Source organism: Stenotrophomonas sp. TWI1409, from assembly GCF_039673015.1.
Classification (GTDB): domain Bacteria; phylum Pseudomonadota; class Gammaproteobacteria; order Xanthomonadales; family Xanthomonadaceae; genus Stenotrophomonas; species Stenotrophomonas maltophilia_A.
The window spans coordinates 1-45,517 of the sequence record NZ_JBDJKU010000039.1 but is presented as its reverse complement, the minus strand read 5'-3'; the positions used below and the strand labels follow the sequence as shown (position 1 = coordinate 45,517).

Annotated in this window: 45 protein-coding genes; 24 read left to right on the top strand and 21 right to left on the bottom strand. The window is 63.8% G+C overall.

Annotated elements, in window-relative coordinates; genetic code table 11:
* Window positions 1-95: 95 nt before the first annotated feature.
* Complete coding sequence (locus ABE423_RS13685) at window positions 96-1,061, bottom strand: mitochondrial fission ELM1 family protein (protein ID WP_346486423.1); 966 nt, start codon at window positions 1,059-1,061, stop codon at window positions 96-98.
* A gap of 120 nt (window positions 1,062-1,181) precedes the next feature.
* Here ABE423_RS13685 and ABE423_RS13680 point away from each other — a divergent pair, with 120 nt between their 5' ends.
* Entirely contained in the window at window positions 1,182-1,772 is a 591-nt protein-coding gene (locus ABE423_RS13680; RefSeq protein ID WP_346486421.1) for a malonic semialdehyde reductase, read from the top strand.
* 86 nt (window positions 1,773-1,858) lie between these two features.
* On the top strand, window positions 1,859-2,566 hold the full coding sequence (locus ABE423_RS13675; protein WP_100437730.1) for a YceI family protein: 708 nt from the start codon (window positions 1,859-1,861) through the stop codon (window positions 2,564-2,566).
* Between the two features lie 220 nt (window positions 2,567-2,786).
* Here ABE423_RS13675 and ABE423_RS13670 read toward each other — a convergent pair whose 3' ends face one another.
* Window positions 2,787-3,188, bottom strand: coding sequence for a hypothetical protein (locus ABE423_RS13670; protein ID WP_346486419.1), 402 nt, complete (start codon window positions 3,186-3,188; stop codon window positions 2,787-2,789).
* Window positions 3,189-3,398: 210 nt separating this feature from the next.
* Between ABE423_RS13670 and ABE423_RS13665 the strand changes: the two genes are divergently transcribed.
* A complete protein-coding gene (locus ABE423_RS13665) occupies window positions 3,399-4,220 on the top strand; it encodes a hypothetical protein (protein ID WP_346486417.1) in 822 nt (273 codons plus the stop codon).
* Between the two features lie 73 nt (window positions 4,221-4,293).
* On the opposite strand, the gene ABE423_RS13660 is transcribed toward ABE423_RS13665, so the two are convergent.
* Both ABE423_RS13660 and ABE423_RS13655 read right to left on the bottom strand, forming a co-directional pair.
* Entirely contained in the window at window positions 4,294-5,091 is a 798-nt protein-coding gene (locus ABE423_RS13660) for a siderophore-interacting protein (protein ID WP_346486415.1), read from the bottom strand.
* A 59-nt stretch (window positions 5,092-5,150) separates the two neighbouring features.
* The gene (locus tag ABE423_RS13655; RefSeq protein WP_346486413.1) at window positions 5,151-5,711 is read right to left on the bottom strand and encodes a PadR family transcriptional regulator; all 561 of its coding nucleotides are present in this window, start codon (window positions 5,709-5,711) and stop codon (window positions 5,151-5,153) included.
* Window positions 5,712-6,279: 568 nt separating this feature from the next.
* On the opposite strand from ABE423_RS13655, the gene aceE reads away from it, so the two are divergent.
* Together aceE and ABE423_RS13645 are read left to right on the top strand one after the other, a co-directional pair.
* Window positions 6,280-8,967 carry a pyruvate dehydrogenase (acetyl-transferring), homodimeric type gene (gene aceE, locus ABE423_RS13650; protein ID WP_106466883.1) on the top strand — a complete coding sequence of 896 codons (2,688 nt, stop codon included), beginning with the start codon at window positions 6,280-6,282 and terminating at the stop codon, window positions 8,965-8,967.
* A gap of 74 nt (window positions 8,968-9,041) precedes the next feature.
* The gene (locus ABE423_RS13645) at window positions 9,042-10,574 is read left to right on the top strand and encodes an AAA family ATPase (protein WP_346486411.1); all 1,533 of its coding nucleotides are present in this window, start codon (window positions 9,042-9,044) and stop codon (window positions 10,572-10,574) included.
* Window positions 10,575-12,048: 1,474 nt separating this feature from the next.
* On the opposite strand, the gene ABE423_RS13640 is transcribed toward ABE423_RS13645, so the two are convergent.
* From ABE423_RS13640 to ABE423_RS13610, 7 genes are all read right to left on the bottom strand, one after another.
* On the bottom strand, window positions 12,049-12,699 hold the full coding sequence (locus ABE423_RS13640; RefSeq protein WP_346486409.1) for an Eco29kI family restriction endonuclease: 651 nt from the start codon (window positions 12,697-12,699) through the stop codon (window positions 12,049-12,051).
* Entirely contained in the window at window positions 12,696-13,910 is a 1,215-nt protein-coding gene (locus ABE423_RS13635) for a DNA cytosine methyltransferase (RefSeq protein ID WP_346486407.1), read from the bottom strand. Before ABE423_RS13635 ends, ABE423_RS13640 begins: the two co-directional genes overlap by 4 nt.
* A gap of 60 nt (window positions 13,911-13,970) precedes the next feature.
* Window positions 13,971-14,201 carry a helix-turn-helix transcriptional regulator gene (locus ABE423_RS13630; protein WP_227838124.1) on the bottom strand — a complete coding sequence of 77 codons (231 nt, stop codon included), beginning with the start codon at window positions 14,199-14,201 and terminating at the stop codon, window positions 13,971-13,973.
* A gap of 123 nt (window positions 14,202-14,324) precedes the next feature.
* A complete protein-coding gene (locus ABE423_RS13625; RefSeq protein ID WP_346486404.1) occupies window positions 14,325-15,041 on the bottom strand; it encodes an HNH endonuclease in 717 nt (238 codons plus the stop codon).
* Between the two features lie 664 nt (window positions 15,042-15,705).
* A complete protein-coding gene (locus ABE423_RS13620) occupies window positions 15,706-16,074 on the bottom strand; it encodes a hypothetical protein (RefSeq protein ID WP_049412215.1) in 369 nt (122 codons plus the stop codon).
* Window positions 16,075-16,526: 452 nt separating this feature from the next.
* Window positions 16,527-16,952 carry an energy transducer TonB gene (locus ABE423_RS13615; protein ID WP_346486402.1) on the bottom strand — a complete coding sequence of 142 codons (426 nt, stop codon included), beginning with the start codon at window positions 16,950-16,952 and terminating at the stop codon, window positions 16,527-16,529.
* 91 nt (window positions 16,953-17,043) lie between these two features.
* Window positions 17,044-17,253, bottom strand: a complete 210-nt coding sequence (locus ABE423_RS13610) for a hypothetical protein (RefSeq protein WP_346486400.1) — start codon at window positions 17,251-17,253, stop codon at window positions 17,044-17,046.
* 170 nt (window positions 17,254-17,423) lie between these two features.
* Between ABE423_RS13610 and ABE423_RS13605 the strand changes: the two genes are divergently transcribed.
* From ABE423_RS13605 to ABE423_RS13560, 10 genes are all read left to right on the top strand, one after another.
* Window positions 17,424-18,068 carry a DUF1629 domain-containing protein gene (locus tag ABE423_RS13605; protein ID WP_346486398.1) on the top strand — a complete coding sequence of 215 codons (645 nt, stop codon included), beginning with the start codon at window positions 17,424-17,426 and terminating at the stop codon, window positions 18,066-18,068.
* A gap of 93 nt (window positions 18,069-18,161) precedes the next feature.
* Window positions 18,162-18,803 carry a DUF1629 domain-containing protein gene (locus ABE423_RS13600; RefSeq protein ID WP_346486396.1) on the top strand — a complete coding sequence of 214 codons (642 nt, stop codon included), beginning with the start codon at window positions 18,162-18,164 and terminating at the stop codon, window positions 18,801-18,803.
* 31 nt (window positions 18,804-18,834) lie between these two features.
* Window positions 18,835-22,182, top strand: coding sequence for an XVIPCD domain-containing protein (locus ABE423_RS13595; protein ID WP_346486394.1), 3,348 nt, complete (start codon window positions 18,835-18,837; stop codon window positions 22,180-22,182).
* A gap of 44 nt (window positions 22,183-22,226) precedes the next feature.
* Window positions 22,227-22,865 (top strand): hypothetical protein, encoded by a 639-nt coding sequence (locus ABE423_RS13590; RefSeq protein ID WP_346486392.1) that lies wholly within the window; start codon window positions 22,227-22,229, stop codon window positions 22,863-22,865.
* A gap of 151 nt (window positions 22,866-23,016) precedes the next feature.
* Window positions 23,017-23,943, top strand: coding sequence for an XVIPCD domain-containing protein (locus ABE423_RS13585; RefSeq protein ID WP_099479146.1), 927 nt, complete (start codon window positions 23,017-23,019; stop codon window positions 23,941-23,943).
* A complete protein-coding gene (locus ABE423_RS13580) occupies window positions 23,940-24,575 on the top strand; it encodes a hypothetical protein (protein WP_346486389.1) in 636 nt (211 codons plus the stop codon). The genes ABE423_RS13585 and ABE423_RS13580 overlap by 4 nt, the downstream gene beginning before the upstream one ends.
* A gap of 2 nt (window positions 24,576-24,577) precedes the next feature.
* Window positions 24,578-25,591 carry an XVIPCD domain-containing protein gene (locus tag ABE423_RS13575; protein ID WP_346486387.1) on the top strand — a complete coding sequence of 338 codons (1,014 nt, stop codon included), beginning with the start codon at window positions 24,578-24,580 and terminating at the stop codon, window positions 25,589-25,591.
* 186 nt (window positions 25,592-25,777) lie between these two features.
* Window positions 25,778-26,923, top strand: coding sequence for a YncE family protein (locus tag ABE423_RS13570; protein ID WP_346486385.1), 1,146 nt, complete (start codon window positions 25,778-25,780; stop codon window positions 26,921-26,923).
* A gap of 143 nt (window positions 26,924-27,066) precedes the next feature.
* Window positions 27,067-27,642 carry a hypothetical protein gene (locus tag ABE423_RS13565; protein ID WP_346486383.1) on the top strand — a complete coding sequence of 192 codons (576 nt, stop codon included), beginning with the start codon at window positions 27,067-27,069 and terminating at the stop codon, window positions 27,640-27,642.
* A gap of 40 nt (window positions 27,643-27,682) precedes the next feature.
* The gene (locus ABE423_RS13560; protein WP_346486381.1) at window positions 27,683-28,747 is read left to right on the top strand and encodes an XVIPCD domain-containing protein; all 1,065 of its coding nucleotides are present in this window, start codon (window positions 27,683-27,685) and stop codon (window positions 28,745-28,747) included.
* 63 nt (window positions 28,748-28,810) lie between these two features.
* Here ABE423_RS13560 and ABE423_RS13555 read toward each other — a convergent pair whose 3' ends face one another.
* A complete protein-coding gene (locus ABE423_RS13555; protein WP_065724798.1) occupies window positions 28,811-29,227 on the bottom strand; it encodes an XVIPCD domain-containing protein in 417 nt (138 codons plus the stop codon).
* Window positions 29,228-29,302: 75 nt separating this feature from the next.
* The gene (locus ABE423_RS13550) at window positions 29,303-29,782 is read right to left on the bottom strand and encodes a nuclear transport factor 2 family protein (RefSeq protein WP_346486378.1); all 480 of its coding nucleotides are present in this window, start codon (window positions 29,780-29,782) and stop codon (window positions 29,303-29,305) included.
* A 221-nt stretch (window positions 29,783-30,003) separates the two neighbouring features.
* Here ABE423_RS13550 and ABE423_RS13545 point away from each other — a divergent pair, with 221 nt between their 5' ends.
* Both ABE423_RS13545 and ABE423_RS13540 read left to right on the top strand, forming a co-directional pair.
* A complete protein-coding gene (locus tag ABE423_RS13545; protein WP_346486376.1) occupies window positions 30,004-30,816 on the top strand; it encodes an alpha/beta hydrolase in 813 nt (270 codons plus the stop codon).
* A 9-nt stretch (window positions 30,817-30,825) separates the two neighbouring features.
* On the top strand, window positions 30,826-30,999 hold the full coding sequence (locus tag ABE423_RS13540) for a hypothetical protein (RefSeq protein ID WP_004139657.1): 174 nt from the start codon (window positions 30,826-30,828) through the stop codon (window positions 30,997-30,999).
* 91 nt (window positions 31,000-31,090) lie between these two features.
* Here ABE423_RS13540 and ABE423_RS13535 read toward each other — a convergent pair whose 3' ends face one another.
* Entirely contained in the window at window positions 31,091-31,771 is a 681-nt protein-coding gene (locus ABE423_RS13535) for a hypothetical protein (RefSeq protein ID WP_346486374.1), read from the bottom strand.
* Between the two features lie 133 nt (window positions 31,772-31,904).
* Here ABE423_RS13535 and ABE423_RS13530 point away from each other — a divergent pair, with 133 nt between their 5' ends.
* Complete coding sequence (locus tag ABE423_RS13530; protein WP_346486372.1) at window positions 31,905-32,564, top strand: hypothetical protein; 660 nt, start codon at window positions 31,905-31,907, stop codon at window positions 32,562-32,564.
* Window positions 32,565-32,634: 70 nt separating this feature from the next.
* Window positions 32,635-33,603: a polysaccharide deacetylase family protein gene (locus tag ABE423_RS13525; protein WP_346486370.1), complete on the top strand. Its 969-nt coding sequence runs from the start codon at window positions 32,635-32,637 to the stop codon at window positions 33,601-33,603.
* A 3-nt stretch (window positions 33,604-33,606) separates the two neighbouring features.
* Here the strand turns inward: ABE423_RS13525 and ABE423_RS13520 are convergent, their stop codons facing one another.
* From ABE423_RS13520 to ABE423_RS13510, 3 genes are all read right to left on the bottom strand, one after another.
* Complete coding sequence (locus tag ABE423_RS13520) at window positions 33,607-34,449, bottom strand: MnmC family methyltransferase (RefSeq protein ID WP_346486368.1); 843 nt, start codon at window positions 34,447-34,449, stop codon at window positions 33,607-33,609.
* 455 nt (window positions 34,450-34,904) lie between these two features.
* The gene (locus ABE423_RS13515; RefSeq protein WP_346486366.1) at window positions 34,905-35,567 is read right to left on the bottom strand and encodes a hypothetical protein; all 663 of its coding nucleotides are present in this window, start codon (window positions 35,565-35,567) and stop codon (window positions 34,905-34,907) included.
* A gap of 111 nt (window positions 35,568-35,678) precedes the next feature.
* The gene (locus tag ABE423_RS13510) at window positions 35,679-36,095 is read right to left on the bottom strand and encodes a hypothetical protein (protein ID WP_346486364.1); all 417 of its coding nucleotides are present in this window, start codon (window positions 36,093-36,095) and stop codon (window positions 35,679-35,681) included.
* A gap of 90 nt (window positions 36,096-36,185) precedes the next feature.
* On the opposite strand from ABE423_RS13510, the gene ABE423_RS13505 reads away from it, so the two are divergent.
* Complete coding sequence (locus ABE423_RS13505; RefSeq protein WP_346486362.1) at window positions 36,186-36,461, top strand: hypothetical protein; 276 nt, start codon at window positions 36,186-36,188, stop codon at window positions 36,459-36,461.
* A 119-nt stretch (window positions 36,462-36,580) separates the two neighbouring features.
* On the opposite strand, the gene dmeF is transcribed toward ABE423_RS13505, so the two are convergent.
* Window positions 36,581-37,555 (bottom strand): CDF family Co(II)/Ni(II) efflux transporter DmeF, encoded by a 975-nt coding sequence (dmeF, locus tag ABE423_RS13500; protein WP_346486360.1) that lies wholly within the window; start codon window positions 37,553-37,555, stop codon window positions 36,581-36,583.
* Window positions 37,556-37,603: 48 nt separating this feature from the next.
* Here dmeF and ABE423_RS13495 point away from each other — a divergent pair, with 48 nt between their 5' ends.
* Window positions 37,604-37,888 (top strand): metal-sensing transcriptional repressor, encoded by a 285-nt coding sequence (locus ABE423_RS13495; protein ID WP_032130410.1) that lies wholly within the window; start codon window positions 37,604-37,606, stop codon window positions 37,886-37,888.
* A gap of 75 nt (window positions 37,889-37,963) precedes the next feature.
* Here the strand turns inward: ABE423_RS13495 and ABE423_RS13490 are convergent, their stop codons facing one another.
* On the bottom strand, window positions 37,964-38,335 hold the full coding sequence (locus ABE423_RS13490) for a MerC domain-containing protein (protein WP_032130409.1): 372 nt from the start codon (window positions 38,333-38,335) through the stop codon (window positions 37,964-37,966).
* A 69-nt stretch (window positions 38,336-38,404) separates the two neighbouring features.
* On the opposite strand from ABE423_RS13490, the gene ABE423_RS13485 reads away from it, so the two are divergent.
* Window positions 38,405-39,730, top strand: a complete 1,326-nt coding sequence (locus ABE423_RS13485; RefSeq protein WP_253145592.1) for a GTP-binding protein — start codon at window positions 38,405-38,407, stop codon at window positions 39,728-39,730.
* 136 nt (window positions 39,731-39,866) lie between these two features.
* On the opposite strand, the gene ABE423_RS13480 is transcribed toward ABE423_RS13485, so the two are convergent.
* Together ABE423_RS13480 and ABE423_RS13475 are read right to left on the bottom strand one after the other, a co-directional pair.
* Window positions 39,867-41,474 carry an ATP-binding cassette domain-containing protein gene (locus ABE423_RS13480; protein ID WP_346486356.1) on the bottom strand — a complete coding sequence of 536 codons (1,608 nt, stop codon included), beginning with the start codon at window positions 41,472-41,474 and terminating at the stop codon, window positions 39,867-39,869.
* A 225-nt stretch (window positions 41,475-41,699) separates the two neighbouring features.
* Window positions 41,700-42,599: a LysR family transcriptional regulator gene (locus ABE423_RS13475; RefSeq protein WP_180838303.1), complete on the bottom strand. Its 900-nt coding sequence runs from the start codon at window positions 42,597-42,599 to the stop codon at window positions 41,700-41,702.
* Between the two features lie 228 nt (window positions 42,600-42,827).
* Between ABE423_RS13475 and ABE423_RS13470 the strand changes: the two genes are divergently transcribed.
* Together ABE423_RS13470 and ABE423_RS13465 are read left to right on the top strand one after the other, a co-directional pair.
* On the top strand, window positions 42,828-44,006 hold the full coding sequence (locus tag ABE423_RS13470; protein WP_180838304.1) for a serine hydrolase domain-containing protein: 1,179 nt from the start codon (window positions 42,828-42,830) through the stop codon (window positions 44,004-44,006).
* Complete coding sequence (locus ABE423_RS13465) at window positions 44,003-45,187, top strand: MFS transporter (RefSeq protein ID WP_346486353.1); 1,185 nt, start codon at window positions 44,003-44,005, stop codon at window positions 45,185-45,187. Before ABE423_RS13470 ends, ABE423_RS13465 begins: the two co-directional genes overlap by 4 nt.
* Window positions 45,188-45,517: the final 330 nt, after the last annotated feature.

Genomic DNA, 45,517 nt, shown 5'->3' with positions numbered 1-45,517 from the left:
ACGACAGGGTGTTCGGTAATGGGTACAGCGTTGCCCGCCAGCGGCCGGCACTACCGTGATGCCAGGCGCCGAGGATTGCCGGCCAGCGGCCGGCACTACCCCAATGCCAGACGCTGTTTCACTTCCGCCGCCACCCGCGCGGTCTCGCGCAGTGGTTCGATGCGGTCGTACTGCCAGTCCAGCCAATGCGCCTGCAGCCGCCCGCGCTCGCGCAGCTGCTGCTGGAAGCGTGCCAGCCGGCCTTGCGCGGTCTCGGCCAGCGCCACCATCACCGGCATGCGCGTGGCGCAGGCTTCAGACAGCAGGTTCACCGAATCGGGCGAGACCACCACGCGGTTGGCCCAGCCGAGCAGGCCGCCATAAGGATTCGTACCGTCGCCGCCGTCGCCCCAGATCACATGCGGCAGGTCGGCGAACGTCGCGCGCAGGATCTCGGCCAACGCCGATGGCGTGCGCCGCGAGGTGGTCGCCAGCAGGCTGCCGCCTTCGCTGCGGATCTGCCCAGCCAGCGCCTGGAACACGCCCACCATCGCCGTTTCATCCCACGGCGCCAGCGGCGTCGGTCCACCGACAAGCAACGCGGTGCGCGGGCCGGGCAAGGTACTGAAGCCGGCAAACGCGGCGCGGCCCCAGGCCAGCCAGTCGTCGTCCACCGGGTTGAGGCTGCCGAGCAGGGTCAGCACGTTGCTGCCACGCAGGGCATCGTGTTCGGGCACCACCACCATGTCCCAGTGGCGGGCATTGATGCGCGGGTCGAGGATCTGCACCACCTGGCTGCCACGTGCGCGCAGCACGCGCAGTGCGCCGGCGGCCTGGCGGCCACAGCCGATCGCCAGCGGCGGTGCATCCGCGGCCAGCGTCGCGAATGCCTCGCCGTAGCCGTTCACATCACCAGGCAGCCGCCGCGGCGACAGCCAGCGCCAGGGTGCGCGGGGCTGCAGGACCAGCGGGCGATGGGTGCCCTGGCGCAGCGCAGAGGCCAGCGCGACCGCCTGGCGGACATTGCCGGCACGGCCGTCCGTGACCGTCCAAGGCGCACTCGATCGTTTCACCTGTGGCATTAATTCGTTTCAGCCCTGCTGGGTGTTGCAACAGTCGCGACACTCTACACTGCGGCTCGTCGTTTCGCCCCGCGCCGCCCGCGGGCACTGACTTCCCTTAGCCGCCCTGGAGATCCACCGATGTCCCACGCGCTCGACGCTGCTGCCCTCGACCAGCTGTTCCGTACTGCCCGCACCCAGAACGCTTTCCTCGACAAGCCGGTCCCGGCCAGCCTGTTGCAGGAACTGTACGACCTGGTGAAGTGGGGCCCGACCGCCGCCAACACCACGCCGGCCCGCTTCGTCTTCGTCACCTCGAAGGAAGCGAAGGCCAAGCTGGCCCCGGCCCTGTCCGAAGGCAACCACGACAAGACCATGGCCGCCCCGGTCACCGTCATCATCGGCTTCGACCTGGACTTCCACGAGAAGCTGCCGTACCTGTTCCCGCACACCGATGCCAAGGCCTGGTTCGACGGCCCGCGGGAAGGCCGCCACGAAGCCGCCATCCGCAACGGCAGCCTGCAGGGCGCCTACCTGATCCTGGCCGCACGCGCGCTGGGCCTGGATGCCGGCCCGATGTCCGGCTTCGATGCAGCCAAGGTGGATGAAGCCTTCTTCGCCGGCACCTCCATCAAGTCGAATTTCCTGGTCAACCTGGGTTACGGTGACTCGGCGGGCCTGTTCCCGCGTCTGCCGCGCCTGTCGTTCGACGAAGCGGCGCGCATCGCGTAAGTCGTTGTATCGGTTTCGGGCCTGCCGTCCCGTGGCAGGCTCTTGCTGCACCGTGTACCCATCCTACGATCCGGAGAGTTCCTCAGATGAGCGCCACCCGTAAACTGCTGCTGCCGCTGGCCCTGACCCTGGCCATTGCCGCCTGCTCCAAGCCGGCCGACACCGCTGCCCCGGCTGCTGACGCTGCCGCCCCGGCCACCACCGAACAGGCTGCCACCCCGGCTGCCGATGCCGCTGCCGCCGCGCCGGCCGCCGAAGCGATCCAGATCGCCTCGGGCACCTACAAGCTGGACCCGACCCACACCGACGTGCTGGCCCAGTGGAGCCACTTCGGCTTCTCCAACCCGAGCGCGCACTTCGGCAACGTTGAAGGCACCCTGGTGTACGACGCCACCGACGTGACCAAGTCCACCGTGGAAGTGAAGCTGCCGCTGAGCGGCCTGAACAGCTTCACCGCCAAGTTCGACGAGCACCTGAAGAGCGCCGACTTCTTCGACGCCTCCAAGTTCGCCGATGCCACCTTCAAGAGCACCAAGGTGGAAGCCGCTGGCACCAACAAGCTGACCGTCACCGGTGACCTGACCATCAAGGGCATCACCAAGCCGGTCACCCTGGACGTGACCGTCAACGGCGGCGGCGAGCACCCGATGGCCAAGGTTCCGGCCGCCGGCTTCGATGCCACCACCACCCTGAAGCGCAGCGATTTCGGCGTCGGCGCGTATGCCCCGAACGTCAGCGATGAAGTGAAGATCCGCATCACCACCGAAGCCACCGGCGAAAAGCCGGCCGCTTGATGCACCCCGCTCACTCGTCGTGAGAAGGCAGAAGGCCCGCTGAAAAGCGGGCCTTCTTTTTGGGTTCTGGTAGAGCCGGCCGCTGGCCGGCTGCATGCTAGGTGCCCGATGCTGATGGGGTTGCCGGCCAGCGGCCGGCACTACCCGGTAGGTGCCAACCTGCATCTGGTAGGTGCGGACCTGCATCTGGTGGGTGCGGACCGTTGGTCCGCACGATCCCTCAGCGCAGCGCGCCCAACCATGCCACGCACGCTTCGCTCGGGCTCTGCTTGGCCTTCACCGCCAGCCCGCTCGCGCGCACGAAGGTCTGCGCCGCCTGCGCCACCACCTGGCGTGCGATCAGCGCGGCCTGCTTGGTCGCGGCCTGCTGCTTGCGCAGCTGCACGATGTTGATCGAAGGCCGACCCACCGGGGCATATTTCTGGTCACGTCGCAGCACGTCGGCCACCTGCGCCACTTCGAATTCGGCCTGCAGGTAGCGGTGTTGTGCCTCCACCAGTTCACGCAGCGGTACGCGCAGGGCAGCGGTGTCGGCGAAGGCGGCCAGTGCCGCGTCGCAGGCGGCGTCATCGGCAAAGCGGGTACGCAGCGCATCCACGCTGGCCAGGGTCAGTTTGGCCATGTGGCCCTCGTTGCTGCAGGAAAGGAGCGCGATTGTCGCATTGCTTGGCGTGCTCCGGGCCGGGAGGCTTTCGCTTTGGTAGAGTCGACTGTTAGTCGACGGCTCTTGGCGCGATGCCGGAAACCCCCGCGCTGCGCGCGATAGTCGACTAACAGTCGACTCTACCTGGCTGGCATTTCAGGCGCAGCCGCATCCACGGAAGGAAGACCCATGCAGGACACGCAGTACTGGTTGAACGAATTCTGGACGGGCCTGAGCGTGCTCGATCTGCTGGGCGGCAGCGTGCTCGGTACGCTGCTTGGCCTGGTGCTAGGCATCTTCGCCTGGCGCTGGCTGCACCGCCGGGGTTGGTTGCAGCGGCGCAAGCGCTGGCATCACTGGCTGCTGGCCAGCTACGTGGTGCTGCTGCCGCTGGCCACCGCCTTCTTCGGCCTGCAGCTGGGCTTTACTGCTGGCGCGCACCGCGCGCTGTTCAAGCAGCTCGATCATTTCCAGCCGCACCTGCAGACCCTGGTGGAAGGCTGGAGCGAAGGCTTCACCGATTCGCTGGACGACCCGCGCATGCGCGAGGCATTGCGCAGCCAGGGCACGGTGGGGGATGTGGCCGACACCATCGCCTCGGCCTACCTCAGCGAACATCCGTTGCCTGGCCTCGACCGTCTGGGCAACGGCCCGTTGGCACGCGGCACCGGCTGGGTGATCGGCAAAGTGCGCGAAGGCCTGCTGCGCGGCATGGTGGAAGACACGCTGGTGGACAAGGCAGGCACGATCGGCCTGGAGCCGAAGGTTGTGCGCGAGGCGCTGACCATGCATGTGGATGAGCTGCTGCACACCCGTGGCGTGCTGCGGCTGGTGAAGGCGCAGATCAACGGCATGATGCCCGGCGTGTACTTCGGGCTGCTGTTGCCGTTGCTGATCATCGCGCTGCTGGTGGCGCTGGAGATCTGGGCCGCGCAGCGGTTCGGGTGGACGCGGCAGGAGGTAGTGCCGGCCGCTGGCCGGCAATTGCAGGTTCCTGCCGAGGGTTCATGAGGTTGCCGGCAAGCGGCCGGCACTACCCATCGGAGGGCGTGCGGACCAACGGTCCGCACCCACCGTCTTTGGATCAATCGCCGTCGGTTTCGTCCGGGTGGGCCTTCCAGTAGCCGGTCGAGCGGATCCAGTCGCGCGGCACGCCCAGGTGGCCTTCGATGAACTTGCGCATCATCCGGGCGCGGCGCGATTCGGTGGCGATCCAGTAGAAGACATCGCCGTCCGGCGCTTCGAAGTCGGTCAGCATGTCTTCCAGCAGCGTGCTGGTCGCCGCCGGGAAGCCGTTGCGCTCCAGCCAATGGATACGCACGTTCTCGTACTGCGGCAGGTCCTGGCGTTCGGCCTCATCGCTCACTTCGATGAAGGCCTGCACCTCGGCATCCTCCGGCAGCACGTCCAGCCAGCGGGCGATGGCCGGCAGCGCGGTTTCATCGCCAATCAGCACATAGGCGTCGTAGCTGTCGGCCACCACGAACGAGCCGCGCGGGCCGCCGATCACCAGCGTATCGCCAGCCTGGGCCTGCTCGGCCCACGGCCCGGCAATGCCCTGGTCGTGCAGCACGAAGTCGATGGCCAGCTCGCCGGTTTTGTGGTCCCACCAGCGCGGGGTGTAGTCGCGGGCCGGGGAAGGCTCCTTGCCGGCCGGATAGCTGCGGCCTTCGGCAGTGACCACCGGCAGCACCATCTCGCCGCTGGCATTGGGGAAGAACAGCTTGATGTGGTCGTCGGCGCCGGGCGAATCGAAACCGGCCAGCTCGGCGCCGCCCAGCACGATGCGGCGCATGTGCGGGGTGACGTCTTCGGTGCGCAGCACGGTCAGTTCACGGAAGCGCACATCCAGGCGCAGGCGCGTGTTGTTGTGTTCGGTCATGGGGTTACCTGTAAAGGTGTCGCGCGGGGGCGCGCGGCATGGGGGAGACCTGGCTGGATTCAGTCTGGCTGGGTCGTTGAAAAGGGTGGGCCCTCGCTACCGGCATTGCCGTTGAGCAGCGCGGACGCCCGCGTCAGCAGCGCCGCCACTTCTTCCGCCTCGCCCTCGGCCCAGCGGCCGTGGTGGTGCACCAGCGCCCGCTTGAACTCGCGCAGGGCGCCGGCCAGCGGCGGCGGCAGCGAGGCCTTGGTGATCTCGCGGGCGCGGTCGAAGGCGCGTCGCTGCGCCAGCCGCACCTGGGTGCGCTGCACCTTCAGCTCGAACTCGCCGGCGGTGGTGATGCGGAAGATCCGCTTGCCGTCCACTTCCTCGGCCTCGATCCAACCGGCCTGCTCGAAGCTGGCCAGCAGCGGGTACATGGTGCCGGCGCTGGGCGTGTAGGCCTGCATGAACTGGTTGCTGATCAGCTGCATCAGCTCGTAGCCGTGGCGCGGCTGCTCGCCGATCAGGGCCAGCACCAGCAGGCGCAGGTCGCCGCGGCTGAGCACCCGCGGCTGGCCGTTGCGGCGTGGCACTTCCGGATTGGTGGAACGGGCTCTGGGAGAAGCGGTACGGCTCATTTCGATATATCGGTAAACGAGTGTGCAAACGATATATCGATATATCGAAGCCGACAATCATCGATCCGGCCACAAGCAGGTCAGTTTTGGGCCACGGCCGGCCCCGCCCACAGCAAAAGGGGCGCCCCTTGCGAGGCGCCCCGGGCAACACTGTGGAAGGGAGTGAGGCAGGGCCAGACGGCGGACCGAAGCGGGCGAGGCCAACACTCGAGGCCTACCCTGAGGGCAGGGCGGGGGGCGATCCAGAGGCAGGTGCGACACGTTGTCGCCGGTTCAGCGCCGGCACGCGGAGCCGATACAGGTGGGCATGGCGCTGCCCTACAACCGTCATCGGCAGCGGTAACACTGCGTCCTGCACATGGGTGCAGCGGCCCGCAAGCGACAGCCCGCGCAGCCAACAATGCCCGCCGCAGGGCCTTCAACGGGCCCGGCAAGCCCCTTGCGGACACTGGCCGGTTGCATCCATACGCCTGCGTAGCCAAGTGACGAAAGCCCTTGGTGCGCTACACTTTGCGGTCTAGAAATCTATACAACAGTCGCGCGCGTGCGTGCGGTTATGGGAGCGCTAATGAACTGGTTGAACGAGGTGCTGAACAACGACCCGAATCCTGTGGAAACCCAGGAGTGGATCGAGTCGTTGAAGGCCGTTATTGATGTCGAGGGCTCCGAGCGCGCGCATCAGCTGCTGGAAGGCATGGTGGAACTGACCCGTCGTTCGGGCGCCTACCTGCCGTTCTCTCCCACCACCGAGTACGTCAATACCATCGAGCCGCAGCTCGAGGCCAAGAGCCCGGGCAATGCCGAGCTGGAATGGCGCATCCGTTCGATCATCCGCTGGAACGCGATGGCCACCGTGGTGCGCGCCAACCGCAAGCCGGGTGACCTGGGCGGCCACATCGCCTCGTTCGCCTCCGGCGCCACCCTGTACGACGTGGGCTTCAACCACTTCTGGCGCGCCCCGAGCGAAAACCACCCGGGCGACCTGCTGTTCATCCAGGGCCACAGCGCCCCGGGCATCTACGCGCGTTCCTTCCTGGAAGGCCGCATCAGCGAAGAGCAGCTGGACAAGTTCCGCATGGAAGTGGACGGTGGTGGCCTGTCCTCGTACCCGCACCCGTGGCTGATGCCGGAATACTGGCAGACCCCGACCGTGTCGATGGGCCTGGGCCCGCTGGCCGCCATCTACCAGGCGCAGTTCATGCGCTACCTGGAAAACCGTGGCCTGATCGAGAAGTCCGACCGCAAGGTGTGGTGCTTCATCGGCGACGGCGAGAGCGACGAGCCGGAAACCCTGGGTGCCATCGCCCTGGCCGGCCGTGAAGGCCTGGACAACCTGATCTTCGTGGTGAACTGCAACCTGCAGCGCCTGGACGGCCCGGTGCGCGGCAACGGCAAGATCATCCAGGAACTGGAAGGCGTGTTCCGTGGCGGCGGCTGGAACGTGATCAAGCTGCTGTGGGGCGGTTACTGGGATGCCCTGCTGGCCAAGGACAGCGACGGCGTCCTGAAGAAGCTGATGATGGAAACCGTCGACGGCGAGTACCAGAACTGCAAGGCCTTCGGCGGCGCATATACCCGCGAGCATTTCTTCGGCAAGTACCCGGAAACCGCTGCGATGGTCGCCGGCCTGAGCGACGACGACATCTGGCGCCTGAACCGTGGTGGCCACGACCCGCACAAGGTGTACGCCGCCTACCACCAGGCCGTGAACACCAAGGGCATGCCGACCGTCATCCTGGCCAAGACCGTGAAGGGTTACGGCATGGGCAGCGCCGGTGAGGCACTGAACCCGACCCACCAGACCAAGAAGCTGGACGACGAAGCGGTGCGCCACTTCCGCGACCGCTTCAACATTCCGGTGACCGACGCGCAGCTGGCCGACGGCCAGGTGCCGTTCTACCACCCGGGCCCGGATTCGCCGGAAGTGCAGTACCTGCAGGAACGCCGTGCCGCGCTGGGCGGTTACCTGCCGCAGCGCCGCCGCAAGGCCGACAAGACCTTCGTGGCGCCGAAACTGGAAGCCTACGAGCGCCTGCTGAAGAGCAGCGGCGAGCGCAGCTACTCCACCACCATGGCCTTCGTGCAGAGCCTGAACATCACCCTGCGTGACAAGGAACTGGGCCCGCACATCGTGCCGATCGTGGCCGACGAAGCCCGTACCTTCGGTATGGAAGGCCTGTTCCGCCAGATCGGCATCTACGCGCCGTTTGGCCAGAAGTACAAGCCGGTCGACGCTGACCAGCTGATGTTCTATCGCGAAGACCAGAGCGGCCAGGTGCTGCAGCAGGGCATCAGCGAGCCGGGTGCGATCAGCTCGTGGATGGCCGCTGGTACCAGCTACTCGGTCAGCAACGTGCCGATGCTGCCGTTCTACATCTACTACTCGATGTTCGGCTTCCAGCGCGTGGGCGACATCGCCTGGCAGGCCGCCGACATGCGTACCCGCGGCTTCCTGCTGGGTGGCACCGCCGGCCGCACCACGCTGAACGGTGAAGGCCTGCAGCACGAAGATGGCTTCAGCCATCTGGTGGCCGGTGGCATTCCGAACGTGCGCAGCTACGACCCGACCTTCGGCTTCGAAGTGACGGTGATCCTGCAGCACGGCACCAAGCGCATGATGGAAGACCAGGTGGACGAGTATTACTACGTCACCCTGATGAACGAGAACTACACCCACCCGGAAATGCCGGAAGGCGCGGCCGAAGGCATCGTCAAGGGCATGTACCTGCTGACCGACGCCGGCAAGCCGAAGAAGGGCGAGCTGCGCGTGCAGCTGCTGGGTTCGGGCACCATCCTGCGCGAAGCCATTGCCGCGGCCGAGCTGCTGGACAAGGACTTCGGCGTGACCGCCGATATCTGGAGCTGCCCGAGCTTCAACGAACTGCGTCGCGATGGTTTCGACGTGGAACGTGCCAACCGCCTGCATCCGGAAGGTGAGCAGCGCAAGGCCTACGTGACCGAGCTGCTGGAAGGCCGCCAGGGCCCGGCGATTGCCGCTACCGACTACGTGCGTGCGTATGCGGACCAGATCCGCGCGTTCGTGCCGATGTCGTACACGGTGCTGGGTACCGATGGATTTGGTCGTTCGGATACGCGTGCGAACCTGCGCCGGTTCTTTGAGGTGGACCGGTACTACATCGCGCATGCCGCGATTGCGGCGCTGGCGAAGGAAGGGAAGATGACCGCGAAGGATGTGGCCCGGGCGATCAAGCAGTACAAGATTGATCCGGAGAAGGCTAATCCTGTTGGGGTTTGATTGATCTTAAGTTAGAAAGAGGCGATCCTTCGGGATCGCCTTTTTTATGTCCGGAAGAAATGGAGTTTTCTGGGATGGGATCCTTCCGTCTAGAGTTTCGTCGAGGATTGCCGCCTGTGCGGTCGCCCGATACGTACGTTGTTTGCCTCTTCGAAAATAATTGGGATGATTGGTTTAAATTTGAGACCACATTCAATCTCGGAATTTATAAACCCGACGGTAGCTATCATTCGCTGGGAGAGATAAAGATTGGCCAAAAGGGACTTGGCGGAGAAAAGAGGAGGCCTGAGGTTCCTTCTCAATTTGACGAAGGGCTCGGAGGACAGTTTTTCTCATTGGGGCAGGGGGAATCATATTACGAAGCTATCAGAGGGCTTGGGTCTGCTATTGCCGAAGAAATACTCAAGGCCCTGCGCGACTGTGCCTTTGATAACGCTATTTTCATTGAGAATAGGCATGAAGAATGCATGGAAGTATCTTTGCTTAGGTCAATTCATGATGCGGAGGTGACTGGTAGGTTTCACCGGCTGGCGCACGGAAATGCAAAATTAACGCCATACAACTTTGAGTTCTCTAATAAAAATTTAGAACTTCCGCTTTCGCTTAAATTCTCCGTGATTCCGGAATCAGTCCCTCCGACAAATGTGCATGTGATCATTGGGCGGAATGGTGTTGGGAAGACTTATGTCATGCAGGCGATGCAGCGAGCCCTGCTAAATGATGGAAGTTCTCCATTTTCGCTCTCGTTACGAGAGAACGTCGGCGCCGCTTCTGGCGATCCAGTGGGTTTCGCGGGGATAACGGCAGTTTCATTTAGTGCATTTGATGAATTTAAGTCAACTGAAGAAAGCTTAAAGTCAACCGCCAAGATAAAGGTCGATTACGTTGGTTTGCGAGATCATGGGAGCGGGGTATCCCGAACGAAAACGCCTTCTGATCTAACAAACGATTGGGTTAAGAGCTTGGAGAAAATTCGTCTCGAATCAAAAGACGCTGTGTTGCGGAAGGTTATAGAATCTCTGAGCTGCGATCCCATATTTTCATCACTTGATGTTGCCCGCTATGCGCTCTCCGAAGGCATTGATCAGGCGCGGATTTTCTTCGGCTTGTTAAGCTCAGGGCATAAGATTGTCTTGCTCACGATGACCGAGCTTGTGAGGGTAGTTGGCGAGAGGACTCTGGTGCTGCTCGATGAACCTGAAGCTCACCTTCATCCGCCATTGTTGGCGGCATTCATACGGTCGCTCTCAGATCTGCTAGTTTCGAGAAACGGCGTTGCGATTATTGCGACGCATTCGCCAGTAATTCTTCAGGAGGTTCCTTCTGAGTGTGCATGGATACTAAACAGATCCGGGCAATCGATGGTCGCTGAGAGGCCGCTGGGCGAAACATTTGGAGAGAATGTTGGGCTAATTTCCAGGGCTGTGTTCTCACTTGAAGTAACTGAGTCTGGATACAACTCGCTTATTCGCAAGGTTGCGAGAAGTAATCCTGGAATGTCGTATGATCAGCTCATAGAAAAATTTTCTGGTCGTCTCGGAATTGAAGGACGGTCTCTGCTTAGGGTGGCGATGGCAGACGGTGCGAATCATGATTCCAAAAAATGATGACTTCGGGTCTGTTTATTTAAATTGCGTTAAAAACAAAATTCCGCATTCAATCAGAGATAGGATGAGTGCCGTAATTCCGCATATTTATCAGACATATGTTGAGTACGTAGCAAGAGGGTCTGACGCAACGTTGCATGCCTTCCCAGTAGTTAATGCTTTCGATGGATCGGAAGGTGAGGTCACGTGTGCGGAGGTTCATGCCCTATATGATTCCGCAATGATTAGGAAGTCTGGAGGGGGGCGCGCCGATTACGATCGGATAAGAACCAGTACGAAGCTAGGAGTATGTCCGTACTGCGGGCAGCTCCCTGTAAAAACACTGGATCACTTTCTTCCGAGGTCGAAATGGAAGATGCTTTCAGTGTGCCAGATCAATCTTGTTCCTGCCTGCAGAGACTGCAATTCGGAAAAAAAGGAGTACACGCCAACGTCGCCTAGTAATACGTTGTTTCATCCCTACTTCGATGATTCGGATAAGCACAGGTGGCTTGCTTTCGAGGTCATCCAGCTGCGCCCCATCCAATTTCTGTACAAGGTTGACTGTAGTGCAGAGGATGCTGTTTTTTTAGCCCGTGCTCAAACTCACTTTGAGAAATTCAACCTCAAGTTGTTGTATGAGACCCAGGCTGCTACGGAGATATTAAGCCTGTCAGCGTCACTGTTCCGACTTCACTCTCTTGCCGGGAGGGAAGGTGTCAGGCAGGAGATGCTGGCTAGGGCTTCTGACAATGAAGCTGTATCGCTGAATTCGTGGCGTTCAGCGCTATATCGCGGTGCAGCGTCCAGCGATTGGTTTTGCGATCTGAGTTGGATGTAGACAGCTAATGCTATTAAGCACGGGGCAGCAATGCTGCGCCCCGTGCCGAATCGCATTAGGCCTTGCTTACCATTTCTGCGCGAAGTTGGTCCTTACGCTCTTTGATATGAAGGAGTTCAGTCCATGTCCTTGAGTTGCGAGAGTCTTCATCTGAGATACGATAGCTAGGCCTGGCTTGGTAGCGTCATATAAGTAGTTCCTCCATTTTCCGCTGGCAAATACGACGTGAATTGAAGTCGCAGTTACTTCGTAAGAAATAATGTTGGAGTCGCCGTTCAGATTTAGGTACGGTGTCATTACATTTTCCCTTTTGTAAATTGTCGTACAGAGCAACGATCTAGTTGTCGCGTTCTACCTCTCAGAACTCCTGGGTCAACATGTTGACAATCCGAGCGCTAACGGGCGTATTTGCTTCCTAAACGTCACGTTAAAGTCTCGGAGGAAGTGCGTTGAATTCAAATTAATTTATATAAATTTGATGCTACTTTCATGTCATTCATGAAATTAACAACACGCAGGTATGTTCCTGCTGGCGGACGACGTCACTCGGCAATTTTCCGGTCGCTTCCATCACTGGAATGGTTGCCGCTCATCTTTCCTTGACCAACAAAGGGCCAGAATTCAGAAGCGGAATTTGATCGGCGAATAGAAGACTTATGCTCCATCTGCTTCGACAAAGCGATCTGAGATGCACGCGGGAAGGACACGAAGATATGTAGCAGCATCTTCCGCAACTCTCAACTGCGACTCAGGGCGCTCTGCTAAACGTTGAGCCCACTCTCGTCCAGGATGGAGTACATCCCACCGGGGCCTCATACCCGCATGCCGCCCTTTTCCAGGATTGTGGTTCCCGAATCCGTCGATCAGCGAATTCCAGACAGGGGTGAAACGAGAAATGATGAGGGACTCGCCGAGCGGGATCCAAATGTCATCGACAACCAGGAAGCGGCAGAAAAAGTCCTCGAGGTTCAGGTTCGTCGCAGCCTTGATGCTGTCCGCGTGCTCCTTAAGTCTCTTAAAGAGGACCTTGCCAGGCGGAACATCGGTGCCTGCCCCCATACGAGCGCCGGCTGGAACAGCCTTCCCCACATAGATGGGTAGCATGAACTTTCCATCGTTGTTGAGTCGAGCTATTTGCTCATAAGCTTCGAAGCCGCCTGTGTAGTAGATGGCATAAATGCCTGCACCATCAAACTGGGGAAGCTGGCCAAGTGGATGCACTTCCTTCGTAAGCAGAGCCTCGGCAACGCTCGCGCCAAGGTTCTTCTTATCCAGTGGATTGAATGGAATTACTTTGGCCGTCATGCGCGCTTTCTTTTGGTGTTTGCTTCATTCTTAGCGATTTGTGACAGTCCCGCAATCGCGAGCTGTTCCGCAACACTGGCCGCAACCCGCTGGCCCAGCAGCACGGGGACTGCATTCCCAAGCTGCCGCATGGTTTCCGACCAACTGCCATGGAACTGGAATCCATCGGGGAACGTCTGGATTCGAGCGCTCTCTCGGATGGTAAAGTAGCGTACCGAGCCGTCATCCTTCACCAGCATGTTCTCTCCGCCTGGCACGCCATGACCGCCGGCCTTGAGCGTCTTTGCAGGCAGATCGAGTGGGCTACCGGTATGCCCGGGGTAGGAGCGCGCACCTGCCTGGTAGATGTGGTTAGCGAACTTCTTTGCTTCGCGACCTTCCGGATCTGGAAGCCCCTGTAGTGCATCACGAACCGTTCGCCATGCCTGTGTCGGCAGCATCGTACGGAACTGCTGCAACTTGGCAACGCGCGCGGTGAGCTTCGCAGGCATTTTGGGCTGACGTATGCCGTGACGCTTCCAGTAGATCCCGGTCACCCATTGGTCATGCAGAAGAGCATCGTAGCTATGGGTTTCATGCGGGAACGACCATTCCACGCCAAGATCGTCTCTGAAGCCCACCAAGAACACACGCTCACGCTTCTGCGGTACACCGAAGTTCGCAGCATTTACCAGCGTAGGGATGACATTGTAAGTGTGGCCCTTTCCCTTCCGCTTGCCTGATGTCTTCTCGACCTGAAGGCGCGCAAGGTGATCTGACCAGTCCTCATCCTTGCGGGGAGGGACATCCGGGAACTCCAACTGCAGTTGAATGTAATGGAAGTAGTTCGCGAACTTGGCGCGAGTCAGACCCTTCACGTTCTCAACAATGAAGGCCTTCGGCCGCAGTTGCCTAATGATCTCGACAGTCGCCGGGAACATATCCCGTCCGTCTTCATGCGCCTTGTGTTTGCCGCCAATAGAGAATGGCTGGCAGGGTGGGCCGCCAGCCAGAAGCTCAATGTCCTGCGGGATGGATGACCAGTCGAATGAGCGGACATCACCTTCGTGAAGGGTCCAGCCGCGGACAAGGGGGTAGTCGCGCCGTTGATTCTCACGGACCGTGTCACACGCCCACTTGTCCCATTCGACCACGGCCAAGTGTTCGAAACCGGCAATTTCGCATCCCATGGCCAAACCGCCGGCTCCTGCGAAAAGCTCAACCGATCTCATTCCAGTACTCCAGTGAATTTTGCTTGATTGGACCAGTGGTCCACATAGACTTGGACGCGATCATCCTTCTTCCGAAATGAAGGATGGCGTCGTGCTGAGTGAGATTTCCATGCCCAAAGCCGACAACACTGCAATCAGCTTTCTGCTGCCGAGCTCAGAAAGGCGACCCCTTTCGAATCGTGAAAGCAGTTCAGCAGTTACGCCGCTGGTCTTCGCTACGTCGATCTGCTTCAAGCCCAGCTGCTTACGCCTAGCAGCTACCTGACAGCCTAGTTCTTGGAGGGTCGTCACGCCCGTCTTCCGTACTCGATACGCCTCAATTATTGATCTATACGTCAAGTGAGGCAAGTGAAATCCGGACGGGAAGGATCTCTCTCTGCTGTCTCAGGAGCTGAGACAACCAGGCGGGGAGCCCTACGCCCAGGCACATTGTGACCGGTGCCAGGCTAGCGAGTCAGGGCTGGCCGAAAGTGTCGCTGATACTGGAGACGCCAGTTCCTTGCCGACAAGGTCGCTATAGCTTGATTGGTGCAATGCAGGGGCCAGAGACACCTGCAGGGACATCGGGTCCACGGCGATAAGGTAGAGGTCAAAAAGGGTATGAACGTCTGCGCGCAACAGAAGACCGTTGCTGACCACGCTACTCGACTGGCCGGAATAGGGGCGGATGTGGGCCGCCTCAAGCGCATCGACCACATCGCACCCAGTCATCGCACACCGACCGCCGTATGCGTCCAGCAGTGCCTTGCGGAAGGCAGGCTGCCCGCGGCGCCGAACGATAGCTGCCAGCACACGCCGCCTCTCGTCCACCTCGTCTGTTGGGGAGAAACTGCCAGATGCCTCTGCCGCTTTGGCCTCTTGCTGCAACAGTCGCCTTGTACGACCAGATACCGACGTGAGCGTCTCACCGGAAAGCCCGAGGAGCTTGGCAAGTTTCGGCTCAACCTTTGCACCCACGTTCGATGCTGGAAGAAGCCCGGGTAGCCAGGGCTTGCCTGCCTGATCCAGAACGTGGGAGATGTTCTGCATGCGGTACTCCCAGGCCTTGGACGTACGCCCGTGGCGGGCGGCCAGTTCCCGATAGACCCTTGCCTTCTCAAGGGCTGATCCATTGGCAAGACGGGCTTCCATTTGGCGATACGCCTTAACGGCAGCAGCCAATTCGTCTTCAGTCCACCCACTCACAGCCTTCCCCTGTCCGCGACCGCACGTGGCGTCCTGGGGAAAGTATGCCGCAAACGACACAATGAGCCGCTAATGGCTTGGCGCGGATGAGCGCGGCGTGTCAGCGCAAGCCGCAGGCTGGGCAGGCTCGTCGATACGTCTCGTAGGTGGAGTCCAGCTGCAAAACCCTAGTCGGACGGACGTAGTTGGCTACTCCAGCGCTGGAGTAGAGTTTGAACGCAAGGCGCCTCACTGGTTTGGCCTATGAAACCTAGGATGAGCAACTGTGATGAGGAATTGTCCACCAGCAGAGCGGGCTCACCTCGGCAAGTGAGCCCGAAGTACCTTGCTTCAAAGCGTGCGGCGCCGAGGGCTGCGTCCTCAGCCGCTAGGCTTAGCGCATCTTCGCGCATGACCGCAAACTCCGCAGCCGTGACCTTGGGGTAGGTTTTCAGCTCCAAATCGCCTTTTGGCCGGTGGAAGTGGGCGAGCGCTGAACCAATCAGCGCTGCCAAGCACAGTACTGCGTACGTCAGAGACTTCATTGGAAGTCCTGCAGATCAGAGGCGAACGGCCAGTGGGGCCGCGACGACAGCCCGCAGCCTATTGCTTGAGGTTCAAGCCTCGGGTGCTACTCCCGAACATGCAACCGCTCAGCAACCTGCGCAGTCAGCGCCACACACGCCATCTTCAACCCTTCCATCACCCGATCCCCCAGGTACTCCTCGGGCGCGCCGTTCTGCCGAGTCCGTTCCGCAGCCAGCATCAGCTCTGCCACCACACGCAGCCCCGCCAGCGCGCAATCCGCATCCGCCAGCTGAAGACACCGCCCGGGCAGTTGATGCCTCTCCGGCCAGGGCTGGCCATCCGCAGCCGCACCGGTTCCGATGCGGTGCAGCGTAGCGACGAAGGCGTTGGGATCGACGGAGGGTTCGCGCTCGGGTTCGGCGTTGTCCGGATCGTACTGCGCGTGCAGGGAACGGAAGTCCGATGTGTTCATGGCAATGCTCCGTACAGGACAGATAGCAGCGCCACCAAGAAAGGTGGCGGACGGTGCGGGCTCGAAAACCGGTATGTACCAGACCGGCGGATCCGAAGATCCCCACGCACCGCCCGCCATGGAACGCGAACGGATTGCCAGCCGGCGCCACACAAAAGGTGACGCCGGCCGGCAAGCGCATACATCTGGTACATAGACGGGTTTTCGAGTCCCGCGCCACCCTTTTCCGGTGGCACGCCAAGAGATACCCGTGCAGCAACCAAATGCCAAGAAACCACAGGACTGATGATTGCCAGTCCTGACGCTTTCGGCATTGTCGCACACGGTGTTAAGCCGGCAAGCGATTGCGCTGCAACGCTCTTGAAGGGCTTGGCGCTATTGGCCCCAAGCGCAGGAGCGCCCGCAGCGAGGGCGATGGCCTAGGGTCAATAGCGACAAATTGGAGTAGCGGTTCAGTCGGGCGGCGCCTCGGCCGTGGGCACGAAGGTCAGACGGACCCGCACCCGCGCATGCTGCGCGATGCCCTCAACCACGACCGGATCAAAGCGCCATTGGTCCACTGCGGCAAGCGCCGCACGATCAAGCTCCCGCGATCCGCTGGACCGCGCCACCATCACGTTGGAAACGTGGCCCAGCTCATCCAGTTGAGCAATCAACAGCACCACCATGGGGGCCTGCAGGAAGGTATCGGGCGGCGTGGCGAGGGCCGTTGAATACACAACGGCGGGCGCCCGCTGCAGCTTGAAGGTGGGGTTGTCACCGGCCTCTACAAACACTTCAGTGGAAACCTGCGGGTCTGCAGCCATGGCCATGGCAGGTGTGGCGACCAGCAGCATCAGAACGAGGTTCAGTGCCAGGGCGGTGTTCAAACGGGGCATACGTGGTATCCATTCCGGTGCGCTACAAGCATAGCGGCCATCCCCTGGCATCGCCTGCCTTGAATGCCGGTGTGCTGGCCAGCTGCGCGGATCACACATGCGCGCCCGGCCGTGGCCACAGCGCATCGTCACGCTCCAGGTCGTAGTCGCTGCCGAACGCCAGCGCCGCCTCGCGTGGTGGGAGGTCTGCGTAGCAGCCCAGCAGGTACTCATCCATGCCGGCATCACTGTGGTCGATGGCGAACAGGTGGATGAGCTCCTTGTCGAAGGCTTCCAGCCATGTGGGTTCGATCTTGGTCATGTCGTCCTCCAGTGGGGAAGGGGAGGATGGCTGGAACGCGTCTCAAGGCGTGGGACGCATGCTTGACCAGGTTCCGAATCTCGCAGTGATCTGATTGCACGAGGTGGAAGGTCGGGGTAGAACGGGGCAGACTCGTTACGGCGCGCCATAACTAAAGAAGGCGAAAGAGCATGGAAGCATTGAAGTCGAATCAGCCTGTGCCTGGCGAGTTCTATCTGCTGATGCCTGACACGACCCGAAGGGGAAGAGGGCATGGCGTTGAGATCGAGAATGAGGACGCACTGCTGACGCCTCCCAGGCTGATTATCCGCCCCCAAGAAGGCGGTTTCCCTGCTCTGGCTCAGAGACCGCGTCTGGTTCTCGATCCAAAGCTGGGGGAGCCACCGCAGGACCTCGAAGGAGGAATGAGCGGCTACTGGTTGGTATCAGAGCGCCTCAAGAAGGTCTTCACTGAAATCGATCCCGACGCCTTTGAGTTTGTAGAGTGTGATTACCTGCTTCCGGACGGCGCAGAGGGCCCAGCGTACTGCCTGTGCGAGGTTGCTCGCGAACTTGATGCCGTCGATGAGGAAGCATCGAAGCTTCGGATCATCGTTGATGAGGGCTATCCGGGCGGGAAGTTCTACGACCTTCGTGGCGGAGCAAGCTTGGCGTTCAAGAGGGAAGTGATCGGGGGCAGTCATGTCTTCAGGAGCCCGTACTCCGGCGATCTTGCCTACTGCGATCGCATGTTCCGGGATGCCATACGGGATGCGGGAATCGGAAGTGACAGAGAAACGCGCGGTCTGAGGTTCAAGGACGCATTCAGAATATGAGCGAATTTCACACAGCCTCGCTGTCAGGTCCAAGTGTGATCGATGTAAGCTCTCTCGCAGATCGTATTGCAAGAAGCCCAAAGGAAAACGACGATGGAATCGATGGCAATCAATGGGCCTGAATCGGGAAGATTCTTCCTGTTTGCGCCGGACCTGGAAAGCAATCGTTCGTTCAGAGGAGCGGTCTTCGAGAACGTTCAGGCGCTGCTGTCGCCACCGCGGTTAATCCTCCGGCCGGAGAACGGTGGATTTCCCGAGCTCCGGGAGATGCCCCGAATTGTGTTCGATGCTTCACAGGGGCCTGCGCCGCGGGATCTGGAGGGTGGTTTCAGCGGGTACTGGCTGGTCTCGGAGCGGCTCCAGCGCGTAATGAGCGCGTTGGATCCAGGTGCCTTCGCATTCGCCGAATGTGATGTTCGCTTTGCAGATGGCGCGCAGGGCCCACGCCACTTTTTGTGCGACGTAGTCAGGGAGCTGGACGCGGTGGACGAGCTTCGTTCACGGCTGGATATCGAGATTGACGATGACTTCGTCAATGGGAAGTTCTACTCGATTGCAGGCGGTGCCAGCTTGGCCTTCAAGAACGATGCACTGGCAGGAGCGCATGTCTTCCTCACGCCATTCAGCACGTTCGTGATCGCTGATCGCCAGTTCGTGGATGCTGTGCATGCGGCGGGAGTGCCGGATGATCCGGAGTCGAGTGGAATATCTTTCATTGATGCATCAGATATCTGATTAGGTGCAGCTGCACGGAAGGAGCCTCCAGATGCCTCGAGTCGTTCCCAGTTTTCAGCAACATCACGCCATCGAGCAACAGACGCTCGGCAATAGTCGCTTGCTCAAGGCTCTGGCTGATGCGGGTCGCTTCAACATTGATGCCGATCAGAACCTGATCAATATGCCCCACGACAAGGCGCTCGCGGAGGCCTTGGGAGTGTCACCTCACAGCGGCGGACCGATTCGTGAGTATCGAATCGGATTGGAAGCCAATCTCGCCCGTCTCGAGCAAAGCCGGGATGGCCGAGCAGCGCTGGCCGGCGACCCGGAGGCAATGGATCGTATCGCTGCCAAAGTTCATCGGTTGAGCGACATTTCACAGGTCGGCCTGGTCAACGGAGATCTGCGAACGAACACTGCTTTAGGACAAAGCACCGATCAGGCACGTGCCCAGACGAGGGATTTCTACAGGAGGCCCGAGGAATACGCCCTGCAGCACTCTGGACAGCTGGAGCACCACCAGCAGTCTTCCGTTCTTTCCAGGCAATGGAGCGTCGTTACACCCAACGAGAGCCGCGTTGTGTACACGCTCCAGCACTTTCAAGGGTCCGGACAGCCGCTGATACGTGGCGGCAACATCGAGCTGCAGCGCAACGGATTGTCGAATGCCATCGCTGATGCCCATCATGCCGGGCGTCTCCAAATTTCCCCGGGCGGCGTTCTTGTAGTTGAATCTGTTCTTGGTGAAGAGGCCGCGTCACGCCTTCGTGCTCCGGTTGGGCAACGCGGCGGAGTTACATTGGACCTCCTCCTCGGCGAAGCCTCCACCAGCCAGCTGATCCGCTCCGGCGGCCTGCTTGCCTCCGGCGCCGATGCCGTCATCACCGCGCGCCGCACCACGCAGCTGCTGGAAGAAGGCAACGGGACCGCCGCCCAGTCCGAGCTCACCCATGCCTTGGCGCGCAACGGCGGTGGCTGGGTCGGTGGCATGGCCACGGCATCGGTGATCGGCACCTCCAGCTTCGTCCCTGCGGCCATCGTCGCGGGCGATGCGCTGCTGATGAGCAAGGCGTTCGACAAAGGCGCCGATCTGCTCGACAACCGTGCCGTCTACCGGCAGACCGACAAGGCCGATGTCACATGGCAGTTCAATGGCCTCAACTGGCAGCGCCAGGCGATCATGGACAGCGCGGGCGATGGCCTGGGCAATCCGGCTGAGCGCAGTGTGGGCGCCAGTTACGAGAAGGCCCGCGAGCTTGGCGCATACGCCCATGTAAAAGCGGTAGAGCTGGCGCTGGGCAAGGCACCGCCGCCGCAGGATCCTTTCAGTATCCCGGCGAAGGACGGCGAGGGCCGTCTGGACAATCCCAACTGGCACCGCGATGCGCAGACCGAACAGTGGACGCGGCAGGTCAAGATCGGCGTGTCCGGTGCCAACGACCGGGGTGTGTATGAGACGCAGACCGCCAGCCCCGAGCGCGCCAACGAGTTGAACCGCGAGGCGGTGCAGCGCATCGAGAACAACATCGCCAACGGCAAGGCCGCCATTGCCGCCAGCTACCTGGAGACCTACGCCGCTACCCGCGCCAGCGACTTCGTGCCGCTGGTGCCGGAAGCGGTGGAGCAGGCGCGTGCCAGGCCCGACGCCATCCAGGGCTCGGACAACCAGCTTTACCAGCGCGATGAAGAAGGGCAATGGCACCACGCTGGCCAGATCGCGCAGGGGAACATGGCGCTGGAGCTGGAACTGACCCGCACCATCCAGCAGCCGTCGCTCGATCAGTTCAACCAGACCATTGCCGCGTTGGACGCGCGACCGTTGCCGTCTGCGGCGGAAGTGAACCAGAACGAGCTGCGCCACAGCTACTACGCTGCGGGCGTTGCGCTGTCACCGGCGTGGGAGCAGGCCATTGCCCTGGCCACGGCACGCACGCGCGAGCAGCACGGCATTACGGGTCCCACGCTGCAGGAACTGGGGCCTGTAGCCGAGGGCAACGCGGGCGCGTCCCGGCCCATCACCCATTACCAAGTGGGTCAGGATGGCGTGGCGCGCGCCGTCGCGACCACCAGCACGCAGGAGCTGCAGGCCGCATGGAATGAGGTGCGCGCGCGTGCCAATGAGCAGGCGCCGTTGCCCGACTCGCCCGAGCTACGCATTGCAGCGCTGTCGGCGGGTGAGCAGGAGGCGTACCGGCAGGCAATGCAGGAGGCAAATCGGCTGGGTGCTGCGCAGGTAGATGCAGGACAGGCTGCACGAGCAGCCGCGCAGGTGGCACATGGCGACAAGCCATCCGAGCAGGATGGGAACGTGGAAGTGCGGCCTGAAGAGCCGGCGACTGCGCAACCCATCGCGCCTGCGGCGGTTGCGGCAGCGCCGCCCGCGATAGGGGTCACGCCACCACCTACTCCCGCGCCACAGGACAAGCCCGCGCCTCAGCGGCACGCCGAGCAGCGCGATCCACCGCGGCGTGAGGCGGAGCCCCAACCTCAGCCCCATCCAAACAGCGAGGCGCCCACCGAAAACCGTACCGCCTCACAGACGCCAGAGCCCGCGGGGCCTACGCAGGCACCCACGGCCGCACCTGAGCGCGCGACGCCACACGCTGCCACGCCTCTGGCAGCGGCAACGCAGACGGTGCCCACGCAGCGCACAGAGCAGGCATCGGAGCCGGAGCGGATGGCCCCGGTGCCTGCGGTTGCCCCCACTCCAAAGCAGGACATGGCAGTGCAGGAGGTGGAACCGGTGCCCTTCAAGGAGCCGCTGCCTGCTGAGCCCGCGCGCGATCCATGGCCTTTGGAGCAGGAAGCGGCACAACACGTGCCAGAGCCCGAACCGGCTCCGTTGGATGACCTCCAGCCCGTCACTGCGGCTGTCACTGTTCCTGCCGAGCCCACGACAGCGCCAGGCCCTGAACCGGCCGCGCCGGCACCGGATGAGGCATCGGGCCCGAACCGGGCGCTGCAGGACCCCACGCAGCCCGGCCACCCCGATCACGCGCTGTATCAGCAGATCCGTGAGGGCGTGGAAGCGCTGGACGCCAAGCACGGCCGCAGCTTCGATGAAGTCAGCGAACGCATGACAGCCAGCCTTCTGGTACTGGCCAAGGACAACGACCTGGAACGGGTGGACCATGTGCTGGTGAGCAACGCTACGAGTGAACATCCGGTCGGGCATACGCTGTTCGTGGTGCAGGGCGAACCGAGCAATCCGGCGCATCAGCGCGCTGCGATGCCGACCGAGCTGGCGGCGCAGACATCAGTTGAAGAGTCACTGCAACAGTTCGACTCTGTCAGCCGTGAAGCGCATCAGCGTGCGCTTGCGAATCAGATGGATCAGCAGCTGGAAGACCAGCGGGTGCAACACGACATCCAGATTCGTGCGGCCAGCGCGGGATAATCAACGTGTGAGCTGCACTGGGCGACCTGCGAAAAGGACCGAAGATGAAGCCACAAGGAAAGCGCCGGATCTGCATGCTCGCTGGACTGCTCGTTCTTCTGGCTACGGGGTGCCGACCCGAGGCGGCTCGCGACGCAGGCTCGATAGCAGAGGCCCATCGTCCGGATCTGGTGCCGCTTGTGCGCGCCATGCCCACCTCGGCAATGGATGAACCATTGGCAGTGGAATTCGATGTGGATGTTCCCAGCAGGAATTCCTCTCCAACGCTCATGATCGGCATTCGGGTCAATCGTACGGACGACGTCCCGGCACTGGAGGCACTGGTCGATGTTCAGGCATCCGGGCTCCAGGCCAACGTCTCCATGGCGCGCCTGGAATCGGGTGGATGGAAGGACGTGCCGTTGCTCCGGCTGGAGTCGATCATCGGGGAACCTGCCCGGACGATTCCCATCCCTGCCGATGGTCGAGTAACCAGCGCGTGGCTGGACGATGCTGACGTACTGGCGCTGCAGAATGCTGGGCTGGAACGACCCGGCGACACCTATGCACAGCTGGCCTTCGCATGGGCGCGCAATCCGTCGCCGGGCCGTTACCGGGTTGAAGTGCAACTGCATTCGCCTCTGACGCAGCTTGATCCGTATCACCCCGAACTGCTGATTGCCTACCTGCGCAGGCCCAAGTAGCGAAGGAGTCAGCTTCTTCCCCTTGGGATTGCTGGCTGGTTCACACATTCAGCATGCCAGTCGTGGCCCCAACTTTGTCCTCCACCTGCCGCCCATCTCACCTATGCCATCATCCGGCCAGGACCGCAGCACCCATCAAGGCTGAACAGGCATGGAGCAGGCAACACGCTACACCGCAACGCTGTACCTGGCCGCCCCCGGCACTCCGCTAAGAAGTGGGGGCATTTCGCCGCGCGGCCATATGTATCTGCAGGTGGCCGCGGGCGACGAGGCCCACAGCTATGGCTTCGCACCACCGCGCCAAGTGCCGGGCGAAACCCGCTCCGGCGTGCAGTACGCGCAGGTTCGCCACGATGATGCGGACGAGCATCTGGACCCGTACTACAGCCGCACCCTGGAAATCACCGAGGAGCATTACGGCTGCCTGCGTGATTTCGCTGAGGAACCGGCCGAGTTCGAATTTGATGTGGATCGCCCGGCCACCATCAATCGCTGCAGCGATTTCGTCTGGGCGGCGCTGCACTACGCCGGCCTGCATCCGCTGCCGGCGCCGCTGGATGGCGGCAGCAACCTGGGCGAGTTCGCGGTGTTGTTCAACCTGCCGGAAATCCAGTGCATTGCCGCGCCGTTCCCGGGCAGCGATCTGAATGCCGAAACCCATCATGCGATGCCCGAGCGCGAGGCCGAGCACCATCGCCAGGGTGACCGCGCCAGCGATGAGCCGCCGCCGACGCCGATTGAAGTGGCCGGCACGCTGCTGGACCCTTCTCATCCCGACCATCGCCTGTTCTCGCAGCTGATCCAGAAAGTGGCCGAACTGGATGCCGCGCATGGCCGCCCGTTCGATGCGGCCAGCCAGCGCATCAGCGCCAGCCTGCTGGTGCTGGCCAAGCAGAACAATCTCTCGCGCGTGGACCACGTGCTGCTCAGCCAGCCGACCAAGAGCAGCCATGCGGCAGAGAGCATCTTCATCGTGCAGGGCGACCGCAACGACCCCGGGCACCGCCGCGCCAGCATCGCCACTGAAGTGGCGGCCAAGACGGATGTGGCCGATTCGCTGCGGTTGAAGGAGCAATGACGCGGCCACAGCGGCGGGGGGCGGTGGTACTGGCGGTGCTGGGCGCGCTGGCGGCATGCCGTGCGTCACCAGCGCCTGAGGTTGCGCCGCCCCTGCTGACGCGCGCACAGGCCGAGTCCCGCACGGTTGTGCCGATCACGCGGGCCGTGCAGTTGCAGAAGGCCGGTCGGATTGCCGAGGTCACGTTTGATTTGCCGGCACCCCAGAAGCCGGCCATTCCGATTCTGAACATCGGGTTGCGGCTGCAGGATACCGACGCGCGGCGGCTGCTGGATGCTTCGGAGAAGATCACTCTCGGACGTTTGCCAGCGCGGCTGCGCCTGGAGCGGATTGATGGCAGCTCGGCTCGTCATGTACAGCTCTGGCAGCGTACCCGCGATGGACGCGACTCGCAGAAGATCGCCGATGATGGCGTGGTCACAGACCTGACGACGGGGAGTGTGGACATCAACAGCTTGGCCGAGGCCGGGTTGTACTCTGAAGACGTGCTCTATCGCACGCTGCAGCTGGCGCAGGCCGGAGGCATTGCACCCGGGCGCTACGTTCTGCTGGTCGACCTTGTGGAGGATCGACCCCAGCTGGATGGCCTGAAAGCAGAATTGATCATTGGCTACCAATCACTAGGAAAGTAGACATGCACAAGGACGATGCCGAACGCTACAGCGTAACCATCCATCTGGCGGCCCCCGGCACGCCGCGCTACGGCCGTGATGCCGAGGGAAACAGGTTCCTGCTGGAGCCTTCGTTCGCGGGGCACATGTTCCTGTCGCTGCGCCGTTCGGGTGAACCCTTGCCGGAGAGCATTGGTTTCACCCACGCAGGCACCAAGGACGAGCCGAACAGGGGCAAAGTCGATGACATGGACGTGTCGGTCTACGACAAGCCCCGCTTCGAGCGCACGATCGAGATCAGCAAGGAGCAGTACGACCGCATCCTCGAGTTCTCGGCGGACCCGAAGAAGCACGGCTTCGACATGAACTACGACTTCTTCGCCAACGCCTGCACCGATTTCGCATGGGGTGCCCTGAACCACGCAGGCCTGCGACCGGTCGGGCTGGCCGGGGAGATCACCAACTACGAGGGCGCCACCAAGGTCCTGGACAACATCCGCGCGGTCAACGCCATTCCGCAGCAGGTGAAGGGCAGCGAGCTGGACAGGGTGCAGTGGAACCCGATGCCGAAGCAGACGTTCCGCGAGTGGATGTTCACCGAGAACGGCGAGCAGTGGCGCGGCAACAGTGCACTCGCGGCAAGCGGCACGCCCGCAGACCCGGCGCACGACGATCATGCCCGCCTCAACCAGATCCACCAGCAGGTGGCCGACCTCGGCGCTTTCGGTGCACGCAACGGCAATGTCAGTGCCAGCCTGCTCGCGCTGTCGAAGGAGCAGCAGTTCTCGCGCGTGGACGAAGTGGTGCTGGGCGAGCAGCACGGTGATACCGCACCGAAGCTGTTCATCGTGCAGGGGGACCCCAGTGACCCGGCACACCAGCGCGCCAGCATGCCCGCGGAGGTTGCAGCGCAGGCACCGGTGGAGGCCTCGTTCGAACGGGTCGCGCAGTTGCAGCAGAACCCGCCGCAGCGCGATGTGCAGCGCCTGCAGGAAGAGCAGCAACTGCAACAGAGCCACGGCCCACGGATGGCATAGCCGGCGGACGCGGTTCCAAGGTCGAACGTCTGCCACGCTCAGGCAGACGCACGCCACGCCCCCCACCTGCTACCATTCCCCCGCAACCCCAGCCAGCCCACCCTGCGCAGACAGATGCGGGGCGGGCCGTCGCAGTACGGCCCAGCGAGCCAGGACACCTTCCCGTGCCCATTCAAGGACGCTCGCATGTTCCGTAATCCTCTTTTCCGCTCGGCCGCGCTGGCCGTTGCCGTTTCGCTCAGCCTCGGCGCGCCCTCCGCGTTCGCCGACAACGCACCCGCCGCCAGTGCCACCGCCGCTGTGCAGCGCCAGGCCGTGGCCAAGGGCCTGTACGAGCTGGCCTACAGCCCGAAGCAGAACGCCGTGTTCGTGGCCTCCTCCGGCGGCTTCGGCGATGACGCCGGCCCGGCCCAGGTGCTGCGCCTGAACCCGGCCACGCTGGCCGTGGAAACCCGCATTCCGCTGGAGCGAAAAGCCTTCGGCGTGGTGCTGGATGACGCCCACAACCGCCTGTACGTGGGAAACACCGTGGACCTGTCGGTGACGGTGGTCGACACCGCGCAGAACAAGGCCGTCGGCACCATCCAGCTGATGGAGAAGAAGACCGGCAAGGATGGCAAGGCCGCCTACACCCACGATCTGCGCGAGCTGGTGGTCGACAGCGCGGCCAACCGCCTGTACGTGACCGGCCACAGCAGCCAGCCGGACGTGAGCAGCGTGCTGTTCGTGATCGATACCACCACGCTGAAGGTGATCAACACCATCGACGGCCTGGGCAATGCCAAGGCACCGGGCCTGGCGCTGGATGCGGCCAGCAAGCGCGTCTACACCAGCAACCTGCTGGCCGACCTGGTGGTGGTGGGCACCGATTCGAACAAGGTGGTGGCGCAGCACAAGATCGCCGCCGAGCAGCCGATGAACATCGCGCTGGACCCGGCCGGCAAGCGCCTGTTCGTGACCGATCAGGGCTCGGAATTCCTGCGTGGTTACCAGGCCAAGAGCAGCGGCCTGGTCAGCAAGCACCCGGGCCAGCGCGTGCTGGTGCTCGACCGCAGCACCGGCAAGGAACTGGCCAGCATCCCGACCGACGCCGGCCCGCTGGGCATCCTGCTGGATGCACCGCGCAAGCGCCTGTACGTGACCAACCGCGAAGCCGGCACGGTGACCGCTTACAACAGTGACAGCTACCAGAAGGTGGCCACGTACACCGTGCCGACCCACCCGAACAGCCTGGCGCTGGATGCGAAGAACAACGTGTTGTTCGTGAGCATCAAGAACGGCGAGAAGGATGACAAGGGCGCCGACGAGAGCGTGGCGCGGATTCAGCTGTAATGCGATGACGCCGGGCCACGCCCGCCGACGTGCCGCGTGAAGAAGGCAGGGTGCAGACCCTGCCTTTTTCTTTGCCCGGTTGCAGTGCCGGAGGCCGCCCGCTAGGGTTGAAGCCCATGGCAGGGAGCCAAAGGGTCTGAATCATGCTGGGTATCCATCGCTGGCTGCGTGCCGGCCTGTTCTTCACGCTGGCGGGCGCACTCGGCGGCTGCAGCAGCAGCGTACCGGACGCGCCGGAGCCGCTGGATCTGGTCAAATCGATCGACGTTGCCGAACCCGGCCAGGAGGTGCGGTTCGAATTCGAGACGAATGCCCGCAACTTCTATCCGGGTCGACCCTATGTGCTGGATCTTGAGGTGCAGCGACACGGACCCGCGCCTGACAGTGAGCCTGACATGGACAGTGTTCATGTTCCCTTCCAGTTGTCCCTGCAGCGCTGGGTCACAGGTGCCTGGCAGGACGTTGCAACCTCTGATGTCTATCAGGCAAGGGCGCGCAATCTGGGTGAGCCGCTCCCCGAATGGCATGCATCGGCAGACTGGCGCTACGCGCAGCAGGTATCGATGGACGCCAGCCGATACAGGTTGAGCATCGTCACGCTGCCGATGGAAACGGGTGCCCGCTACCGCCTGGATGTGCGCACGGTGCAGTCCACCGCTGCGCTCCAGCATTACCCGGCACAGCTGCGGGTCCATGCGGACCCTCTCTCGGGAAAATAGTCGCCATCCCACTGCTGGAAGGAACTGAAGGATTCTTCTTATGGATAAGCCGCGCTACACCGTAGAAATCGTCATTGCCGCACCTGGTACGCCGTTGGTGGACGAGAGAGGTGTACAGAAAGTTGTGGATGGGGTTCCGCAAACATCCGGGCCAGGGCACATGTTCTACGTGCTCCATGGGCCGGACAATACCACGCGGAGTTTTGGCTTCGCGCCTTCCGAGCATGGAAGCATGAACGGGCCGGGCGAGGTCATGAAGACCGATGCGGCCGAGTACAAGAGCCCCCATTACAGCCGCACGCTCGAGATCAGCGAGCAACAGTACAAGAAGCTTGAGTCGTTCGGCGCGCACCCGGATAAGTACGGCTTCGATCTGCAATACAAGGACGTGCGCCACAACTGCGTTGACTTCACCTGGGAAGCGTTGAACCACGCGGGCATCGAGCGGAAAAAGAGCATCGACGTGAACGCGCTGGGAGGCGGTATTGGTCAATTGCTTCCCGATGTCCGCATTCCCTTGGAGAGCAAGGGCGCAGGCAAGGATGGATTCCGACCGCTGCGCAACATCCATGGTGTGGACAGCATTGATCCGCCGTTTCCGGACAGCGAGCTCAATCAGAAGAAAACCAATCCCTTGCCCGCGCGCAGCTTCCAGCAACGCATCCTGAGCGACGCTGAGGGCGTGGGCGAACGAAGTGGTGATCATCTCGCCAGGCACGGCAACGATTTGCTGCTCTCGCAGATCCACCAGGGCGTGGCCCTGCTCGATGCAGAGCGGGGCCGCGCCTTCGATGCCACCAGCGAGAACATCAGCGCCAGCCTGTACGCCCTGGCCAAAGCGAACGGCCTGACCCAGGTCGACCACGTGCTGTTGAGCGATCGTACGGCGCAGGCCGATGTGGCGCAGAACATCTTCATCGTGCAGGGCGAGCGCGACGACCCGGCACAGCTGCGCGCCAGCATGCCAACTGCGGTGGCCGCGCAGACACCGGCGGAAACCTCGTTCGAGCGTGCCGAGCAGGTGTCGCAGTCTGCGCAGTCGCGCACGCAGGATGAGCTGCAGCAGCGCCAAGTGCAGGAGCAGTCCGGGCCGCGTATGGCCTAGGGCGGCAAGCGCCACGGCGAGCCGGCATTCTCGCGCTGGGCCGCCAGCAACGCTGGAGGCGGTTCAACCCAGGCGGTGTGCCGGGTTCTGCTGCTGTTCCTGCTCTCGGGCCTGCTGTTCGGGCAGCTGTCCCACGGTGGGTTGCTGCGGGGCAATGCCCAGCTTCTGCATCGACTGCTCCACCGGCGTCTGCGCCGCCACGGCGGTCGGCATCATCGCGCGCAGGTGCGCAGGATTGGCCGGGTCGCCCTGCACCACAAAGATGTTGTGCCCGGCCGGCTGGTTGGCCGTGGCGTTGCTGACCAGCACATGGTCGACCTGCTGCAGGCCCTGCTCGCGGGCGAGCACGGTCAGGCTGGCGGTCAGGCGCTCGCTGGTCTGATCGAACGGGCGACCATGCTGGGCGTCCAGTGTGGCCACGCCCTGGCGGATCTGCTGGTTGAGGCCGTAGTCGGGGTGGTTGTTGGTGATCTCTGCCATGGCGATCGAACGGTAGCGGTGGGTCGTGGTGGGCCCGGTCAGTATAGATCCGGCCCGTGAAGCGCGCCCGAGGGGTCAGTCCGCCGGGCGATGGTCGTAGCTGATCACCCGCTCGGCCAGCCAGCGCCCATCAACGTGGCGCCAGACCTGGATGAAACGGGCCTGCCCTACCCAGCGCTCCACGCCATCCTTGCCGCGTTCATGGAAGCGGTGGTCGCCGATCTCCAGCGCCCGCTCGTCGTGCAGCGGGAACACCTGCAGCGAAGGTTCCACCAGCTCACGGCGCAGGCTCCAGCCGCCCTTGCGCGCATTGCTGCACATGTTGGCCACGCTGCGACGGAAGTCCTCGCGGTTGCTGGCCGACTTGCCGTCCTTGTCATGGAAGAACTCCATGTCTTCGGTGGTCATCGCGGCGGCCTTGTCGGCATCGCAGGCCTCGAAGGCGACGGCGAACAGCTGGGTGTCGGCCTGGCGGATCTGTTCGCGCAGGTCATCGGTGGACGGCGCTGTGGCGACGAGGCCGGCAGCCAGCAGGGGCAAGGTAAGCAGCAACATGGCGAGGCTCCAAGGGTGGTTCACGCAGGCTCGCATGGCATCTGGCCCGTTGCAGCCGGTCTGCGACCAAACGGGTTTTCCACGGAGCGAATGCCCGCATTTGCGACCCGGCCGAGGCGTCGTCGTCTGTGCAGGCGATGTCATGGCGACCGGCGATTCCATCACGGCCGCGATAGGGGCCGGCCAATAGCCTGAAAGCCTCCCCTTCCACAGGAGCTCCCATGCCTGCTTCCCGCATTCGCCTGCACGTTGAAGACACCGGTGGTGACGGCCGCCCGGTCATTCTGATCCACGGCTGGCCGCTGTCCGCCGATGCCTGGAAACAACAGGTGTCGATCCTGCGCGATGCGCAGCATCGGGTGATCAGTTATGACCGGCGCGGCTTCGGCCGTTCCGACAAGCCGGCCGAGGGCTATGACTACGACACGCTGGCAGCGGACCTGGCCGGGGTGATCGAGGAGCGTGAGCTGCGTGACGTCACCCTGGTCGGCTTCTCGATGGGCGGCGGTGAGGTGGCGCGCTATGTGGCCAATCACGGGCAGGATCGACTGCACAGCGTGGTGTTTGCTGCTGCGGTGCCGCCGTATCTGCTGCGCAGTGAGGACAATCCGGAAGGGCCGCTCACCCAGGAAAAGGCCGATGAAATGCGCAGCGGTCTGGAGAAGGATCGTGAGGCGTTCTTCGATGGCTTCACCCGCGACTTCTTCAGCGCCAATGGCCAGTTGATGGTGACCGAAGAGACGCGTCAGGCGGCGATCGCGCTGTGCCATCAGTCCGATCAGACGGCGGCGCTGGGCTGCATGCATTCCTTCGCGACCACCGATTTCCGCGGCGACCTGAAGAAGATCACCGTGCCCACCCTGATCCTGCACGGCGACAGCGATGCCATCGTGCCCTTCGAGGGCTCTGGCGAACGCACGCACCGAGCCATTCCGGGCAGCGAAGTGGTGATCCTTGAAGGTGCGCCGCATGGCTGCAACACCAGTCATGCTGATCACTTCAATCTGGCACTGCTGAACTTCCTGAAACGGTAAGCTGCCGCGATGCGCGAACCGAAGACACCGCCGTGGAAGAAGCCCAACCCCAAGGGCCAGACATCGCAACCGCTGTCGGCCGCCCAGAAAGAGGCAGCTCGGCAGCGTGCGGAAGAGAACGGGCGGCGCTATCCGAATCTCGTGGACAACATGTGGGCGGCGAAGCTGCCGCGCGGATCCTGATCTGTAGAGTCGAGCCATGCTCGACTCCGTTCTGCATCCATCCATGCATGGCGTGGATCTACTGCAACAGCAGCCGAGCGTGGGCTCGGCTCTACAGGTCGGCCAGCGGCATCCAGCCGGGTTCCCACCAGGGTGAGATCTTGCCCTGACGGACGGTGATTGCCTCAACCGACATTCCCGCCAGTCGCGCAAGCTCAGCACGCAGCCATTCGGCGTCCACCGGCACGGCCGTAGCCACCTGCAGCCGGTCACCCTGATGCCTCACCTGTACCGGTAGCGTGGCGCGCGCATCATGCTCGCCGCCGGTGCGCCCGATCGGGTAGCGCATTGTTACCGGCCGCGACAGCTGCGTCAGTGCTGGCTGCCACGCCTGCAGCACGAGGGGCTGCCTGGCGGCGGGAACATGTACTTCAGCAATCGTAGCCGGGTAGCCGGTGATGCTCTCGACCATGACCTGGAAGCGCGCGCCATCCGGCACGACCAGCACGGTGGCGATCAATGCGGAGAGCGAAACGAACACCGCCGCGAGGTTCCAGCTGCGCGGTGCGGTGGCCGGGCGCGTTGCGGTGCGCAGGCCCGGTTTGCGCCGCCGCTTGCGCGCGTAGATGCGCCGGTCCTTCCTGCGCGGGCTGCTGCTGTGCTCGGGCAGGTTCAAAGGAACCCGTGGAAGGCGCGCTGCGCGGGCCTTGATCAGGCGCGACAGCAGCATCCACGCGATCACGAACGCTAACAGCGGAAGCAGCGTTCGCACCCACAGATACAGCGTGACCATCCACAACACCTCTACAGACGACCATCCATGCTCATCCACATCCTACCGGGACCGCGTGCCGGTTGTCGTATCCGCCAGCCGACAGGCACAGGGCGCTTGGTTAGGATGGTCCTTTGTTGTCACGGATGAACCGATGGTCTCTGCTGCTACCCGCTTCTGTCGTATCTGTGGTCCCGGCCCGATCCTGATGGTGCTGCAGGTGGTGGCGCTGCTGTCGATGGCGCTGGCAGCCGGCTTCTTCCATTACCGCGTGGATCTGCTGCTGGAGCCGGTGGATGAAACCTGCGGCGGCCCGGATCCGGTGGCACGCATGCAGGTGGCGGAGCAGTTGATGGCCCGTTCGCTGGCGCTTGAGCCTTGGCAGCCGCTGCATTGGATTCCGCTGGCCGGCGTGGTGCTGGCCATGCTGGGCGCGATGTCGATCAGTCTCTATCGGCTCGGGCGCCTACCGGGGAGACTGCGCCTGGCCAACTGGGGAATGATGGCACTGCATGGCGTGATACTGGCGTTGGCCAGTTGGGCGCTGCGTCTGTACGACACGGCATGGACCAGCGTGGCGACGCTGTCTCCTGCGGCGTGCATGGTTGAGCTGGGTGAGCAGGGCAGGTTGCCGCTGGCGCAGGCGCAGCAGGTGGTGTTCGAGATCCTCACCCATGAGCATGCGCCGCTGCTGCGCAACCCCGATGATCTTGCTCTGGTGCTGGTCGCGCTGATGCTGACGGCGATGGCTGCGGGATTCATGCTGTGGCGGGCGATCGTGCGCGAACGTCAGGTGCAGTCGTCCAGCCCATAGCGGGTGTGTGACCAACCACGCGCCCGCAATCGCGCTAAAGTCAGCACTTCGCTCCTGCAAGGAAGTGCTGATGCGTTGGTTGCTGCGTGCCGTGCCATTGCTGCTGTGTTCGTTGGCGGTACATGCCGCCGAGATGGACCGCCGGATTGCGGTGACCATCGACGACCTGCCGTGGGCACGGGTGGACGAGATCGTTCCGCCGAACCTGCAGTTGCGGCATGAAGCGTTGATGGCACAACTCCGCCAGGCGGGTGTGCCGGTGGTCGGCTTCGTCAACGAGAACAAGCTCGAGATCGACGGGCAGGTGCAGCCGGCGCGGGTGCAGATGCTGCGCGACTGGCTGGACGCCGGCTATGTGCTGGGCAACCACACGTATTCGCACATGGATCTGAACGCCAAGGGTGTGCCTGCGTTCCAGCAGGATTTCCTGCGTGGTGAAACGGTGCTGCGGCCCTTGCTGGCCGAGCGCGGACTGAAGCCGCAGTGGATGCGCCATCCCTATCTGCGTGCCGGACGCACACCGGAAGAACGCGCGGAGATGGACGTGTTCTTCAAGCAGCATGGCTACCGCGTGGCACCGGTGACGGTCGACAACGGGGAGTGGGTGTGGGCCTTCGCCTATGCCAACGTGATGAACGAGCAGCCCGATTCCCCGGCGCGCGAGGCGACGCTGGCGCAGCTGCGCAAGGGCTATGTGCCGTACATGCTGAACAAGCTGGACTACTACGAGAAGCAGTCGCAGGCGCTGCTGGGCTACGCGCTGCCGCAGGTGTGGCTGATGCACGCCAATGAGCTCAATGCAGCCACCTTCGCCGAACTGGTGGCGGCGACCAAGCGGCGCGGCTATCGCTTCATTTCACTGGATGAGGCGATGCGCGATCCTGCCTACGCGCGTGGCGCCGAGGGCTACAGCGGTCGCTATGGCCCGAGCTGGCTGCACCGCTGGGCGATGGCCGAGAAGAAGCCGAAAGACTTCTACGCCGGTGAACCGGAAGTGCCGAAGTGGGTGATGAAGCTGGCCAAGGTGGATTCGGAGTGAGGCTCAGCGCTTGACGGCCAGCACACCGTCCAGCGCCAGTTCGGCCTTGAAGCCGGCCTTTTCCAGGCGTTTGGCCACTTCACGTGGCACGTCGCGGCCGCTGGTCAGCTTGTTCGGCGCGCCGGTGTAGTGGAACAAGCGCCCGCCCTTGCGGATGACGCGGGCGAGGTGGTCGTAGAACACCTGCGAGTACAGTTCGCCGGCGATGCCGAAGCGCGGCGGGTCGTGCAGGATCGCGTCGACGGTGTTGCTGGCCACCTGTTCAATCTGCTGTGAGACATCGCCGTGGCTGAACTGCAGGCGTCCACCGGCCGCGGCCGAGTCCGGATCCGGGGACCACGGGTTGAGCGTGCGCAGCCACATCACATCGGCGTTCTTTTCGAACGAGCGGATCTGGCCGACGCCGGCCTCCAGCGCGCAGGCGGCGAAGTAGCCCAGGCCACCGCAGGTATCGAGGATGACCTTGCCGGCCGGGGCGACCAGCTCGACCTTGCGGCGCGCGTCCTCGAATGGCGACAGCTTGGAGGTGGGCAGCATCTTGATGCCGTCGATCTCGAAGGTCGGTGCGCCCCATTCGGTCGGCACCAGCTTGATCAGCGAACCGCTGTAGCGCGAGATTGGCGCGAAGTCCTCGCCGTCCCAGTAGTACAGCGTGCGGTCCTTCAGCTTGCCCGGCCACGGGTAGGCCTGGCCACGGAAGTGGAAGCCGTCGGCGTTCAGGGCCACGCTGTCCTCGCTGCGGCCAAGGTCGAGCGAGCCCTGCCAGTCGGCAGTGCCCTTGTCATGGGCACGGCGCAGGGTGTCAGCGCTGTCGCGGGTCAGCAGGGGGCCGGTGTAATGGGGCACGGCGGGTACCGGGGCGGTTCGGGGGAGGGCATGGTACCGCAGGGCCTTGGCAGGGTTACTGAGATTCCGTAGTACAGGCCCAACCGGATGAGGGACTTGGTAGAGATGCAGTACCCAATGAGGGCGTCATGCCCATGGCGGCGCAGAATTCTTCGTGGAAGTCTCGTGCCGCTGAGGGCTGAAGAGCGTAGTGATAGGTCAGTATTCCTTCTTCATTCCTGATGAGAAGTTGCTGGATGCATATCATGTTTCCGGAACTGTCAGGGGCCAATGTGCTACGGATGACGATAGGCGTCCCGGACAAGCTGTAGTCGGCACTCAGTTGGCCCGGAAGGCACGATCCTGATAGGAAAGTCAGGGATTGAAAGATGGCGGCGATCATCGGGATGGGATCATGAGCCTGAGCAACGAGGGGGACTTCGTCACCCTCACTGCTTCGTCAAAGGGTTCGGATGTCAGTTGGCTCTGATGGAGCCGCGATTGCTTGCACAGGCACGCGGTACACAGCCTTCCATCAACGTATTCATTGTCTGTGGGGCATGAGCGAAGCAGAGTACTCTTGCGGTATGGCTACCCACTGTGTTTGGTGGGTAATACTCGTTATAGAAGGTATGGCACCTCCCGTTGTCTATTTGCGCGCTACCCTGGATGTTCCCGCTGACTGAGCTGTTGAATCTTACGGTTCCGTAGGAAATGAAGTTCTGGCCAGCTGATACCTGTCCATTTGGTGCATAGGCGATTACATAGTCAGTACTCTTTGCGTCGCTAGTACTGTTCGACTCGATGCTTGAGCAATGCCACGCGGCGCTTCCTGGCCCCACTGTGATGGACTCGCCCTTGGCGGGGTTCATCCCGATATCCGCGCAGGAAGCCTCGTGATACTGCTTCGTCGCTTGCGTTTGATCGTCGTAGCGATATACATATTGTCCCTTCGAGTTGCGATTGAGGGACTGCTCCACACTGATCGTTCCCCCAATGAAGTCAGGCCATTCCGCGCTGCGGACGATTCTTGATGGGGTCTTCGCTTCGTCAGCGATTTGTCCATCAGCTGGAGTTCCGTCTCCTGCCTGAACGGATGCAGAGACAATGAACGTGAGAATCGCTATCTGCAGTTTCATTTGAGCCTCTCAGATCTGGGTGAGGCTCCATCTTCATTACTTGCCCCATTGCATTTTGGGGCGCATCAGGCAGTTCTTCGGATTTCAAACATTTCTCAATTTTGTCTGTCGCTATTGGCACTTCACCGCATACACCGGCCCGGCCCCAATCAGCATCAGTGCCATGTAGTCACTGTCACTGGCCTTGCCCTTCAGCGTCGCGCCCTTGTTGAAGTGGAAGATGCCGAAGCCGCCGGCCATGCGGATCAAGGCGCTGTCGATCTGTTCGGCGTCGTCGCGGAAGTAGCGGCTGATCTCGCTGCGGGTGGCCTTGTGCAGGGCATTCGGTTCGCGCTGCCACTGCTCGCCGCGGCTGAAGGAGACGAAGTACTGGCCGCCTTCCTTCTCGATGCGGAAGTCAGCCGGTTTGCGCGCGCTGGTGGCGAAGCAGCCCTGCAGTGGGTCGGCGGAGAAGGGAAGCCCGGCGTCACCGCTACAGGCGGTGAGCAGCAGGAGTGCACCGGGCAGCAGCAGGCGGAGCGTGCGCATGGGATGTCCCGACGGGGCAGGTGCGGCTAGTGTAGGCAGCACGCGGGCACGGCCCGTACAGAAATTCGGCAAGGACAAAGGGGTTTTCGGATGGCGCAGGGCAAGGCACCGTGGTGCGGCGTGGCCAGTTGGCTGGGGATCGTGGTGGGCTGGGGCGCGGGCACGTTGGCAGCGCAGGCGGCGGGAGACAACAGCCTGGCGGCGGGGCTGGGCGTGGGCGTGCTGGGCGCGGCACTGGTGGGCGGTGGCCTGGCGGTAGCTTCGCGCGTGCGCGGTGAGCGCTGGCCGTGGATCGGCATCGGTGGTGCGGTGCTGAGCGCGCTGCCGCTGCTGATGTACCTGCTGCGGATGATGTTGAAGCTGTAGTTGTAGAGTCGAGCCATGCTCGACTTGTGGGCAACGCAGCCAGGCATGGCCTGGCTCTACTGGTCAGCGGCGGCCGGAGCATGCCATGCCGGCCAGCGGCCGGCACTACCCGGCGTGGATCATGCGCTGCGGTGAATCTCCACCGTCACGTGCACCAGCTCCTCATGAATCGCCAGCGCGTTGCGCACGGTATCGGCATCCAGACTGACGTCGCTGGTGACCACGCTGGCGCTGACCGCGTACTTGCCGCGACCCACCTGCCAGACGTGCAGGTCGGCCAGGCGTGCCGGCCACGGGCCCTGTTCGATCACCTCGCGTACTTCGGCCACCACCGGCGCATCCATCTGCGCGTCGAGCAGGATGCGGCCACTGTCGCGTAGCAGGCCGATCGCCCAGACCGTCACCAGCACGGCGCCGACCAGGCCCATCACCGGGTCCAGCCAGGTCAGGCCCAGCAGCTTGCCGCCAAGCAGGGCGACGATGGCCAGCACCGAGGTGGCGGCGTCGGCCAGCACGTGCACGTAGGCCGAGCGCAGGTTGAGGTCGTGACCGTGCGCATGGCTGTGGTCGTGGTGATCGTGATCATGCCCATGGTGATGGTTGTGCCCATGCCCATGATGGTGATGCGCGTGGCCCGGGCTGTCGTGCAGCCACCAGGCGCAGAGCAGGTTCACGCCCAGCCCTACCGCCGCGATGGCGATGGCTTCGTTGTAGTGGATCGGCGCCGGTACCCACAGCCGCTCCAGTGATTGCACGGCCATCAGCGCGGCAACACCAAGCAGTGCGATGGCGCTGGTATAGCCGGCAAGGATCTCGATCTTCCAGGTGCCGAAGGCGAAGCGCGGATCGTGTGCATAGCGCCGCGCACAGCGGTAGGCGAACACCGACAGGCCCAGCGCCAGCGCGTGCGAACTCATGTGCCAGCCGTCGGCGAGCACGGCCATGGAGTTGAACCACCAGCCGCCGACGATCTCTACCAGCATCATGGCGACGGTGAGCCACAGGGCGCGGCGGGTATTGCGTTCGGCCAGCGGGTTGCCGTCGTCGAAGCGGTGTTCGTGGCGGCGGGCGGCGGCTAGGGCGTCCAATTGCATGGCGGCGGGAGCTGGAGTGGATACCCCCATAGGGTATATGATCGCGCCATGGCTCATGTACACAAGAATCGAAAGCAGCTGCTGACCCGGGTACGCCGCATCGCGGGTCAGGTGGCGGCGTTGGAGCAGGCGCTGGACAAGCCCGAGGGGGAAGCGGGGGACTGCGCGGGCGTGCTGGTGCAGGTCGCCGCCGTGCGCGGTGCCGCCCACAGCCTGCTGATGGAGCTGCTGCACGAGCACCTGCAGGAACACGTGGTGGGTGCCGATGACCCGCAGCAGCGGGCGGACGAGGCCGCGGTGCTGGTGGAGCTGCTGCGCCGCTACGGCAAATAGCAGGTAGTGCCGTCCGCTGGCCGGCAACTGCAGGTTGCGTGCGGCGTTCATGGGGTTGCCGGCCAGCGGCCGGCACTACCCGTGCCGGTGCCGCGCGTTCCAGATGTGCGTGGCGGCCAGCAGCAGGCTGCCGGTGACCGTCATCGGTGTCTCCCAGTCGTGCGAGGGCAGCGCCAGCGCGCCGGCCAGCAGCAGGCCGAGCCCGGCGCCGGCGGTGGCCCAGGCCAGCACGGGCAGTGGGTGACGGCGCTCGGCCCGCCACAGCGCGTAGCCGGTCAGTGGCAGGGCAATGGCCACGAACAGCAGATGCACCCATTCCGCTTCGGCCCACGCGCCGAACAGGGGCAGTGCGGCGGCCAGCAGGGGCAGCGCCAGGCAGTGCAGCAGGCACAGGCTGGACAAGGCGACCGCGCCGGCATCGAGCAGGGCGGCAGAAGGCGACTTCATCGGGGGAGGTTCCTTGCGCGGCAATTGTTATACAGTAACATTTCCGTTCCGCAGCCAACCCGCTCCGACATGAACACTGTTTCCCGCGCCGACCGTCGCCTTCCGGTCACCGTGTTGTCCGGCTTCCTGGGGGCCGGCAAGACCACCCTGCTCAACCAGATCCTGCGCAACCGCGAGGGCCTGCGCGTGGCAGTCATCGTCAACGACATGAGTGAGGTCAACATCGATGCGCAGCTGGTGCGCGAAGGTGGCGCCGAGCTGCGCCGCACCGAAGAGACGCTGGTGGAGTTCAGCAACGGCTGCATCTGCTGCACGCTGCGCGACGACCTGCTGCAGGAAGTGCAGCGCCTGGCCGAGGCCGGCCGCTATGACTATCTGTTGATCGAATCGACCGGGATCGGCGAACCGATGCCGGTGGCGGCCACCTTCGCGGTGCGCGACGAGCACGGCTTCAGCCTGAGTGACATCGCACGGCTGGACACGATGGTGACGGTGGTCGACGGCAGCGCGTTCCTTGCCGACTTCGGCTCGACCCTGCGCCTGGCCGAGCGCGGCCAGCAGGCCGGGCCGGACGATGATCGCGGTGTGGTCGATCTGCTGTGCGAGCAGGTGGAGTTCGCCGACGTGATCGTGGTCAGCAAGGTCGACCAGGTGGACGACGAGGTGCTGCAGGACACGCTGGCCGTGCTGCGCGGGTTGAACCGCGATGCGAAGCTGCTGCTGTCCAGCTTCGGTGATGTGCCGTTGTCCGAGCTGCTGGATACCGGCCGCTTCGACATGGAGCGTGCGCAACGCGCACCGGGTTGGGTGAAGGAGCTGCGTGGCGAGCACACGCCGGAGACCGAGGAGTACGGCATCGGCAGCTTCGTCTACCGTTCGCGGCGTCCGTTCCACCCCGCGCGATTCGCGCGCGCACTGCAGTCGGGCATGCCCGGCGTGATCCGCAGCAAGGGCTGGTTCTGGCTGGCCAACCGCATGGATTGGGTAGGTGAGCTGAACACCGTGGGCGCGGCGACGCGCACGCAGGCGGCGGGCTTCTGGTATGCCGCGCGCGACCGCGTGCGGGCTGGGCTGGAAGACACCACACCGTTGTTGCCGCCGACGCCGTTGCCATACAGCGACCTCGGCTGGGCGCGGCAGCAGGCTGATTGCTGGAGCGCGCCGCTGCCGGGCCTGGAGCAGTTCCCGGACAGCGCGGCGCACGCGGCAATGGCGCGACTGTGGCATCCGTTGTGGGGCGACCGCCGCCAGGAGCTGGTGGTGATCGGTGTGCACATGGACGAGCGCGCGGTGCGTGCGGAGCTGGATGCGTGCCTGCTCAACGACCAGGAGCTGCGGGCGGGGCCATTGTTGTGGCACCAGTTGCCACAGGCGTTCCCGGTGTGGAAGCGTTGACGATGCGTTGAGGTTCTTTGGGCTGCCGGCCAGCGGCCGGCACTACCCCGGGTCGATACGCCATGCGTGGATGGCCGACATGGCGGAGTCGAGCATGGCTCGACTCTACAGAATCGAATCCACGTATGGCGTGGATCTACAACGCGTCGCGCCACTGCCAACCTTCGTTGCTCACCTGCAGCACCTGGGTCGGCCGCAACGCCTGCAGCAGGTGCCGGTCGTGGCTGACCATCACCAGTGCGCCCGGCCATGCCGCAAGCAGTTCTTCCAGCGCCTGTAATGCACTGAGGTCCAGTGCATTGCCGGGCTCGTCCAGCAGCAACAGCTGCGGCGCGGGATCGGCGTACAACACGCTGGCCAGTGCGCCCTTCACCCGTTCGCCATCGCTGAGGCTGCGGGCGGGACGCTGGATGCGCTGCGCATCCAGTCCCAGCAGCGCGAGCCGGGTGCGCAGATCGCCCGGGTCCGCACCCGGATTGGCCACCTGCACGCTATCGAGGATGCTGCGCTCGCCGGACAATCCCAGCAGCTGCTGGTCGAGCAGCGCCAGCGGTGCGTGGCGTTGCACCGTGCCTCCGCGCGTTGGCAGCTGGCCCGCCAACACACGCAGCAGGGTCGATTTGCCGCTGCCGTTGTCACCGACCACAGCAATGCGCTGGCCGCGGCGGATCTCCAGCTGCAACGGGGCGCTGCAGCCATGTGGGAGGACCAGATCCTGCGCCTGCAGCAGGCGTGCGCTGCCACGTTCCCCATCACCGGAAAACAGTGCGAGCTCCGGTGCGACGTGCACGGCTGTCGCCGCTGCACGCAGCTGCTCTGCACTGGCCTGCAGGCGTTCGGACTGCACCTGCTGCGCGCGCCCATGACTGGCTTCGGCACGCTGCTTCTGGCGGCCAAGCAGGATCGGTGCCTGGTTGGCCTGCTTTGCATCACGGTTGCCACGTGCCTGGCGTTGCTGCTGGCGCTCGTGCTGTTCGCGTGCACTGCGTTGCTGCTGCCGATGCTGCGCACGTGCATGGTCAAGCTGGGCGGCGGCGGCTTCACGTTCGGCGGCGCGCACTTCGGCATAGTGCTGCCACGCGCCGCCATAGCGATGCAGGCCACGCCCATCAAGTTCGACAATCTGCTGCATGCGGCCCAGCAACTCGCGATCATGACTGATCACCAGCAGGCCACCGCGCCACTGCTGCAACTGTTCGTACAGCTGTTGGCGATGGCGTGCGTCGAGGTGGTTACTGGGTTCGTCCAGGATCAGCCAGTCGGCACCGCTGGCCCAGGCGCCGGACAGCGCCACCTGCATGGCCTGGCCGCCACTGAGGCGCGCGGCCGGCTGGGCGGGATCGAGGTCGTCGGGAAGCTGCAGCGCACGCCATTGCTGCTGCAGGCGTTCACGCAGATCCCAGCGGTCGCCGATGCAGGTGAAGTCGGCCTCATCGACGCTGCCGGCTTCGATGCGTGCGAGCGCGGACAGCGCTTCACCCACACCGGCCAGTTCACCGACCGTGCCGGCGGGTGGATAACCGGGTGTCGGCAACAGGAACACGCGGCCGCTGCCACGTACCTGGCCGTTGTCGGGCGACAGCCGGCCGGCCAGCAGGCGTGCGAGCACGCTTTTGCCAGCGCCATTGGCACCGACCAGGCCGGTAGCAACCGGTTCGAAGGAAAACGTCAGATCGGAAAACAGCGGGCGGCCGTCGGCCAATCGATACGACACGCGATCGAGCGTGAGGGAATGCGGGGTCATGCGACCTCCATGGATGCCGGGTTCTCCCCTGCGCGCAGGGGCGGGAAGAGTCAGGCCGTCTGTTGTGAAGACGGCGGCATCAATGGCGCATTGGTCGCGAGCCTCTGGGAGGAATGAGCGGCCAGTATAGCGGGGTTGGCTGAATGGTTTGATGGCGCGACTCTACAAAGGCATCCACGCATGGCGTGGATCTACTGTGAGCCGGGCATGGGGTGGATCGATCGCCTAGGGCACGGTTTCCAGGCGCGCGCTGACGAAGTCGATGAATACCCGCAGCTTCGGAAGCACGTGGCGGCCCGACGGCCACAGCAGGTGGAAGATGCCGCAGGAGTGCACATGCTCGTTGAGCACGGTCACCAGCCGGCCGTCGGCCAGTGCATCGCGCACCGAGTGTACCGGCACGAATGCCAGGCCGATATCGCGCAATGCAAGCGCCACCCGCGCTTCGATGGTGTTGGCCACCATGTGTACTGGCAGTTCCTGCGGTGTTTCATGGTCGGGCCAGTGGATCGGCCACAGTTCCAGCTTGCCGGTGCTGGGGAAGCGATAGTGCAGCAGCGTGTGCTGCATCAGATCGGCCGGCGTGCGCGGCGTGCCGCGCCGCTGCAGGTACGCCGGCGAGGCGACGATGCGGCGTGGGAACACGCCCAGGCGTCGTGCGTTCATGCGTGAGTCGCTGGGCTCGCCGACGCGCAGCACGGCATCGAAACCCTCCTCGATGACATCGACCAGGCGGTCGCTGAAATCCAGATCGAGGCGGATGTCCGGATACGCGGACATGAACTCGGCCATCAGCGGCAGAGTGAGATCACCCACCAGCGGCAGACCGATGCGCAGCGTGCCACTTGGTGCGGCATGCGGTTGCGCCAACTCGGTGCGCGCGGCATCGCGCTCGTCGAGGATGCGCCGGCAGCGTGCCAGGAACAGCTGGCCCTCGGCGGTGAGGGTGATGCTGCGCGTGCTGCGGTGGAACAGGCGCACGCCCAGTGCCTGTTCCAGCCGGGCAACGCATTTGCCGGCGGCCGAGGCCGAGATGCCCTGCAGGCGCCCGGTCTCGACGAAGCTGCGGGTGTCGGCCGCGTGCACGAAGGTCTGCAGATTGGCGAGGTTGTCCAGGACTGACATGGGCGTGCGGGCAATGAAAGCGGCAGGGTAGGTCGGCGCGGCTGTAGCGGACGGCTCCGCCATCGCAACACTGTGGTGCGAAGTGGTGTGGAGCCCGTTGCGGCCTTGCAGTTCCGGCCATCATGCCGATTGCGGACTGCACGGTCCATGATGCCCGGAGCGGCAACCGGCTTTTTGCACGGGGGCGTGGTGCCTAACGTGGCGAGCCTCTCCCCACGGATCACCGCGATGAACGCTGTTCCTTCCCTTGCACCTGCGCCGACGCTGCCGTCGGTGCAGCGGCTGCTGCAGCAGGTCCACCCACAGCGCCTGGTCGGTACGGTGGTGCTGGTGCGCGAGCACGGTGTGCTGCGCCACGCCAGCGCGACCGGGCTGGCCGATCGCGAGTCGGCCACGCCGATGCGGCGCGACCAGTTGTTCCGGCTGGCATCGGTCAGCAAGCCGCTGTTGACCACGGTGATCCTGCGCCTGGTAGCCGAAGGCGTGCTGGACCTGGATGCGCCGGTACAGCGCTGGCTGCCGGACTTCCGCCCGGCGCTGGCCGATGGCAGCACGCCGCCGATCAGCCTGCGCCAACTGCTCAGCCATAGCAGCGGGCTGGGTTACCGCTTCCTCGAAGCCGATGCGGATGGCCCGTACGCACAGGCCGGCGTCAGCGATGGCATGGATGCGAATCCGCTGACGCTGACCGACAACGTGCATCGCATCGCGCAGGCGCCGCTGCTGTTCGCGCCGGGCAGCCAATGGTTGTACTCGTTGGGCGTGGACGTCGCGGGCGCCGTGGCTGAAGCCGCGACTGGTGAAACGCTGCAGGCATTGTTCGCACGCCTGTTGGCCACGCCGCTGGGCCTGCGCGATAGCGCGTTTGCCATCGACGATGCTGCGCGGCTGGCCACGCCCTATGTCACCGACGCGCCGCAGCCGCATCGCCTGCAGGAAGGCGAGGTGGTCGCTCCATTCGAGGGCACCGTCGGCATCGAGTACAGCCTCGCGCGCGCCACCGATGCCAGCCGTTTCCCTTCGGCCGGTGCTGGATTGATTGGCAGCGCCGACGAGGTGATGGCGGTGTTGGAGGCCTTGCGCGATGTGCAAGCTTCGAATCTGTTGCCGCCCGCGCTGGTGGCGGAGATGGCCAGCCCGCAGGTGGGCGAGCAGGGGCCGCCGGAACCGGCCGGCTGGGGCTTCGGGTTGGGCTTTGCGGTGCTGCGCGATGCCGCCGCCAGTGGCACACCGCAGAGCGAAGGCACCTGGCGCTGGGGCGGTGCCTACGGCCATAGCTGGTTTGTCGATCCTGCGCGTGGGCTGAGCGTGGTGGCGCTGACCAACACCCTGTACGAAGGCATGGATGGCGCCTTCGTCGATGAACTGCGTGACGCCGTCTATGCCGATCTGGAGGCTGCACGATGAGCGGCCATGCCATTGATGCGGCGAGTCCTGCCGGCGAAGCTACACACCTGCCGTGGGCCGGCCTGCTGGCGCTTGCAGGTGGCGGCTTCATCACCCTGCTGACCGAGACCCTGCCCGCCGGTGTACTGCGGCCGATGGGCGAGAGCCTGGGCGTGAGTGATGCGGCGGTGGGCCAGCTGGTCAGCGTGTACGCGCTGGGATCGGTGATGGCCGCACTGCCCATGACCGCGCTGACCCAGCGCCTGCCGCGGCGGCCGTTGCTGCTCGCGGCGATAGCCGGCTTCGTGGTGGTCAACACGCTGACCGCCGTGAGCAGCAGCTATCCGCTGATCCTTGCCGCGCGTTTCCTGGCCGGTGTGAGTGGTGGCCTGCTGTGGTCGCTGGTGGCCGGCTACGCGGCGCGCATGGTGGTGCCGTCACTGCAGGGCCGCGCGATCGCAGTGGCGATGGTCGGTTCACCGCTGGCGCTGTCGCTGGGCGTACCGGCGGGCACGTTGCTGGGCCAGCAGATCGGCTGGCGCTGGGCGTTCGCGTTGATGAGCGTACTGGGTGTCGGGCTGCTGGCGTACGCGCGCTGGACACTGCCGGCGTTGCCGGCTGCCGGTGCCGGCCAGCGCACGTCATTGGGCACGGTGTGGCGCATGCCCGGTGTACGCAGCGCGTTGCTGGTGATGGTGTTGTACGTGCTGGCGCACAACGTGCTGTACACCTACATCGAACCGCTGGCGGTGGACGCCGGTGCCGGCCCATGGCTGGACCGCCTGCTGCTGGCCTTCGGTGTGGCTGCCATCGTCGGTATCGGCATTGCCGGTTGGGGCGTGGATCGCCACCTGCGTGCGCTGGTGTGGGCGGCGGTGATCGGCTTCCTGCTGCCGGTGCTGGCCCTGCTGCTATGGCCGGGACAGGCAACGGCGCTGCTGCTGGCGACGATCCTGTGGGGCGTGGCGTTCGGCGCCGTGCCAACCCTGTTCCAGACTGCACTGGCACGTCGCGCGGGTGCTGCCGCCGACCTGGCGCAATCGATGCTGGTGACCGGCTGGAACCTGGCGATTGCCGGCGGTGGCGTAGCAGGCGGCGTGCTGCTGCAGGCCAGTGGCCCGAGCCAGCTGGGATGGTTGCCGTTGCTGCTGCTGGCGGTGACCGTGGCGTGGCTGCTGGCACGGCCGAAGGCCTGGGCGTAGGCGCAGACCAGACGTTACCGAGGTGCCGGCCAGCGGCCGGCACTACCGTGGTCCACGCCATCCACGCATGGCGTGGATCCACCGAGCGCAGCGACCCGCGTTGGCCTTTGATTCTTCTGTTGATTCCGTGGTGGGACGCCGCCGCAATGTGTCCGTGGCCGGGTGGGTGGGCTGCGCAGGGGCGTGAGCCGCATGGATGCGGCGACCGAGCTTACATGGACGTACTTGCAGCGCCCCCTGCGCAGGCCCCCCCCCCCCCCCCCCCCCCCCCCCGGCCCCCCCCCCCCCCCCCCCCCCCCCGGCGCCCCCCCGAGACGCACAACAACACAA

Bases quoted from the DNA above. Each gene is read 5' to 3' on its own strand.
- ABE423_RS13685 (WP_346486423.1), bottom strand. From the start codon at position 1,061: ATGCCACAGGTGAAACGATCGAGTGCGCCTTGGACGGTCACGGACGGC.
- ABE423_RS13680 (WP_346486421.1), top strand. From the start codon at position 1,182: ATGTCCCACGCGCTCGACGCTGCTGCCCTCGACCAGCTGTTCCGTACT.
- ABE423_RS13675 (WP_100437730.1), top strand. From the start codon at position 1,859: ATGAGCGCCACCCGTAAACTGCTGCTGCCGCTGGCCCTGACCCTGGCC.
- ABE423_RS13670 (WP_346486419.1), bottom strand. From the start codon at position 3,188: ATGGCCAAACTGACCCTGGCCAGCGTGGATGCGCTGCGTACCCGCTTT.
- ABE423_RS13665 (WP_346486417.1), top strand. From the start codon at position 3,399: ATGCAGGACACGCAGTACTGGTTGAACGAATTCTGGACGGGCCTGAGC.
- ABE423_RS13660 (WP_346486415.1), bottom strand. From the start codon at position 5,091: ATGACCGAACACAACAACACGCGCCTGCGCCTGGATGTGCGCTTCCGT.
- ABE423_RS13655 (WP_346486413.1), bottom strand. From the start codon at position 5,711: ATGAGCCGTACCGCTTCTCCCAGAGCCCGTTCCACCAATCCGGAAGTG.
- aceE (WP_106466883.1), top strand. From the start codon at position 6,280: ATGAACTGGTTGAACGAGGTGCTGAACAACGACCCGAATCCTGTGGAA.
- ABE423_RS13645 (WP_346486411.1), top strand. From the start codon at position 9,042: ATGGGATCCTTCCGTCTAGAGTTTCGTCGAGGATTGCCGCCTGTGCGG.
- ABE423_RS13640 (WP_346486409.1), bottom strand. From the start codon at position 12,699: ATGACGGCCAAAGTAATTCCATTCAATCCACTGGATAAGAAGAACCTT.
- ABE423_RS13635 (WP_346486407.1), bottom strand. From the start codon at position 13,910: ATGAGATCGGTTGAGCTTTTCGCAGGAGCCGGCGGTTTGGCCATGGGA.
- ABE423_RS13625 (WP_346486404.1), bottom strand. From the start codon at position 15,041: ATGGAAGCCCGTCTTGCCAATGGATCAGCCCTTGAGAAGGCAAGGGTC.
- ABE423_RS13620 (WP_049412215.1), bottom strand. From the start codon at position 16,074: ATGAACACATCGGACTTCCGTTCCCTGCACGCGCAGTACGATCCGGAC.
- ABE423_RS13615 (WP_346486402.1), bottom strand. From the start codon at position 16,952: ATGCCCCGTTTGAACACCGCCCTGGCACTGAACCTCGTTCTGATGCTG.
- ABE423_RS13610 (WP_346486400.1), bottom strand. From the start codon at position 17,253: ATGACCAAGATCGAACCCACATGGCTGGAAGCCTTCGACAAGGAGCTC.
- ABE423_RS13605 (WP_346486398.1), top strand. From the start codon at position 17,424: ATGGAAGCATTGAAGTCGAATCAGCCTGTGCCTGGCGAGTTCTATCTG.
- ABE423_RS13600 (WP_346486396.1), top strand. From the start codon at position 18,162: ATGGAATCGATGGCAATCAATGGGCCTGAATCGGGAAGATTCTTCCTG.
- ABE423_RS13595 (WP_346486394.1), top strand. From the start codon at position 18,835: ATGCCTCGAGTCGTTCCCAGTTTTCAGCAACATCACGCCATCGAGCAA.
- ABE423_RS13590 (WP_346486392.1), top strand. From the start codon at position 22,227: ATGAAGCCACAAGGAAAGCGCCGGATCTGCATGCTCGCTGGACTGCTC.
- ABE423_RS13585 (WP_099479146.1), top strand. From the start codon at position 23,017: ATGGAGCAGGCAACACGCTACACCGCAACGCTGTACCTGGCCGCCCCC.
- ABE423_RS13580 (WP_346486389.1), top strand. From the start codon at position 23,940: ATGACGCGGCCACAGCGGCGGGGGGCGGTGGTACTGGCGGTGCTGGGC.
- ABE423_RS13575 (WP_346486387.1), top strand. From the start codon at position 24,578: ATGCACAAGGACGATGCCGAACGCTACAGCGTAACCATCCATCTGGCG.
- ABE423_RS13570 (WP_346486385.1), top strand. From the start codon at position 25,778: ATGTTCCGTAATCCTCTTTTCCGCTCGGCCGCGCTGGCCGTTGCCGTT.
- ABE423_RS13565 (WP_346486383.1), top strand. From the start codon at position 27,067: ATGCTGGGTATCCATCGCTGGCTGCGTGCCGGCCTGTTCTTCACGCTG.
- ABE423_RS13560 (WP_346486381.1), top strand. From the start codon at position 27,683: ATGGATAAGCCGCGCTACACCGTAGAAATCGTCATTGCCGCACCTGGT.
- ABE423_RS13555 (WP_065724798.1), bottom strand. From the start codon at position 29,227: ATGGCAGAGATCACCAACAACCACCCCGACTACGGCCTCAACCAGCAG.
- ABE423_RS13550 (WP_346486378.1), bottom strand. From the start codon at position 29,782: ATGTTGCTGCTTACCTTGCCCCTGCTGGCTGCCGGCCTCGTCGCCACA.
- ABE423_RS13545 (WP_346486376.1), top strand. From the start codon at position 30,004: ATGCCTGCTTCCCGCATTCGCCTGCACGTTGAAGACACCGGTGGTGAC.
- ABE423_RS13540 (WP_004139657.1), top strand. From the start codon at position 30,826: ATGCGCGAACCGAAGACACCGCCGTGGAAGAAGCCCAACCCCAAGGGC.
- ABE423_RS13535 (WP_346486374.1), bottom strand. From the start codon at position 31,771: ATGGTCACGCTGTATCTGTGGGTGCGAACGCTGCTTCCGCTGTTAGCG.
- ABE423_RS13530 (WP_346486372.1), top strand. From the start codon at position 31,905: ATGGTCTCTGCTGCTACCCGCTTCTGTCGTATCTGTGGTCCCGGCCCG.
- ABE423_RS13525 (WP_346486370.1), top strand. From the start codon at position 32,635: ATGCGTTGGTTGCTGCGTGCCGTGCCATTGCTGCTGTGTTCGTTGGCG.
- ABE423_RS13515 (WP_346486366.1), bottom strand. From the start codon at position 35,567: ATGAAACTGCAGATAGCGATTCTCACGTTCATTGTCTCTGCATCCGTT.
- ABE423_RS13510 (WP_346486364.1), bottom strand. From the start codon at position 36,095: ATGCGCACGCTCCGCCTGCTGCTGCCCGGTGCACTCCTGCTGCTCACC.
- ABE423_RS13505 (WP_346486362.1), top strand. From the start codon at position 36,186: ATGGCGCAGGGCAAGGCACCGTGGTGCGGCGTGGCCAGTTGGCTGGGG.
- dmeF (WP_346486360.1), bottom strand. From the start codon at position 37,555: ATGCAATTGGACGCCCTAGCCGCCGCCCGCCGCCACGAACACCGCTTC.
- ABE423_RS13495 (WP_032130410.1), top strand. From the start codon at position 37,604: ATGGCTCATGTACACAAGAATCGAAAGCAGCTGCTGACCCGGGTACGC.
- ABE423_RS13490 (WP_032130409.1), bottom strand. From the start codon at position 38,335: ATGAAGTCGCCTTCTGCCGCCCTGCTCGATGCCGGCGCGGTCGCCTTG.
- ABE423_RS13485 (WP_253145592.1), top strand. From the start codon at position 38,405: ATGAACACTGTTTCCCGCGCCGACCGTCGCCTTCCGGTCACCGTGTTG.
- ABE423_RS13480 (WP_346486356.1), bottom strand. From the start codon at position 41,474: ATGACCCCGCATTCCCTCACGCTCGATCGCGTGTCGTATCGATTGGCC.
- ABE423_RS13475 (WP_180838303.1), bottom strand. From the start codon at position 42,599: ATGTCAGTCCTGGACAACCTCGCCAATCTGCAGACCTTCGTGCACGCG.
- ABE423_RS13470 (WP_180838304.1), top strand. From the start codon at position 42,828: ATGAACGCTGTTCCTTCCCTTGCACCTGCGCCGACGCTGCCGTCGGTG.
- ABE423_RS13465 (WP_346486353.1), top strand. From the start codon at position 44,003: ATGAGCGGCCATGCCATTGATGCGGCGAGTCCTGCCGGCGAAGCTACA.